The following is a 56908-nucleotide window of genomic DNA, read 5'->3' as shown; positions in this document are numbered from 1 at the left end:
CGGCATTGCGCCCGACCGGCTGGACCATCTCCGCCTTGCGCTCCACCCGGCCGCCCACCTGATCGTCTCGCCCTTTCCCGCCGTGACCATCTGGGAGGCCAACCGGTCCGACGGGCCTGCGCCCGAGCGCCTGCCCGATGGCGGAGAGGACGCCCTGGTGACGCGGCCGGATCTCGACGTGGAAGTCCGCAGGCTGCCCCCGGGCGCGGCAACGCTGCTGTCGGCCCTCGACCGGGGCCTGCCGCTGGGCCCTGCCGCGACGGCGGCGGTGCAAGAGGCGCCGGACTTCGACCTGGCGGCCTCCCTGTCGGTGCTTCTCGGCGCCGGCGCGCTCGCGGCGCTGCGTCCGTCGGAGGCCCCATGACCGGCCGGACCCGTGACACTTCCGATTTCGCCGCCGCCGTGCCATGGTCGCCGCGCCTTCGGCCCTGCCCGAAGGTTTCGGGCCCATTTTCATCCGCCCGCTCCCGCCGATTTCAGATCAACCGAAGGTAACGACCATGGGCTCTCTTACCCGCGCATATGAAGCCGTGTTTCACGGTCTCGACCGAATTCTCGGCGGCTGGTTTCTGGGACTGGCGGCGCGGTTTGTGTTCGCCGCTGTTCTGTTTCTCTACTTCATCAATTCGGCCTTCACGAAGGTGGGTGACGGCCTGTTCGGCTTCTTCCACGTGTCGGTCGGCGCCTACGCGCAGATCCTGCCGAAGATGATGGAGGCGGTGAGCTACAACACGGCCGAGATCGCCTTCTTTCCCTACAAGCTCATCGTCTATGTCGGCACCTACATGGAGTTCATCCTGCCGATCCTGATCGTGCTGGGCCTGTTCACCCGGCTGGCGGCCCTCGGCATGATCGGGTTCATCGTGATCATGACCTACACCGACATCTACGGCCACGACGTGGGGGCGGACACGATCGGCAGCCTGTTCAACGACAATCCGAGCTCGCTGATCGCCGATCAGCGGACGCTGTGGGTGTTCGTGATGCTGGTTCTGGTGCTCAAGGGGCCGGGCTTCATCTCCCTCGACTATCTGTTCGGCCGCTGGTCGCGCAGATAGGCTCCGGGCGTCGATGTTCCGATCCGCCCACGGGCCGGTCGGGTCCGGGCGGATGAGTGAAACGAGGCCAGCGAAATGAACTTTGCCAGCGACAACTGGGCCGGCGTCAGCCCGAAAGTGGCCGAGGCGCTCTCCGAGGCGGCGGCGGGTCAGGCGCCGGCCTATGGCGGCGACGACTGGACCGGGCGGGCAACGGCTGCGATCTCGGAGACCTTCGGGCGCGACGTCGAGGCCTTCTTCGTCGCCACCGGCACGGCCGCCAATGCCCTCTCGCTCGCCGCCGTGTCGGGACCCGGCGCGATCGGCTTCTGTCACTCCGATGCGCACATCGCCATCGACGAGGGCGGCGCGCCGGCCTTCCTCGGGCGCGGACTGACCCTCACGCACATAACCGGTCCCGAGGGCAAGATCACCCCGGACGGTCTTCGGGACGCCCTCTCCCACTACCCCGACGCCGCGGCCTGGCAGCGGGGTCGCCCCAGCGTGGTGAGCCTCGCCCAGACCACCGAAGCCGGCACCGTCTATACCCCGGACGAAGTGGCCGCGATCGCCGACATCGCCCGCGACCGGAGCATGGCCGTGCACATGGACGGGGCGCGGTTCGCCAATGCCGTCAGCCATCTCGGCTGCGCACCCGCCGACATCACCTGGAAGGCCGGGGTCGACCTGCTGTCGTTCGGCCTCACCAAGAACGGCGCGTGGTGCGCGGAGGCGATCGTCGTCTTCGATGCGGCAAAGGCGCCGCACGTCGCCGCCCACCGCAAGCAGGCCGGCCACCTCTTTTCCAAGAGCCGGTTCGTGGCCGCCCAGATGCTCGCGATGCTGGAAGGCGGCCACTGGCTCGAGCTCGCCGGCAAGGCCAATGCCGCCGCTTCCCGGCTTGCGGCCGGCATCGAGGCGTCGTCCAGGGCCCGGCTGGCCTGGCCCTGCCAGTCGAACGAGGTCTTCGCCCACGTCGAGACCGCGATGCTGGAGCGGCTGCAGGCCGCCGGCGCGCATCTCTATCCCTGGTCGGTTCGCGGCGCGCCGGACGAGGAGGCCTCCGCAGCCCATGAAACCCGCACCCGCATGATCGCGAATTTCGCCACCACCGATGCGGAGATCGACGCGTTCCTGACGGCGCTGGGGCAGAACGACAGCAGCCGATAGGCTCAAGACGGCGGCACGGGCGCCATGACGAAGCTCAGCCCGCCGTAAGCCGCCTTCGACGCGGCCTCCCGATCTGCCGACGATCGACGGCCTTCGCCCGAAACGCAAAAGGCGCCCCGATCGCTCGGGACGCCTTTTTCATTCGGATAGTCCGCGCAGCCCGATCAGTGCCGGCGGAAGGTCCGGCGCTGGCCGCCGGACGGTCCGGGACCCTCGGTCTTGTGGCGGAAGGTGATGCGGCCCTTTTCCAGATCGTAGGGCGTCATCTCCACCGTCACCCGGTCGCCGGCGAGCGTGCGGATGCGGTGCTTCTTCATGCGCCCGGCCGAGTAGGCCAGGATCTGGTGGTCGTTATCCAGCCGCACGCGAAAGTTTCCGTCCGGAAGCACCTCCGTTACGACGCCCTCGAACTCGATCAGATCTTCCTTGGCCATGTTCTTTCCTTTCGGCGTTGGGAGAAGCGGGCGCGGCGGAGCCGCCGGGGCGGGCGCGCGCCGGACGCTTCGGCTTCGAAAAATGGGTGTCGCCGGCGCCAGAGCCGCCGGCGGTGTCATTGGAGCGGGCCTGCTGGCCGTTGTTGCCCTGACCATTCGGACGCGGCCCCTTCCTGCGGGGCGGACGCTTCTTATTGCGGCCGGGCTGAGCCTGCTCGCCGTCGTCGAAGCGACCCGTCGCCTCCAGGCCTTCGGGGGCCGCGATCACCGGGACCTTCTGCTTGATCAGGCGTTCCACGCCGCGCAGCAGATTGGCTTCGTCCGGCGCGCACAGCGTGATCGCATTGCCGTCCGCGCCGTTGCGGGCCGTGCGGCCGATGCGGTGCACGTAGGTCTCCGCCACATGGGGCAGGTCGTAGTTGATCACGTGGCTGACCGACGCGACGTCGATGCCGCGGGCGGCGATGTCGGTCGCGACCAGGGCGTTGATCTTGCCGCCGCGGAAGGACGAGAGCGTCCGCTCGCGCTGGCCCTGGGACTTGTTGCCGTGGATCGCCTCGGCCGGCACGCCGGAGCGGGAGAGATTCTTCACGACCTTGTCCGCGCCGTGCTTGGTGCGGGTGAAGACCAGCGCCTGACGGACGCCGCGGTTGGCGAGCACGTGCACCAGGGCGTCGGTCTTCTTCGCCGTATCGACGAACATGACCTCCTGGTCGACCCGGTCGGCGGTCTTCGCCACCGGCGTCACCGCGACTTCCACCGGATCGCTCAGGATCGACCCGGCAAGCTCGGCAATGGCCTTCGGCATGGTCGCGGAGAAGAACAGGTTCTGGCGCTGTTTCGGCAGCTTCGCGACGATCTGCCGGATGGCATGGATGAAGCCCATGTCCAGCATCTGGTCGGCTTCGTCGAGGACGAGGACCTCGACCTCGGCAATGCTGAGCGCGCGTTGTTCGACCAGGTCGAGCAGACGACCGGGCGTTGCAACGACCACGTCGGCGCCCTTCTCGACAGCCCGCTTCTGGCGGCCGATCGGCACGCCGCCGATGATCAGCGCCGTCTTCAGCGGCATGTGCTTGCCGTAGGCGCGGAAGCGCTCCTCGATCTGGCCGCAGAGTTCGCGCGTCGGCGACAGCACCAGCACGCGGCAGCTCTTGCCGCGAACGGCGGCCCGGGCGTTGTCGAGATGGTTCAGGATCGGCAGCGCGAAGGCCGCGGTCTTGCCGGTGCCGGTCTGGGCGATGCCCAGAAGGTCCCTGCCTTCCAGGACCGGCGGAATCGCCTGGGCCTGGATCGGCGTCGGCGTGTCGTGGCGCTCTTCGGAAAGCGCAGTGAGGATCGGCCGTGCGAGGCCGAGATCGGTAAACTGTGTCAATTTCATCTTTCGTGTAAGACACCTGCCGCGATCGATGGCATCGGCCGGGATCGGCCCGGCCCCGGAACATCCGCTCCAGCGTCGGCGCTTCGATCGCATCAGGAATCGACGCGGCGGATCCGTCATGGACCACAGCCGCGTTGCGCATGGGTCATGAGGACCCCGCGTGCCGGGCACTCATCGAATATCGGGAGAAAGCAGCTTCAGGGCGGGCGCCCCGTTCACGCGTGCTTGGATGCCTATATGGCGCGTGCAGCGCAAAAAAGCAATGGGGTAAGGCGTCCTGCCCTTTCCCGCACCCGGTGAGCGGCCGGACAGCGCGATCCCGGCGCTACCGCAAATCCGCGGGTGGCCCCTCTGGCTGGCCGATGAAGTCCGCAACGATCCGGACAAGGTCCGGGTCCAGCGGCAGCGACGGATCGGCGTACGTGGCGAACGGCTGGCCCGGGACGTCCCGCTTCAGGGTGTGGGTCATCTCCGGCAGGATCTCCAGAACCGCGTCCGGCATCGCCTCGGCCAGCAGCCGGGCGTCGTCGGTCGTGACCTGCATGTCGGCACCGCCCTGAACGATCAGGACCGGGCGGTCGACGCGGGCCGCCAGGTCCGCAGGATCGTAGGAGAAGAGGTCGATCATGAAGCGCTGCAGTCCGGGCCGGAACAGCGCCTGAAGTTCGGGGCTGATCGTTGCGGGATCGACGGTCTCGCCCGCTTCGAGGCGATCGATGATGCGGTCGATCTCGGCCAGGAACGGCCCGTTGGCGGGATAGCGGCGAACCTGTTCCCGCAACAGCTCACCGACCGGACGCCCGGGGGCAGCCAGCAGGATCAGGCCGCACGGCTCGACCTCCTGGGCGGCCGCGAGCGCCACCAGCCCGCCCTCGCTGTGGCCCGCGATCCAGACGCAGTCGGTGCCGACCCGCTCCGCCAGCGCATCGTGCCAGCGACGGACATCATCGGCATAGGCCGCGATGGTCACGTCTTCCGGGTCGGCGGTCGCCGCCTCGCTTCCGAAGAAGCCGCGCTTGTCGATCCTGAGCGAGGCGATGCCTTCCGACGCCAGCCCCTCGGCCAGGAGCTTGTAGGTATCGGTGGTGAGGCCCTGCGGGCTGTTGCCGTCGCGGTCGGTCGGACCTGAGCCCGGCACGATCAGGACGGCCGCCTCGGCATCGGGGACGGCGAGCAGCTCGCCCTCCAGCGGCCCGGCGGGACCGGCGATCGTGATCGGCTCAGCCGCCGCAGCAGAGGCCATGCAAAGGGTGCCCACAAGGAGACAAAATCGGATCGATCTATTCAACATTTCCCGGTTTTGCCGGGTGGGCCTCCATATGTCCAGCGGACCCGGTCCAGATCGTCGCGCCCCCTCCTAAAGACGGGCCCTTTCGGCGGCCACGGGCGGCATCGGGGCGACGGACGCATCGCCCGGTGCTGCCACTGCCGGCCGCGGGCGCGCCGCGCGCCCGCCGATCCACACGCAACCGAGCACGATGACCGCACCGAGCGCCTGCACCGGGGTGAACGCATTGCCGAGCACGGCCCAGTCGAGCAGCATCGCCGTCAGCGGGCTGAGAAAGCCGAAGCTGGTGACGGCGGCCGGTCCGAGCCGTTCGATCCCGCGAAACCAGAAGAAATAGGTGAGCGCCGCCCCGATCAGCCCGAGCCAGACGAATCCTGCCATGTTGAGCGTGCTCAGCTCCGGCAGCGGTGGCTCCACCGCGGCTGCCACCGGCAGCAGCAGCAAGCCTCCGGCAGTGAGCTGCCAGGCCACGAAGGTCAGCGCCGATACAGGCGGCTTCCATTTGCGCGTCAGGATCACGCCGCTGGCCATGGACACGGCGCCGCCGAGGGCGGCGAGAACGCCGATCGTATCGAGCGAGGCGGACGGCCCGAGGACCAGCAGCGCCACGCCGCCGATGCCGGCGGTCGCCGCCGCCAGTCCGGCGAGGGTGAGCCGCGTGCCCAGAACCATCCGGGCCAGGAGCAGCACCACGAGCGGCTGGACCGCCCCCAGCGTTGCCGCGACTCCGCCCGGCAGACGGTAGGCAGCCAGGAACAGCAGCGACCAGAAGACGGAGAAGTTGAGCGCGCCCAGGATCAGGAGCTTTCCGATCCACGTCCGGGGCGGCAGCGACCGGGTCGCGACCATGAGGATGAGCCCGGCCGGCAGCGCCCGCAGCACCGCCACGGTGAGCGGATAGTCCGGCGGGAGCATCTCCGTGGTGACGATGTAGCTGGTTCCCCAGATCGCCGGCGCGGACGCGGCCAGAAGGGCATCGAGTGATCTGGACATCGCCATTCCTTTTATCTTGACCTCAAGATATCTATCTTGATGTCGAAATAGTCGCCGCTTTGCTTGACGTCAAGATAAAATCGGGAAAAGGATCCGGCATGGATCACGTCGACCGAATTCTCGACCAGTGGGCAAAGGAACGCCCGGACCTCGACACCCGGGCCATGGGGCTGATCGGGCGGCTCAAGCGCCTGCACGAGCTCCTGTCGGTCGAGGTTGCCCGGGTCTACAATGCGCACGGCCTCTCGGCCGCGAGCTTCGACGTTCTCGCCACGCTGCGGCGCTCGGGTCCGCCCTATGCGCTCAGCCCGTCGGCCCTGGTCCAATGGACGATGGTCACCTCCGGCACCATGACGAACCGGCTGGACCGGCTGGAACAGTCGGGCCTGATCGAACGGCGTCCCAACCCGGCCGACGGGCGCGGCTCGGTGGTGGCGCTGACGGACGCCGGCTTCAAGCTGATCGACACGGTCGTCGGCGAGCACGCGGCCAACGAGACGCGCCTGATGGAGGAGCTGTCGCCGGGAACCGCCGAGCAGCTGAACGCCGCCCTGAAGGAATGGCTCGCCCGGCTGGGACCGGATGACGGGGCGGACGGCGATCCCGATTAGAAGACGCGCGCCGGTCGAGCCCGGTCCGGCGCACTGTGGCGGCGGAACGCGCCTACTCGCCGGCCATCTCCACCAGGTGCGCGACCGTCGGCAGCGGATCGCGGCGCCGCCAGACCAGGCCGGTCTCGATTTCCGGCGCCTCGCCGGCCAGCGGAAGATAGCGCACGCCGTCGCGCTGCAGTGCCATCAGCGAGCGCGGCACCAGCGCCAACCCCAGCCCGACCGCCACCAGGGCGATGATGGTCTGCATCTGGATCGCCTCCTGCACGATCGCCGGCTCGGCCCGGTTGAGCGCATAGAAGCTGGTGACGATGTCGTGGAAGGCGGGCGCGCTCTGGCGCGGAAACAGGATCAGCGGTTCGCCGAGTACCTCGCCGAAGACCAGCCGTCCGTCGGCGCAGTCAATCCGCCCGCTCTCCACCCAGTCTTGCGGCACGGCGGCGACCAGCGGTTCGCGCAGGAGCGGCCGGTAGGCGAGCCCCGCCTGCAGCCCGGTCTGCGGAATGATCAGCCCTGCATCGATCTCGCCGGCAAGAAGCGCTTCGATCTGGACGTCGCTGGTCGCCTCCCTGAGCGAGACGTCGACGGCGGGAAACGCGGCCTTGAACGAGCTGATCAGCTCCGGAAGGATCGAGTAGGCGGCGATGGAGACGAAGGCGAGCCGGAGCGAGCCGAGCTGCCCACGGGCGAGCCGACGCGCCGTCTCCGGCAGGCTCGCCGCACCCTCCAGAACCTGGCGCACATGGGGCAGCCATTCCGCCCCGACCGCCGTCAGCGCCACCGAGCGGCGCGTGCGGGCGAACAGCGCCACGCCCAGCTCCTCCTCCAGCGCCTGGATCGACTGGCTGAGCGGCGGCTGGGTCATGCCGAGGCGGTCCGCGGCGCGGCCGAAATGCAGTTCCTCGGCGACGGCCACGAACTGGGAGAGCTGGCGGAGATTCATCGGACTAATATGGCAAACGACCCAATAGCCATCCAATAATATATTTTACAGGAGGCTTGGAACGGGTCTAAGCGAAGACGATCACATGCGCTCAATCGGCGGGACAGGCACCGGCACGGACCGGATGACCTCCCGCCTCCGCATTCGAACACACCGCGCAGGCCACGGGGAAGGAACCGCCGATGCCCTACAACGATCGCTCCAAAAACGTCACCCAAGGCATCGAACGCTCGGCCAACCGGGCGATGTTCTATGCCCTCGGCTACGAGAAGCGCGACTTCGACAAGCCGATCGTCGGCATCGCCAACGGCCATTCCACCATCACGCCGTGCAACGCCGGCCTGCAGCGTCTCGCCGACGCCGCCAACCAGGCCCTGATCGACGCCGGCGCGCTGCCGCAGATGTTCGGCACGCCGACCATCTCCGACGGCATGTCGATGGGCACCGAGGGCATGAAATACTCCCTCATCTCGCGCGAGGTGATCGCCGACTGCATCGAGACCTGCGTCCAGGGCCAGTGGATGGATGGCGTCGTCGTCATCGGCGGCTGCGACAAGAACATGCCCGGCGGCATGATCGGCATGTGCCGGTCCAACGTCCCGGCGATTTACGTCTATGGCGGCACCATCAAGCCGGGCCACTGGAAGGGCAAGGATCTCTCCATCGTCTCCGCCTTCGAGGCGGTCGGCGCCTACCGGGCCGGCAAGATGAGCGAAGAGGACTTCGAAGGCATCGAGCAGAACGCCTGCCCGTCCACCGGATCCTGCGGCGGCATGTTCACCGCCAACACGATGAGCTCCTCCTTCGAGGCGCTCGGCATGTCGCTGCTCTACTCCTCCGACATGGCCAACCCGGACCAGGAGAAGGTGGACAGCGCCGCCGAGAGCGCCCGCGTCCTGGTCGAGGCCGTGAAGAAGGGCATCAAGACCCGCGACATCGTCACCCGGGAGTCCATCCAGAACGCCGTCGCCCTGATCATGGCGACCGGCGGCTCCACCAACGCCGTGCTGCACTATCTGGCCATCGCCGATGCGGCGGACGTGGAGTGGACCCTGGACGACTTCGAGCGCGTGCGCCGCACCGTGCCGGTTCTGTGCGACCTGAAGCCCTCGGGCCGGTTCATGGCGGTCGACCTGCACAAGGCCGGCGGCATTCCCCAGGTGCTCAAGATCCTGCTCAACGCCGGCCACCTCAACGGCGACTGCATGACCATCACCGGCAAGACGCTGGCGGAGGAGCTGGAGCACGTGCCGAACGAGCCGCGCGCCGACCAGGAAGTGATCCGCACCATCGACAACCCGATGTACGCCCAGGGCCATCTGGCGATCCTCAAGGGCAACCTCGCCGAGGACGGCGCGGTCGCCAAGATCACCGGCCTGAAGAAGCCGGTCATCACCGGTCCGGCCCGGGTGTTCGACGACGAGAAGTCGGCCATGGACGCGATCCTGAACGACAAGATCCAGGCCGGCGACGTGCTGGTGCTGCGCTATCTCGGCCCCAAGGGCGCGCCGGGCATGCCGGAGATGCTGGCGCCGACCTCGGCGATCATCGGCCGCGGGCTCGGCGACTCGGTCGGCTTCATCACCGACGGCCGCTTTTCCGGCGGCACCTGGGGCATGGTGGTCGGCCACGTGACGCCCGAGGCGTTCGAGGGCGGCACCATCGCGCTGGTTCAGGAAGGCGATTCCATCACCATCGACGCCCACCAGCAGCTTCTGCAGCTGAACGTCGACGCGGCGGAGATCGACAAGCGCCGGGCCGCCTGGAGGCAGCCGGAACCCCGCTACAAGAAGGGCATCCTCGCCAAGTTCGCCAAGCTCGCCAAGCCGGCCAGCGAGGGCGCGGCGACGAACTGAGCAAGCCCAGCAAAAGTGCTCTTGCGGTTTAGCGTCTGGGATTGCGAAACAAAAACAGAGGCTTTGGCGTGGGCGGTTTTCTTTATCGCTCACGCCGGCTCGCTGCGCTCGCGGCTGCGCGGGCGCGGCCCGCGAGCAACCCCGCGTCCGTTCGGGCGCGGACAGATTGCTCGTCCTAAAGATCGATCAACTTGCGTCCATTCGGTCAAAACCGAATGGCCGTTGATCTCGCCCGGCGCGCCGAACCAGACGTCGAACACGGGCGGCTCTCCGCCCGCAGAGCGGTCGCTCCGTATGCCGAAGCAGGATGTCCGCACCCTCTCCTGTGCTCTGGAAGCCTCACTCCGCCGTGACGGTGCGCGGATGACGAAAGTTTAATAGTCGCCTCAGCACCGAACGCTGATAAATCTTGCGCCTTCGGAAAATCGGGCTTTGGGGGCCGGATTGGGTCGCTTTCTGGCTTCTGCTACGCGCTGGCTGTCGACGGCTGCGGCGCTGGTGCTGATCTCGGGACATGGGGCGTTTGCGCAGTCGACCGGGGGCGTGCCCTGGGACAACCAGACCACCGCCGCCCAGATCCAGGCGGCCATCGATCAGGCGCTGGCCGCCAAACGCATTCCCGGCGCCGCGGTCTCCATCCGCCAGGGGGACGCGCGCTGGACTTCGAACTCCGGGCTGGCCGACGTCGCCAACCGCGTTCCACCGACGCCCGACACCTATTTCGCCTATCGCAGCGTCACCAAGTCCTTCGTCACCACGGTTGTCCGGCAGCTGGCGGTAGAGGGGCTGATCGGGCTCGACGACCCGGTCGGAAACTATGTCAGCGGCGTGCCCGCCGGCGACACGATCACGATCCGCCAGCTCGCCGAGATGCGCTCGGGCCTGTTCAACTACACCGCCTCCCGCAGCTTCGGTCAGGAGCTGGTGGCGGACCCGGGCCGGGCCTGGACCGGGCCGGAGCTGCTTTCCTTCGCCTTCGTCGAGCCGCTGCAGTTTACGCCCGGCACCTCCTACGAATATTCCAACACCAATACCGTGCTGCTCGGCGAGGTGATCCAGGCCGTCACCGGCAACGACTGGTCGGTGGAGGTCAACCGGCGGATCTCCAGCCAGCTCGGCCTGAGTTCGGTGATCAATCAGGGCGCGGGTGCGATGCCGACGCCGAACGCGGTCGGCTACCTGGACGACAACGACGGCACCGGACCGGAATCGCTCGCCGCCTTCAACGCCTCCGGGGCGGGGGCGTCCGGCGCGCTGGTCGGTGTGATCGGGGACCTGGAGCGCTGGGGCAAGGCGGTCGGCAGCGGCGAGCTGCTCACCCGACGCGACTATGTCGAGCGGCTGAAATCGTTCGGCTCCACCGCGCCGGATCCGAAGAGCCCGGAATATGACAGCTACGGCTTCGGCATGGGCGAGATCGCCGGCTTCATCGGCCACACCGGCAACGGCCTCGGCTTCGAGGCGCTGGTCATGTACGACCGGGCGAACGACCGCACGATCGCCATCCTGCTCAACGCCAGCAACCCCGGCGACGGCGATGCGCCGGCCGACCTGTTCCGCGAGCTCATCGGCATCCTCGGCTGGACCGGGCCGGCCAACCAGCGTCAGGTCGCGGCCGACGGCACCGTCCGGACGGTGGGGGCTGGCACGGTGTGGACCGGGCTGATCAGCGGGCCGTTCCTGACCCGTGCGGCGGTCTATGCCGACAACGGCGGCACGGCCACGGCGGACGGCCGGGTGACGCTCGCGCCGCTGCAGGACTACGTGCCCGCGATCTATGTCGGCAACGGCCGCGTGACCCTCGGCCGCGGCGGCGACATCACCGCGTCCCTCGGCGGCGACGGTGCGTTCCTCGGCACCACGGCGGGGACCGCCACGCTGGACCTGACCGACGTGACCATCCGGCTTTCGGGCGACGAGGTGAGCGGCGTCGGCGTCGATGCGCGCGACAACGCGGTCGCCGATCTGACCCGCGTCACGATCAGCGGCACGGCGCTCGCGGGCCTTCATGCCGGCGGCAAGGCGGCCGCGACGATCCGCGGGCGCGGCGTCGACATCACGCTCGCGCGGGGCGACGGCGTGTCGGTGGAGGCGAACGGAACGGTCGATCTGGTCGACAGCCGGATCCTGCTCGGCGGAACCGGCGTCGGCGTGCGCGTCGCGGGCGGCACCGGCGCGGCGCGGATGACCGGCACCAACCTCACGGTCGAGACCCTGGCGCCGGGCAGCTTCGGCGTGCTCGCCTCCGGAACCGGCGCGACCGTCGACCTCACCGGCGGCTCGGTGGTGACGTACGGCGCAGGCGCCCACGCGATCGGGCTCGGGCGAGGGGCGCGGGTCACGCTCACCGGCGTCACCGTCTCTGCCCTCGGCGCGGCGTCGGCGGCGGTCGCCTCGGTCGCGACAGGGAGCGGTTCGGCGAGCCGCGCCGTCTCGCTGACGCTTTCCGGCAGCACGCTGTCGGCGCTGAGCGGCACGGCGGTGGCGGCCCAGGGCACCGACCTGACGCTGACGGCATCCAACTCGCGGATCACCGGTGCGATCACCCGCTCCGCCGACGCGCGCCTCGACCTGACGCTCGATGCCGGCAGCACCTGGGTGCTTCCCGCCGCCGGGGCGGGCGTCGCCTCGCGCGTCGACGATCTGACGAATGCCGGCAGCACGATCGCGTTCTCAGCGCCCGCGGCCGCTGGCTTCCAGAGCCTCACCGTCGGCACCTACGCCGGCGTCGGCGGCACGCTGTCGATGAACGCGGCGCTTGCGCCCGGCGGCGGCGCCGACCGGTTCGTCGTCGACGGCGGGCTGGCGAGCGGGACCACCAGCGTCCTGGTCACCCCGGTCGGCGACGGCGGCCTCACCAGCGGCGACGGCATCCGGCTGATCGAGACGGCGAACGGCGGCCGGATCGCGCCGGGCGCGTTCACCCTCGGCGCGCGGGTCGCGAGCGGCGCGCTGGAGTACGGGCTCTATCAGGGCGGCACCTCGGGCGGGGACGACTGGTTCCTGCGGTCGACGCTGGGCGGCGACAGCGCGGCCGGCGCACTGCCGAACATCCGGCCGGAAGTGGCGCTTGACACCGCTTTGCCGGCGATCGCCACCCGGTACGGCCTCGCCATGCTCGGCAGCCGCGACGAGCGCGCCGCCGCCCGCGTGCCCGGCCAGGGGACCGAAGGCTGGGGCCGCATCTTCGGCGAGACCGGCAGCCAGGGCTCCGGCGGGGGCAGCGCGGCCGACCGGCTGGCCCGCTTCCGGAGCGACGGCCCGAGCTACGACGCCACCCTCGGCGGCTTCCAGGCCGGCTACGACCATCCCCTGTCGCGGCCCGGCGATGCCGTCCAGACCCTGCTCGGCTTCTATGTCGGCGCCGGCCAGGCGCGCGGCAGCGTCGATGCGGTCTATGGCGGCAAGGCGGGCACCGTCTCGCTCGACGCTTATTCGCTCGGCGCCTACTGGACCCATGCTGAGGCGAGCGGCCTCACCCTCGAGGCCGTGCTGCAGGGCACCTTCTACGCTGAGGCGCGGACGGACTCCGAACCGGGGGCGAGCCTGGCGACCGACGGGGTCGGCCTGATCGGCTCGCTGGAAGCCGGCTACCGGTTCGATCTCGGCCGGGGCTGGGCGATCGAGCCCCAGGCGCAGCTGGTCTATCAGGCGCTGTCCTTCGACGATGCGACCGACGGCTACGGCCGGATCGCCTTTGACGCGACCGACGACGTCTTCGGCCGCATCGGCGGACGGTTCAGCCGCGACTGGTCGCTGGAGACCGGCCAGGCGATGCGCGGCTGGGCGCGGGCGAGCCTGTGGCAGTCCTTCGCCGACGCCCCGGAGGTGACGGTCTCCGGGCTCGGCGGCAGCAACCCGATGACGTTCCAGTCGGGCCTGGAGGGGCTCAGGGTGGAGCTCGGCCTCGGCGCGGCGATGGCGGTCTCGGACCGGGTCAGCCTGTTCGCCTCCGCCGACTACGACGTGCGGGTGGACGACATGTCGGGCCACGCCTTCGGCGGCCGGATCGGCGCCACGCTGCGCTGGTAACGCCCCCTTCGGCGGCGGGCATCGCTGCCTGTCGCAAGGTCTGAAGTCCCGACCGGCCCGATCCCGCAACCCGCCAGAACGTGATCGGCGCCCATCCTTGCGGTCGGAATCGAAACGGCAATGGGCGGCCGATCGGCCTTTTTCGTCTGGCTGACAACGACTTACAAGACAAAAGCCGTCCGGTTTGGGCCGAAAGCGGGCTGGTTCCCTGTGGAGTCAGGCGGGGCAAATCTGCCGCCTCCGGCAATAAACGAATACGCCCGCTGCGGATCCCCCGCCTTTCGCTCATGCGTCAATTGCGGTTCCTCGTACGCCGTCGGTCCTGTGACGTCGGGCTGGTCCCGACCTTGTTCTTGATTAACATACTTGTTAGCTATACAAGCAAATTTAAAAAGGAGTCTCGTGATGCAAGCGATTGTGGTGAATGAATTTGGCTCTGCGGAGCAGCTGTCCCTTGCCAACCTCCCGGACCGGCGGCCTGGGGACGGCGAGGTCGTCATCGATGTGGAGGCGGCAGGGGTAGGGCTCGTGGATGTCCTACAACGGCAGGGATTGTTGGGAGTTTCAGCTCCCGGATACATTCCGGGGCTGGAGGTAGCTGGCCGTGTCGCATCTGTTGGTGCGGGCGCCGACGAACGCCTGGTCGGCAAACTGGTTTTCGCTCAGGGCCAAGGCGGCTATGCCCAGCAGTTCGTCGCCAGTTCCAGCCGGTTGGTCGTACTGCCGGAAGGGGTATCTGCCGAGGCAGCTGTGGCCTTGGGCACAAACGCGCTTGTGGCGCACTTCAGCATCAGACAGGCGAGGCTTCGCCCCGGCGAATCCATTTTGGTTCGGGGTGCCAGTGGCGGTATCGGCGCAATGGCCGCACAAATGGCCGCCGAAGCGGGAGCGGTGGTAACAGCCGTTACCAATGCGGATGCATCAGAGGGTGTCGCTGCGCTGGGCGTCCGGCACGTGTTGCGACGCGGCACCGATCCTGAGCCGGAGGGCCCTTTCGATGTCATCGTTGATCCCGTGGCTGGCGAAGCTGTCCCTTCGCTCATTCGGACGCTAGCGCCCAACGGGCGCTATGTCATAAACGGCGCTGCCGCCGGATTCCCGCCTGCAGACATCGGCGGCGCCCTGCTGCAGGGATTCTCAAGATCGCCTACATATTCTTTCCTCAGTCTCGATTCTGTCCCTCAAGACGACGTGCTATCCGCGGCAACCGAAATTTTTGCGAAGTCGGCTGGCGGAGAGATCCGGCCCCTTGTTGCAGAAGTACTACCGCTTCATGAGGCGGTTCGTGCACACAAGATACTCGAGTCCGGGAGAAAATTCGGCAAGGTTGTACTCAGGCCGTCTTGACGGGAAAACGGGTAACGGTGAGGTCCAACTCAATGAGTAGCCGGACGCGCAGGACACAGGAGGAGCGTCGTGACGAATCGGAGCAACGCATGCTCGCTGCCGGAGTGCGTCTGGTTGCTCAGTATGGCCCGGAAAAGCTGACCCTAACGGAAGTTGGCAAGAGCGCCGGTTACAGCCGCGGACTGCCGGCCCATCATTTCGGGTCGCGGGAACAGTATCTCAAGGCGCTGGCTTCCCACGTGGCGATCGAGTTCGATCGAACGCTTTCGGCTGCAAGCCGTGTATCGGGGCTGGTCGCGGTTCTCGATATCACACGCGCGGTGTTGGCGCAGTTGGAAGCAGACCCGACGCGCGGCCTCGCCTCCCAGATCGTACTGGCTGATGGGCGGCGCGAGCGTGCTCTGTCAGAAGACATTGCGGAGTTGCGCGACGAGACGCTTGAACTCCTGACACGGCACATCGAGGATGGCATTCAGGCAGGTGAAATCCGACGAGACGTCGCACCGGAACATGCGAGTCTGCTGATCGCCGCTGGAATCTGCGGGATCATAGACAGCTGGCAGGCTGACCCTCAGTTCGATATCGCAAAAGCCGGCGTTCAGTTGGTCGATATGATAGAGCATGCACTCAAGGCGCCGGACCATCGGGGTGAGACGACACCGACCTGAAGGGTTGGCTCGATGAGGTAGGTGATTACCCACACCTTGCAGCAAAGCTGACCAATTCCCGCCGCTCTGTCGGAATTGGTTTGTTCGATTTGCGGGCAGGTGCCCGCCACCTTTGCCATTGCTCGTCCGTCCGCAAGCTCAGCTGCAGGCCCTCCGCCACGTCTGTCGAGCCACACGACCATCGGCCCAGCGCATTTCTTCGGCACGCCGCCGGCGACGGCGCGATCGGAATCCCTTGGAATTCAGGGTGTGAAGAACTTACGGCCTGGACTTCCGCTTCAATCTTTGCGGGAACAGGCGCCCGCCCCCTTTCCTTCCTGATCTCCGGCCCCATTTCCAAACCATACACCGGCGGCCATCAGGGCCTGGAAGATGCGCCATCTATCGCTGATCGTTCTGGTTGTCCTCTCTTTCGCCGGGCCATTGCGGGCCTCGGATGGCGCGCCGGCGTTCCGGCCCTATCTGGGCCAGCTCGACGCCCAGACCCAGGAATGGTTCGAGGCCGCGTTCCTGGTCTACCGGGAATCCTTCATCAAGGACGACGGCCGGGTCTACGACCCCCAGAACAACGGCATCACCCATTCCGAAAGCCAGGGCTACGGGATGATGCTCGCGCTCCTGGGCGATGACCGGCCCACCTTCGACCGGATCTGGAATTTCGCGAAGACGCGCATGCGGCGGCCCGACGGCCTCTTTTCCTGGAAGTACGAGCCCGGCCGCGGCATCACCGACCGCAACAACGCCACCGACGGCGAGCTGTTCATGGGCACGGCGCTGGCGCTGGCGGCGATCCGGTGGAACGACCCGATCTATGCGCGCGACGCCGAAATCATCGCCGACACGGTCGGCCGGAAGCTGATTCTGAACTATGGCGGCTACACGCTGCTCCTGCCCGGCGAGTGGGCCCGGCCGACCCGGCACAACCCGGTCGCCATCGTCAACATGAGCTATTTCATCCCGATCACGCTGCAGATGTTCGAGGGCCTGGCGCCGCAGCACCCCTGGGAGACCGTCTATCACGACAGCCTGCGCATCCTGGACGACATGATCCATCCGCCGTCGGACTGGACGGCCATCAACAGTCATGGCGAGCCCAACCCGGCCCGGGGCTTCAAGCCCAAGTTCAGCTACGATGCCGTGCGCATTCCCATGTATCTTCTGCAGGCCGACATGACCCACCAGAAGACCTCCGACATCCTCAACACGGTCTGGGGCAACCCCCGCCACGGACCGGTGTTCGAATTCCGCGTCAGCGATTTCTCCAAGATCGACCGGTTCTGGGGCGGGTCCTACGAGCTGGCCCACGACCTGCTCTACTGCCGGCAGACGGGAACGCCGGCCGAGCCCGCGAACATCCGGATGAATTTCGACAACTATTTCGATGCGAGCCTTCATCTGATGATGATCGCCGCCCTGTTCGCCAACAATCCGGAGTGTTTTCCGGCAACCGAGTCCCAGGCGAGGCGGTCGCGATGAGGAAAGTCACGCATCTTGCCGGCACGGCGCGCACCCTGGCCGCAGCCGCCTTCTCGCAGCCGCCCTCGCCCCGGCTGCCTCGGCGGCGACGGTGACGCTCGCCTGTGGCGCCGTCGGTATCGAATACGAGGACTGCAAGACCTCGGCCGAACTCTGGGCGGAGCAGACCGGCAACACCGTGCTCACTTTTCCCATGCCGAACGACCCCGAGGCGCGTCTGGGCATCTACGAGGCCGTGATCCGCGACGGGACCGGCAAGATCGACGTGTTTCTGATCGACGTGGTCTGGCCGGGCCTGCTGGCCGACGCGCTGATGGATCTCACGCCTTATCTCGCCGACGAGGCGAACGCCCATTTCCCGTCCATCATCGCCAACAACACCGTCGGCGGGGAACTCAAGGCCATGCCGATGTTCATGGACACCGGGCTCCTCTATTTCCGCAGCGACCTGCTGTCGAAGTACGGGTTCGAGGTGCCGCAAAGCTGGGAAGACCTGGTTGAAACGGCCCGGGTCATCCAGTCCGGGGAGCGCGCGGCGGGCCGGTTGCAGGTGTCGGGCCTCGTCTTCCAGGGTCGCGACTACGAAGGCCTGACCTGCAGCGCGCTGGAATGGATCGCCGGCAGCGGCGGCGGTAGGATCGTGGGACCGGACGGAACGGTCACCATCGAGAACGACCGGGCAATCGCTGCCCTCGACCGCGCCGCCGGCTGGATCGGCGATATCGTTCCCGAAGCGGTGCTCGATTTCGACGAGGAAGAAGCCCGCTATACGTTCCAGGAGGGCAACGCGGTCTTCATGCGCAACTGGCCCTACGCCTGGACACTTCTCAATTCGCCCATGAGCGCGGTCGCCGGCAGTGTCGGGATCGCCCCCTTGCCCCACGAAGGGGACGGCGCCCCGGCCGCGGCCTTGGGCGGATGGCAGCTCGGCGTTTCCCGGGATTCCGCCAATCCGGAAGCCGCCGCCGACCTCGTGCGGTATCTCACGTCCGCCCGCCTGCAGAAGGACCGCGCCATCGAAGCGTCCTATGCACCGACCCGCCCCGCACTCTACGAGGACCCGGACCTTGTCGCGCGCGCGCCGTTCCTTGCCGCGCTGCAGGGCGTGCAACCCGTCGCCCGTCCCTCCACCGTGACGGGACGCTCCTATGACAAGGTGTCGGAAATCTTCCGCGCCGGCGTCCACGACGTCCTGGCCGGCGAAACGAACGCGGCAAGCGCAGCGGCTAAGATGCGGACCGAGCTCGAAGCGATCCGCGGCGACGGCTGGTAGCAGGCCGGACCGCTTGCGCGCTCACCAGCTGGCAAGTCTCCGCAACTGCGGTGTCTTCTTGCGATAGTGCCCGCTCATCCGGGCGAGCAGGCCGTCCAGTTCTTCCAGGGCGTCGAGCAGGAACGGACCCTTGTTGAGCATCACGCACTCCGCGCGCACCGACATGGCCGCATCGGTCAGTTCGGCGCGGTTGGGCATGCCCTTCTTGACGAAGTGCTCCATCACCTGGGTCGCCCAGATCACCGGGACCTGGGCCGCTTCGCCGATCCACAGGATTTCCTCCTGGATCTCGGCGAGCCGGGCGAAGCCGATCTCGATGGCAAGATCTCCCCGAGCGATCATGATCGCAACCGGCTGGCGCCCGCCGGCCGCCACCACGATGCCCGGCAGATTGCGCACCGCCCGCGCCGTCTCGATCTTGAGGACGAGGCCGAGCGCCTCCCGGCCGGCCGGCCGCACGTCCTCGAGTGCCGCCTGAAGCGCGGCCACATCGCTGGTGCTCTGCACGAAGGAATATTCGACCGCATCCGCATGCGTGGCGACGAAGGCGAGATCCGCGCGGTCCCTGGCGGTCAGCGCCGGTATGGTCAGCTCGGTATCCGGGAAGTTGATCCCCTTCTCCGGTTTCAGCTTGGCGCCGTCCGGATCGCACCGGGTCACCCGCGCCACCAGCATGCCGTCCGTTGCGGTCTCGACGACCGCACCGATCTTGCCGTCGTCGATGAAGACCCGCTCGCCCGGCCGCGCCATGCCGACGACGCCGGCATGGGTGCACTCCACGGCCGCGGCCCAGCCGGCAGGCTCCGGCGCCTTCAGGCCGCCCGGCGCGACGATGGCGATCCTCTGGTCGCGGCGGATCCGCTTGATGTCCTCGGCGAGCGCGACGCCGCCGGTGCGGATCTTCGGCCCGGCGAGATCCATGAACACCCGCATCCGGTGCCCGGTTTCCGCCTCCGCCGCGCGGGCGTGCGCGATCATCGCCTCCCAGGCCGGGGCGTCGTCGTGGGCACAGTTGATCCGGATGGCATCGACCCGGCGCTCGGCAAGCGCACGCATGAAGGACGGGTCGTCGGCCGCCTCGCTCGGGCAGGTGATCAGACGGGCGGTGGGATGGGCCTCGGACCGGGGTCCGAACAGGGCGTCCGCGCGAGCGCGCAGACGGGTCTCGCCAGCGAAGAACGCCGCGTCGGCGCACGGGGCCCGCTCCTGACCGAGGGTAGCGGCAAGGGTCGCCCGCACCGCCATCAGCGTCGGAAGCACACGGCTTTCAAGCCGGCCCAGGGAGGAAAGGCCGATCGACATCAGCCCGCGCTGGATGCCGCGCAGATCGTGATGACGCAACGCAACATAGGCCGCGAGATTGTCCACGCTCGGCGCGAACTCGGCAGAGACCGGAAAGGCCTGCCAGCCGTCCGATATCGCCTTCGCGTCGGATCGGACCTGATCGATCAGGCGGGTGATGTCGGCAAGGAGCGCTTCGGCGTCGGCCATGACACGCGACCGTAGGTCCATCGGCTGTGGAGGCTTCCACACTGCCAATAGGAGCCGGTCATGTCCGTTTCGTGAAGCCGGGCCCCGCGGGAAAACGCGATCGAGGGGGGAAAAGGCCCGCACGGGAGGCGGATTGTCCCCGGACGCCGCCCTTGCGGGCGGACGTCCGGATGGAGGATCGCCGACCGGGAGGGTCGGACGCCATGCCGATCACGGCAGAGGAGGACCGGCGCCGCAGACGGGCGCCGGGATCAGGCCGCGATCTTGTAGTCTTCGTCGGTCGGCGCGATCGCCGGAGCCGTGTTGTCCTGGTGTGCCGGAACGGCGGCAGCCGGAGCCAGCTCGCTGGGACGGACATAGTGACCGGACGCAACCGCCGGGATATCCGCGCGGGTCAGGCCGATGTCCCGCAGTTCCCGGTCGTTCAGCGCGGACAGCTCGCTGAAGGTGACATGGGTGCGGTGCAGCTCGACCAGGAACGCGGCAACCTTACGGACCGGGGCGGCGATAGCGCGGCCGGCGGCACGGGCGAGCCGGGCGAACTGGTCGGCGCGCATGGCATGAGCGGCGTTCTCGATCTCGAGAAGCTCAGCGGAGGTGAGAGGGCGATAAGAGGTCATAACGATTTGATCTTCTTGGTTGTCCGCGTCTTGCGGACGGTTGATGTGTCTCCCCTTCGCGAACAGAGATAGTTGCAAATCGGACGATATGGAGCAGCCAATGCTGCAACGCAGCAATGCGCTGAGCGCGGACCAAGGATTAAGCCTCAGGTAACCCTGTCCGCTGATGGTCGCGGTTTCGTCCCGCCTTGTGCTCAGCCCCGCCAGCGATAGAGCCGCCCGCCGCCGGCCTTGCGCCCGGTGTCCTCCACGCCCGGGAAGACACCGCTGCGCACGGCATTGAGGAAGGCGCGGCCCGTCTTCACCTTGTCGCCGATCCAGAGTTCCTCCCAGCCGGACCCGTAGATCTCGGGAAAGTGAAATTCGCCCGGCGGCCGATCGGACAGAGCGGCCTTCAGGCGGGCGACTTCACTGCTGCTCAGCTGCACGGCATGCGTATCCAAGGCGACAGGCCTCCCAGGCGGTTTCCAGGGTCTCCGGCGAAGGGACCCGCTCCCACAGGTCTTCCAGCTTGTCCAGCGGGCTCCGTTCATGCTCGCGCATGAGGGCTCCCGACCGCGCACCCTCTGCCGGGACGAGCGCATCCAGCGGCCCCACATCCTCGGCAAGCCCCGGTAGCGATCAGCACCGGCCAAGTCGATTGGCGCTTCCCATGCGTGCGCTTCTTGCTACTCTTTCAACCCTTGAACGCCGTCATACGGTCGCCGGGAGGCAGGCATGAGGACCGGAATCGCGTCAGCGGTCACGCGGGTGATACTTCTGCTCCTGATCGCCGCGGGTGCGGCACGGGCCCAGACAGTGGAGATGGAGACCGGCAACGCCGCCAGCATGACCAATCTGGTTCCGCAGATGTTGGCGGAAACGCTGCGGGCCGAGGGCATCGACCTCAGGATCGAACCGAACCGGACCCTCACCCGCTCCGCTCTGCGCCTCGCCGCCGGAGAGATCGACGCCGCCATCGTCCCGCCCCTCACCTTCATCGCCATGAGCCGGGGCGACGGCCCGTTCCGGACCGCCGCCGAGCAGGCCAGCGAGGCGTCTCAGGCGCTGCGATCGCTGTTCCTGTTTCCCGCCGGGATCTATCAGCCGATCGTCTGGGCTCGATCCGACGTCCGTGAGTGGCCGGACATGAAGGGAAAGCGGGTCTTCGTGGGCCCGCCGGCCGGCGCCGCCAACCAGCAGATCGAGGGACTGCTCCGTCTCGCGGGCGACCTGGAGCCGTTCCGGGACTACGAGCCGGTGCGTCTTCGATGGGCCGCGGCGATCCAGGCGTTCCGGGATGACACGGTGGACGTGCTCGTCATTGCCCTGCCGAGCGGAGCTGCCGCCGTTGATGAGCTCGCCGCCTCCCGACCGATCCGTATTCTGGGCGTGCCGCCGGACGTGGTCGCCAGCGAGGCATGGAACGTCTATCTGCGCCGGACCGGCCAGGTGAACGCAACCCTCTCTCCCGAGGCCTATAACGGCCCCGTGGAAATGGATGGTCCGCTCGACCTGCCCGCCAATCCGATGGCGTTCGCGGTCAGCGCGGACATGGACGACGAGCTCGCCCACGCGCTGACCAGGACATTCTGGGACAATCTGGACGTCTATACGGAGACGATCGGCTTTCTGGACCAGATCGATCCGGCCGACCCGTTCCGTGCGACCACGATTCCGCTCCATCCGGGCGCCATGCGCTATTACAATGAGGCGGGGATCAATATTCCGCGCGAGCTGAAGCCCACCCGCTGACACGGCCGAGGCGACCTCGCCCGTCTGCCTGACCGGCGATCGGCCATCGTCGATACCGGAATGCGGCAACAAAAAAAAAAGCGCCCCGGTTTCCCGGGGCGCCCGCGTACGGTTCGTTCGACGCTTTCGCGAAAAACGGCGTCAGGCCGTCTCGACCTCGCCTTCGAGCTGCTTCCGGGACGCGCCCGAGGGAGCGGCGATCTCGATGTTCCGTGGCTTCTTGGCCTCGGGGATCTCGCGCTTCAGGTCGACGTGCAGAAGGCCGTTCTCGAGGCTCGCACCGTTGACCACGACGTGGTCGGCGAGCTGGAAGCGGCGCTCGAAGGCCCGCGAGGCGATGCCGCGATAGAGCACTTCCTTGCTCTCTTCGCTCTCGACCTGCTTTTCGCCCTTCACGGTCAGGGTGTTTTCCCGCACCTCGATCGTCAGCTCGTCAGTCGAGAAGCCGGCCACCGCCATCGTGATGCGGTAGTCGTTCTCGGCCGTGCGTTCGATGTTGTAGGGGGGATAGGTCGAGCCGGCGTCCGGCGCGCCCACCTGATCAAGCATCGAGAAGAGCCGGTCGAACCCGACGGTCGAACGATAAAGGGGGCTCAAGTCAAAATGCCGCATGGTTGTCCTCCATTGAAGCGACGTTACCATCCTCCAAGGGCATAACGGTCCTACCTGCCGTCCTGGCCAGGTGATACCCTTGAAGCGCGGACCCTCCACGGGCGTCCGCGTTGTGTGATATGGGTTTGGTTTGTCCCGCGTACAAGATTTCAAGAGCGCCCCAGATGGCCGAAGCGCACGTCCAACCACCCCTGACTGATATTCCGGAAAACCCGGCACCCGAGGGGGCGGCATGCGAGTGGCTCGCCCTCGACAAGGGCCGGGTTCTCGTGCGCTTCGCGGCCTGGCCGGCGACCGCCGACGACCCGAAGGGCACGGTCATCGTCGCGCCCGGCCGCGCCGAGTTCATCGAGAAATATTTCGAGGTCGTCGCCGACCTGCGCGAACGGGGATTCGCCGCCGTCGTTTTCGACTGGCGCGGCCAGGGCGGGTCGAGCCGCCTGCTGCCGGACCCGACCAAGAGCCATGTCGGCGCGTTCGACCATTATGTCGACGACCTGGAGGCGGCGGTGGCTGCGGCGGCGGTGAAGGGGCTGCCGCGCCCGTTCTATCTGCTGGCCCATTCGACCGCCGCGACGGTCGCGCTTCTCGCCGCCGACCATCTGGCCGACCAGATCGAACGGATGGTGCTGACCGCGCCGCTGCTGGAACTCGCCGACAAGCGCGTCGCCAACCGCTGGACCCGCGGCGCTGCGGGCTTCGCCGCCGGTGTCGGACTGGCCAACCGCAAGATCCAGCCCGATGCCGTGCGTCCGCCCCATGAGATTGCCTTCGGCGACAACTGGGTGACGTCGGATTCCCGCCGCTACGAGCGCACCATGGCCGTGCTGCGGGCCGAACCGAGGCTGGCGGTCGGCGGCCCCACGGTCCGCTGGTTCTCCGCCCTGAACCGGGCGCTTGCCAAGCTCGCCGAACCGGGCACGGCGGAAGCCGTCCGGATCCCCACCATGATGGTGGTGTCCGGCGCGGACAAGGTCGTCTCCAACACCGCCATCGAACAGTTCGCCCGGAAGCTCCGGTCCGGAGGCCGCGTCCTCATTCCCGGGGCGCGCCACGAGATCCTCATGGAGCGCACCGGGTTCCGGACCCTGTTCTGGGCCGCCTTCGATACCTTCGTGCCCGGCAGCGATCTGCGCCTGCCCACGGACCTTCCGCCGCCGAAGGTGGTGCCGGAACTGGTGACCGGCGAGCCGCCGCTTGCGGACACCGGCGCCGGCATGGCCGCTCCTGCCGCCTCCGAGACGGCCCCGGACGTTCGTGCCGAGGAAAGGCCGAGCGCGGACCAGCAGACCGCCGAGGCCGAAACCGGCCTGTCCGAACCGGCAGCGGAGGCTTCGGCGGAGACGGCGGAGATCCACGACGCCGAACCGGCCACGGCCCGCACCCCCGAACCGGCCGCCCGACGTCCCTTCCTGGCCCGTCTCTTCGGGCGCAAACCGAAACCTGCCGGTCCGGAGCAGAGCCCGAACCTGGCGGACGAACCGTCTGCCGCAGAGCCATCTGGCCCGGAGCAGCCGCCCACCCCGGAGCAGCCGGCGGCCGATGCCTCCCCGGAGGACGCCGCCAAGCCTGTGTCGGGCGACCAGAATTCTGTCGAGGCGGCCCTGTCCGCCGCCAACGATCTCGTGCGCGAAGCCTCCCAGCCGGCCGAGCCTTCGGAGGCGAAGGCGGCAGACCCGGAGGAAAGATCTCCCGCCGATCCGAACGAGGAAAGAGCGGCGGAAAGCCGTCCCGACGATCAGAGCTCCAATCGCACGAAATCGGTCGGGCGCCTGTTCCGTCGGCGCGGCCGGAAGACGGGCGATGCGGACGCCGATACCGATCCGGCGGAGGCGGCACCGTCGAACGCCACCGCAACTGACGACAGCCCCACCGAGACGTCTCCTGCCGCGGACGACGACCGGAAAACGACGGACGAAGCGACTGCCCCCGACGAGGCGGGCCCGACGGCGGCCGACACGTCCGACGCACTGGCCGCTCCAGAAGAGGCGGACGATGCGGCATCCGAACAGCAGCCGGAAGCGGAATCGGCAGAGCCGGATGCAGGCGACCAGGCGACTTCGGAAGAGCTGGCGGAGACCGCCTCCCCCTCCGAGCCGGATGACAAGCGCCCGGCCGAGGGGACCGACCAGTCCGACACAATCGACCCGACATCGCAGGCCGACAGCGAAGACGACGACACGGCCTCTGAGAGCACTGCCTCTTCCGGATCCGCCCTGCGGTCGGTCAGCGGGGCCCGCAAGACGGCACCGCGCCCGGTCAAGCGCGGCCGCAACCGGCGCCGCTGACCCCAGATGTCGATCTGGTCCCGTGTCACAGCCGCCGTTCAGGACATTTCCAGCGTCGGCGCCGATCTGATCGAACGGATCGTCGGCGCCGTGGCCGGCACCGAGGAGGAACGGCGGGCGGTTGCCTTTACCGCCGCGATCGTGGCGCTGTCGGCGAAGATGGCCAAGGCCGACGGGGTCGTGACGTCGGAAGAGGTCGCCGCCTTCCGGCGCAACGTCCAGATCCCGCCCCACGAGGTGCGCAATGTCGACCGGCTCTTCCGCCTGGCGCAGCAGGACGTCGCCGGCTTCGAGGCCTATGCCCGGCGGATCGCCAATCTGTTTCCCGGCGACGACGCCTTCCTTGCGGACATCGTCGACGTCCTGTTCATGATCGCGGCCGCCGACGGCGTGGTCCACGAACACGAACTCGCCGTTCTGGAACGCATATCGGAACTGTTCGGCATGGACGGATCGGAGTTCCGGCGCCTCAAGGCGCGGCACGTCCGCGAGGGATCCATCGACCCCTATCTCGTGCTCGGCATCGACCCCGACAGCGACGCGGAAGCGCTGAAGCGGCACTACCGCAAGCTGGTCGCGGAACACCATCCCGACCGGCTGATCGCCCGCGGCGTTCCGGCCGAGTTCGTCGACGTCGCCAACGCCCGGCTCGCCGCGATCAATTCCGCCTACGAGCAGGTTCGACGGGAGCGCCGTCTGTGACGGACCCGACCGACACCATCGAGAAGGGCATCGGCCGCGATCCGGAAGCGGAATGGCGTCCGTCGCCGAACATCGATCGCCGGGGCGATACGGCCCCCTCGCTCGTCATCCTGCATTATACCGGCATGCCGAGCGCGGACGGTGCGCTGTCCTGGCTGTGCGATCCGGCCTCGAAGGTCTCGTCGCACTATTTCGTTTTCGAGGACGGGCGGCTGATCCAGTCGGTCGACGAAACCATGCGGGCGTGGCATGCGGGCGTGTCCGGCTGGCATGCGATCCGCGACGTGAACGCCGCCTCGATTGGCATCGAGATCGCCAATCCGGGCCACGATCACGGCTATGTCGACTTCCCCGATGCGCAGATCCTAACCGTCATCGCCCTGGTCCGCCGCATCATGGCGCGGTGGCAGATCCCGGCCGAAGGCGTCCTCGCCCACTCCGACGTGGCGCCCAACCGCAAGATCGACCCGGGCGAGCGGTTTCCCTGGGCGCGGCTTGCGGATGCCGGGATCGGCCGCTACGTGCCGCCGGTGCCGATCGCCGACGGCCCGGTGCTGGCGCTCGGCGACATCGGCCAACCGGTCGCCCGCCTGCAGCGCAACCTCGCCAGCCTGGGCTATCCGGTGGAAGAGACCGCGAGCTTCGACGACTACACCCAGGCCGTGGTCGCCGCCTTCCAGCGCCACTTCAGGCCGGAGCGCGTCGACGGCCGGGCCGACCGGTCGACCATCGCGACGCTCGAGCGCCTCATCTCCGAATAGGCCGGAAGGAACGCCACATACGAGAACGGGCCGGCTCATGGAGCCGACCCGTCGGTTCAATCCTGAACCTGTGTCCTTCGCGGGCGGCCGCAGAGGCCGACGGAACCGCGAAGGCTCAATATTGGCCGCAGATTACTGCTGCACCACGCCGATCACCTCGCCGGTCTCCGCATCGACGACCACGTTCTGGCCGTTGATGTTGGCGTAGGCGTACTGCGGATAGTCCGGAACTTCGCGGACCTCGACGCGCTGCGGGAGCGGATCGCCGATCCGGACCGGCTCATTGAGCTGGGTCTCGGGCGCCGGGCGCTGCATGGTGTAGGCACCCACCTCGGACGGCACGTCCTTGACCACGTGCGCCTTCGGCTCGCTCGCCTGCTCGGCCTGATCCATCGACGCACCGATGGTGCCGCCGGCGATCGCACCGATCACGGCGCCCGGAGGTCCGGCAACTACGGCGCCGGTGGCGGCACCGCCGGCAACGCCGGTCACGGTGGAATCCTGGGCAAGCGCCGGAGCACCCGCCGTCGCAACTGCAATGGCCGCGGCCGAAGCGATGGTGAAGACCTTATTCATTTCGACTTCTCCTCTATTCATTCGAGGATGGGTAGGTCGACGCGAAATACTAAAACCGCATCGATCTGCTCTGAAGCCCGAAGCATTCGCTAAATATAGTGAAACGAATGTCACCCCGTCGTCGGAGCGGAGAACGACGGTCCGACAGGTTCGTTCCAACAATGTCTGCGGGAAATTTTTCGGGTACCGGATGGAACTTCCAGCAGCGACGCGTATGCGGTCAGCTCGCGACCTGATCCGGCGGCCGGCTAAGCCGCGACCGCCCGCGCGACGCCAGCAGGAACCGGCCGAGCACCGGCCTCCGGATCGGCGCAGCCCAAGGCCTTCAGCCCCGCCGCGCCCGCGTCAGTTGTTCGGGTTGGTCAGCTTTCGGAAGAAGTTCGGCATCTGGAAGCCGCCGCCTGCCGACGCCCCGGTTCCCCCGAGGGCCTGGTAGATCTTCTGACCGGCGCGCCCGGTCTGCTCCATTCCATAGTGGGCCTCGGCCCGGGCGATCGCCGCCTGGGTTTGCGGTCCGACCTTGCCGTCCGGCGTCCCGGCGTTGAACCCCTTGGCGTTCAGGAGCCTCTGGAGATCGACCCGCTCCGCCCGGGACAGCCCCGGGTCGTCGGTGGGCCAGGGCGTGCGGAAGGCCGGATAGCCCGCCAGCCGGTCCGCCAGATGCGAGATCGCCAGGGCGTAGGATTCGGCCAGGTTGTAGGAATAGATCGCATCGAAGTTGCGGAACACCAGGAACCCCGGCCCGCGCGGACCGGCCGGCAGGAGCAGTCCGGCGGATCCGCCGCCGGAAATCGGCCGTCCGTCGGCCCGCACCACCCCGCGGCTGCCCCAGGTCGACAGCGACGCCTTGGCCCGGCGTCCGCTCGGCCCGGAATAGCTGTCCGGCACCTTCACCTCAATCATCCACGGCTCGCCCGGCTGCCAGCCGGAGCGGCGCAGATAGTTCGCCGTGGAGCCGAGCGCATCGGGCACCGAGCGAACCAGGTCCCGCTTCCCGTCTCCATCGAAATCCACGGCGAGACGCTTGTAGGTCGACGGAATGAACTGGGTCTGGCCGAACGCGCCGGCCCACGAGCCGTAAAGCTCGTTCATCTCCAGGTCGCCCCCCTGCACCAGCGACAGCGACGCGATCAGCTCGCCCTGCCAGAAATCGGCCCGGCGGCCGCCCTGGCAGACCAGGTTGGCCAGCGCGTGCGGCAGGAAGAACTCGCCGGTCTCCTTGCCGTAATCGCTCTCGACGCCCCACACCGCGACGACCACATGCCGGTCGACGCCGTAGGTCTGCTCGATCTGACGCAGGACCCGGTCGTATTTGCGCAGCATCTGCTTGCCGTCATTGACCCGCTCCTCGTCCACCAGGAAGGCCAGGTAGTCCCAGATCGGGGTCTTGAACTCCGGCTGCGAGCGGGAGAACCGGATCACTTTCTCGTCCGGTTTCGCGCCGTCGAGCGCCTGGGCGGCGATCTGCGGACTGATGCCGGCGCGCACCGCCGCCTGCTCGATCCGGTTGACGCAGGACGCAAAATCCGCCTGGGCCGCCGCCGGCACCAGGGCCGACAGAGCGCCCGCAATGAGCATGTATCCGATCCGCATGGCTCTCCTCTCCGGACTTTGGCCGGTTCCGGCGCCCCCACCTCGATGAGAGGATAGGGGAGAACCATGATCAATCCATCAACGCTTCAATCCGATCCGCCGGTCTTGCGGCCGCCGTGGCTCCGCGTCACCTATTCGGCACGTCCGTCTTCGTGCCGAACAGGTTGCCATGTCCGTCCGCCCGCCGAAAGCACTCGCCCCCAAGAGCCAGACCACTCCTGTCGAGGAGGCGATCAATCAGGAAATTCGCGGGGAAATGGCCGGCACCCACGGCCGGCTCCTGCGCAAGCTGGAACGCGGGCTCGCCGCGCTGGCGGCGTTCGACGCCGATCCGGCCCGCGACGACCCCGCGAAGCGCGACGCCCTTGTGGCGGAGGCCGGCGAGGCCCTGTGGCACATCGTGGTCCAGCGCGAGCTGATGGGGCTCAGGCGCACGAAGGCCTTTCTCGACGAGTACCAGGTCCCCGGCGAGGTCCGGCTTCGCATGGGCATGCGGACGGGACGTTCCGGACAGCCAAGCGGGACACGGGACTGACCGCCTCCCTGCAACAGGCTCCGGCCGGCGTCAGCCCGGAACGTTCTGCCGGTCGAACTCGCCGCTCGGACGGAACCGCCAGAGATAGGTCGGCAGCACGGCGGCGAGCGTGTCCGGGTTGATCCCAAGCCCGGCATAGGTGCGGCCCTCGGCCTCCGCTTCCGGCGAGACCACGTTGTCGGTCTTCAGGAGCCGGACCTGGTCCGGCGTGAGCGGCGGCTTCGGCAGGATGCTCATCATCTTCGCCTGGAATTCGGCAAGCCCGAACGGGATGGCCACGATCGGCTTGTCCGGCCGGTCCACCTCTTCCAGCATCAGCTTCATGAGTTCGCGGAAGGTGCGCACCTCCGGGCCGCCCAGCTCGTAGATCGTGCCGGGCCTGGCGCCGCCTTCGACCGCCAGCGCGATGGCCTCGGCGACGTCGCCGACGAAGGTCGGCTGGAAGCGGGTGTCGGGCCCGACGATCGGCAGCACCGGCGAGATCCGCGACATCTGCCCGAACCGGTTGAAGAAGTCGTCCTCCGGGCCGAACAGGATCGACGGCCGGAAGATCACCGAGTCCGGCAGCGTCTCCAGAACGGCCGCCTCGCCTTCCGCCTTCGAGCGGGCATAGGACGATTCGGAGTCCGGATCCGCACCGAGCGCGGAGATCTGCACGATCCGGTCGAGCCCGTGCTCCTTCGCCGATTCGGCGATCTGGCCGGAGCCGTAGGCCTGGACGGCTGAGAAGGACTGCTTGCCCGACTGGGCCAGGATACCGACCAGGTTGACCACGGCATCGGCGCCGTGGATTGCGGTATCGATGGAGTCCCGGTAGCGCACGTTGGCCTGGACCGCCTTGATCTGGCCGACCGAGCCGAGCGGCTGCAGGTGGCCCGCCAGATCGGGGCGGCGCACCGCCGCGCGGATACGCCAGCCGCGCTTTGCGAGCTGTCGCACGAGATAGCGGCCGACGAACCCGGATCCGCCGAAAATCGTCACCAGCCTGTCGTTGCGGATCTCCGTCATGGCTTTCGCCTCCTTGTCCAAAACCCCGCCCGGCCGGGCGCACCATCGGGCCGGCCTCGGGGCTCCAGATTAGATCTTTGCACGCGCAGGCCGCGGCCGCCGCGCCTGGAACCGTTCCAGGGCCCTATCTAGAGCATCACGAAGCGAGGGGGAATTCCCCAAGTCGCATCGAGCTGCGACGGCATGGCGCGGGCGCCGGAGCGGGGGCTCGCCGATGATGTGCAAAACCCGTCGCGCGCCGCCTCAAACCCGATTGACATCGCCCGGCCGGCGCCGTACGTGGAGGGCCGCACCGGCCCAGGTGGCGGAATTGGTAGACGCGCACGGTTCAGGTCCGTGTGCCGCAAGGCGTGGAGGTTCGAGTCCTCTCCTGGGCACCATTTCCCTGTTTATCACAGTCCGAAATGATCCAAGAAGCCCGGTTTTCCGGGCTTTTTTGTTGCCCGGAGGTCCGGCAACGTCCAGCGACGTGTGTTGGCATCCGGCAAGGGCGTTGGTAGATTCGTTGGTATCCGCTCCAGATCGCGCCATCACAACGGGCCCGATACCAACAAACAGGTCGACCGGTGCCGCTCTCCGACCTTCAGATTCGCGCGCTCAAGCCGGCCGACCGGCCGAAGAAGCATAGCGATGGCGGTGGCCTGCATCTGTTGGTGCAGCCGACCGGCTCCAAGCTATGGCGGCTCGCCTACCGCTTCGGCGGCAAGCAGAAGCTCCTAGCGTTCGGAGCCTACCCGTCGGTCACACTCGCCGAGGCGCGCGCCAAGCGCGACGAAGCAAAGGCCCTCCTGAAGCGGAGCATCGACCCTTCGGAGCAATCGAAGCTCGACCGTATCGCGCTGACGGCTTCCCGAGCGACGACCTTTCAAGCGGTCGCCGAGGAACTGCTTGCCAAGGCCGAACAGGAAGGCAAGGCCGAGGCCACCCTGAAGAAGAAGCGTTGGCTGCTTAGCCTCGCGGAAGCCGATATCGGCGCGCGGCCGATCGGCGAAATCAGCGCGGCGGAAATCCTGGTCCCCCTCCGCCGCGTCGAGGCCGAAGGCAATTATGAAACGGCCCGCCGCCTTCGCGCCGTCATTGGTCAGGTGTTCCGGTTCGCCATTGCCACCGCGCGAGCCGAGAACGACCCGACATTCGGCCTTCGTGGAGCCTTGATTGCGCCGAAGGTCACACACCGCGCCGCCCTGACCGACTGGCCGGCCTTCAACGGCCTCATTCGAGCCATCCACGGCTATGACGGGTCGCCGGACACCCGCGATGCGCTGATCCTGCTGGCCTTGCTCTATCCGCGCCCTGGAGAGCTGCGCCAAGCCGAATGGCACGAATTCGACCTGGAAAAGCGGATATGGACGATCCCGGCCGCCCGCACGAAGATGCGGCGCGACCATCGCAAGCCGCTTTCCGGCTTGGCGATCGATGTTCTTTCGCGCGTTCACGAGCGGAACGGTAACGGGCGGCTCGTCTTTCCCGCCATCCACACCACATTGCGCCCCATGAGCGAAAACACGCTCAACGCGGCCCTTCGCAGGATGGGCTTCGGCAAGGAAGACATGACCTCGCACGGGTTTCGCGCGTCGGCATCGTCGCTCCTGAACGAAAGCAACCTCTGGCATGCCGACGCCATCGAAGCGGAGCTTGGCCATGCCGGGGCCGACGAGGTCCGGCGCGCCTACCATCGCGCGGCCTATTGGGACGAGCGCGTTCGAATGGCAGAATGGTGGTCAAACCAACATGCGGCCGCTTCGAGCTAATGACCACAGCAAGCATCGTCTCAATGTGGATGCATGTCGACGCGTTCACGGTGGATCAAGCGTCCGCCCTCTGGTGCGGCGCTGATCCGGCCTTGATGGGGCCGATGATGATAAGGGCGCCGTCAGAGGTCCGGGCGGTCCATCAAATGCTGACAGCCGCCATTGTCAGCGGCGCGCTACCGGCCGATACAAGCGGGAACGCATTTAGACTGATCGGAAAACACTCAGATTCGTTGGTCACTCGGCGGGACCTCGAAACATTCGCGCGAGCCAAAGGCCTCTACCCTGCCTTTCTGTTCGACACCCTCGCCCCTTTTTCCAAAACAGAGCGGCATCCGACGCGATTGGCGGCAAGCCGTCCTGAAACAAATATGCCGCCTGCAGATATGGCCGGCTTGGAGCCAACCATTCCACCCGCCGCCAAGGGCGGACGCCCCCAAACCTACGATTGGGATTCTTTCACCCTGGAAATCATCCGGCGGGCGGACAGCCTCGACGGGCTTCCGGACGTTCAAGCCGAACTGATTCGGGACATGCTTCAGTGGTTCCGCGACACCTACGACGTGGAACCCGCCGAAAGCTCTGTCAAAGCACGGATATCGAAGATTTACCGATATTTAGACGAAGCCAAAAACTCCCCGTCGTGAGTTTCTGACCTTTTCCGGCTTTTTGGCCTGGAGCGCGTCGGCAGAACGCTATCCGTCAACAACGGACGGAGGCGCACCATGTCGCACTCACCTTCCCTACCCCAAACCGGCTTCCTTCGGCTACGCGCAATCCTGGCACCGGAAGGGCCGATCCCGGTTTCAAAATCCACGTGGTGGGCAGGCGTCAAGGACGGGCGGTTTCCGCGACCCGTGAAGCTCGGACCGCGCATCACGGTCTGGCGCGCCGAGGACATCCGCGCCCTGATCGAAAACGGGACCGTTTGACAATGGCCCGGCGCCCGAACGGGCGGGCCGTCAAGAAGCACCGCACCTATACGGTGGACGAAGCCGCCCGGACGCTCAAAGTTGCCGAAGGCACCGTCCGGCGATGGTTGAAGGCCGGCCTGCCTGCCCTGACCGACAAACGGCCAACCCTGATCCTTGGCCACGACCTGATCGCGTTCCTCGACGCACGGAAGCCCGATCGGAAAGCGTGTCGGCTTCACCAGGCCTATTGCTTCGCGTGCCGCGCCCCGCGCGACCCGGCACTTGGCGAAGTGGATTTCAAGCTCGACGCCAACGGCATCGGCATGATGGAGGCGCTTTGCGCCATCTGCACCACCGTGATGCACAAGCGCGTTTCAGCCAGCCGCCTGCCGGAGCTTAAGGCAACAGTGAAGGTGACGATCAAACAGGCGACCGCACGCATAGGCGAGAGCGCTCACCCCTGTTCGATTGATCACTTCAAGGAAGCACGGTGAACCCATGCGAAAGCACCACCCCAAAAACGAACGTATCAAGCGCGCCTATGCCATCTACCTCGAAGAGGCGAAGCGGATGGCACCGACCAGCGTCGACCAGGCGCTCGCCGCCATCGCGTCCTTCGAGGCATCGACCAATTGGCGCGATTTCGCCGGCTTCCACATCGAACAGGCCCGGCGGTTCAAGCGGCAGCTTGAAGACGAATTGAACCCGAAAACCGGAAAGCCGCTGTCAAAGGCGACGACCTATGCACGGCTGAAGGCGGTCGGCCGCTTCGTCCACTGGCTTGCCGGCCAGCCGGGCTACAAATCGAAGATCCGCTACAGCGATGCCGACTATTTCAACCCGTCCGCCAATGATGCCCGGATCGCCACCGCGCGCCGCGAGCAGAGGGCGCCAAGCCTGGACCAGGTGAAGCACGTACTGGCGGCAATGGCGCACGCAACGGACATCGAAAAGCGCGACCGCGCGCTCGTCGCGCTGATCCTGCTTACCGGCGCACGAGACGATGCGGTGGCTTCGCTTTCGATCAAGCACCTCGACCTGGACGGGCGACGCCTCGACCAGGACGCGCGGGACGTCCGAACCAAGAACCGGAAGACCTTTCCGACATGGTTCTTTCCGGTCGGCGACGACGTCGAGGCGATCGTTGCGGAGTGGGTCAAGCACCTCACACAAACGCGCCTCTTCGGACCAGACGACCCACTGTTTCCGGCGACGCAGAGAGGGCTTGTCGATGGCAAGTTCGCCGCCACCGGTCTCAGCCGCCGCCATTGGAGCGACGCCACCGCTATCCGCCGCATTTTCAAGGAAGCCTTCGAGCGCGCAGGGCTTCCATACTTCAACCCGCACAGCCTTCGGAAGACGCTCGTGCGGCACGGCGAAGCGGTCTGTACATCGCCGGAAGAGTTCAAGGCCTGGAGCCAGAACCTTGGCCATGAGGACGCGCTGACGACCTTCACGAGCTACGGCGCCGTGTCGCCCCACCGACAGGAAGAGATACTGACTCAGCTTCGAGCGAACGGCCGGGACGGCATAAAACAAGGCCAAATGGGCGCGGAATTGGAAAGGATCGCGAATGCGCTCGAAGCCCTAAACCGGTCCGCCTGACTGTCGCACGCGAGCCATGACCGGTTATCGGTTGCCCGCTAGGCCGATCACTGATTCTGTAGGCGAGAGACATCGACCGAGACGGAGCGGGGCGCGTGAGAGCTTCTTCCTCGACCAGTATGATGTAGTTGATCTCCTCGACGGCCAACGGGCTCTTTGAGATTTTCCTTTGGATCGGCTGCGGTAAGACCGGAAGAGACTTTGTGCTTCTCGCTACTGCATGACCCGTATTAGACGATCTCAACACAGGTCATCACAATGCCCGGTTAAAACTCTTGTTCAAGGCCGTATCAGACGCAATAAAAAGAAGGAAATCCATTGATGCGCTTATCCTGGAACGAGATCCGCGCCCGCGCGGCTACCTTTGCCGCCGAATGGGCTGGAGAGGGCTACGAGAAGGGACAGACGCAACTCTTCTACCGTGACTTCTTCGAGGTGTTTGGCGTGCCTGTGCGCCGTGTGGCGAGCTTCGAGGAGCCCGTTAAGAACCTAGGCGACCGACGCGGCTTCATTGATCTGTTCTGGAAGGGTGTTCTTCTTGTCGAACAGAAAAGCGCCGGGCGGGATCTGAAGAAAGCTAAGACCCAGGCGCTCGACTATTTCCCAGGCCTGAAAGACGCGGATCTTCCGCGCTACATCCTGCTAAGCGATTTCCAAACCTTCGAGCTTTACGACCTTGAAGAGGACGATGCTGTCTTCTTTCCGCTTGCCGATCTGCCGCGTCATGTCGAGAAACTCGGCTTCATCCTAGGCGTGCAGAAGCGCAGCTTCAAGGACCAGGATCCCGTCAACATCGACGCGTCCGAGCTTGTGGGCAAGCTGCACGACGCGCTGGAAGAGGTAGGCTACACTGGTCACGACCTCGAACAGTTCCTCGTCCGCACGGTGTTCTGCCTCTTCGCCGATGACACAGGCATCTTCGAGCCACGAGATATTTTTCTAGATCTTCTGGAAAACCGCACGCGCGAAGATGGTTCCGATCTTGGGGGCTGGTTGGCGCAGCTCTTCCAGGTGCTCAACACGCCGGAGGACAATCGCCCGAGGAACCTCGACGCCGATCTCGCGCGCTTTCCCTACGTTAACGGCGATCTGTTCCGAGCCCCTTTGCTGATCCCGTCCTTCGATACAGAAATGCGTGCGCGCCTCATCGCGGCCTGCCAGTTCGATTGGTCGGGCATTTCGCCCGCGATTTTTGGCTCGCTCTTCCAGTCCGTGATGGACAAGAACGAGCGCCGCGCCCAAGGCGCGCACTACACGACCGAGAAAAACATCCTCAAGGTCATCGAGCCGCTGTTCCTGTCCGATCTACGGGGCGAGTTCGAGCGACTGAAGGCCCGCAAGGACAGCCGTCGCCGCACCGAATTGCAGGCGTTCCATAGGCGCCTGGCTGCAATGACCTTCTTCGATCCAGCCTGTGGCTGCGGCAACTTCCTGATCATAGCCTATCGAGAATTGCGCACACTGGAGATCGAGCTGATCCGCGAATTGCGCGTCTACCGCGCCAGCGAGGACCAAAAGGAGCTGGACGCCGCCGATCTGTCGCTTCTGAACGTCGATCAGTTCTACGGCATTGAAATTGGTGAATTTCCCGCTCGCATTGCTGAAACGGCGCTGTGGATGATGGACCACATCATGAACAACCGGCTCAGCCTGGAATTCGGGCAGAGTTTCGTGCGCATCCCGCTGAGGAAATCACCACATATCATACATGGCGACGCGCTAGAAACCGATTGGGCCAACGTCCTACCACCCGAGAGATGTAATTTCGTCTTCGGCAATCCGCCCTTCATTGGCGCCAAATACCAGAAGGACGAACAGCGCGCCCAGGTGCGCCGTATCGCGGTGCTTGGCAAGACGGGCGGCACGCTCGATTACGTCACGGCCTGGTTTATCAAGGCGGGCGACTATGCACGGGGCGGCAAAGCCGCCATCGGCTTCGTGTCCACCAACTCTATCTCGCAAGGAGAACAGGCGGCGCAGCTCTGGCCGCTCCTCTTCGACCGCTGCAAGCTGGAGATCAGCTTCGCCCACCGCACCTTCGCCTGGGGATCGGACGCGCGCGGCAAGGCACATGTGCATGTTGTCATCATCGGACTGGCGCAGCGCGTCGCTGCGCCGAAAGACCGCCTGCTATTCTCCTATGACAATATCAACGGCGAGCCGCATGTCAGCACCCACACCGCGCTCTCCCCCTACCTGTTCGACGCAAGCGCCCTCGCCGATCCGCATCTGGTGGTGCGTGAGACCGCAAGGCCGCTAAATGGATTGCCGAAACTAATCATCGGCTCGAAGCCCATAGACGGTGGTCATTTCATCTTCTCGGGCGCAGAGCGTGAGGAGTTTCTTGCCGCGGAGCCTGGCGCCGCTCCCTTCTTGCGTCCCTATGTTGGCAGTCAGGAATTCCTGAACGGGGGCGACCGCTGGATACTGGCCCTGCATGACGCCCCGCCAGAGGTCCTAAACACCCTGCCGCGGGTAAAGGAATGTATTGCCAAGGTGCGTGCGGTTCGCCTTAAGAGCAACAGCAAGCCGACCCAGGCGCTGGCCGCGACACCGACGCGCTATCATGTCAACGTCATCCCCACTGCGCCCTTTCTGGTAGTGCCGAAAGTGAGTTCGGAAAGGCGGGAGTACGTGCCTATCGGCTGGCTGGAGCCGCCGACGATCCCCAGCGATCTTGTTTTTGTTCTCAACGACGCAACCAAGCCCCTCTTCGGCCTGCTCACCTCAGCGATGCACATGAGCTGGCTACGCCACATCGGCGGGCGTTTGAAGAGCGACTACCGCTATGCCATCGGCCTCGTCTACAACACCTTCCCGCTGCCCCCTGTGCTCGAATCCGACCTTGTGAAGCTGGAGCCACTCGCCCAGGCCGTATTGGATGCCCGCGCCTCCCATGTTGGCGCGACGCTGGCCGATCTCTATGACCCAGACGCAATGCCCACGAACATGCGCAGAGCCCATCAGGCGCTCGACCGCGCCGTAGACCGCCTCTACCGCAAGAAGGGCTTCACCTCCGATAGAGAGCGGGTGGAGCACCTTTTGGCCATGTACGAAAAGATAACCGCTCCGCTGGCCACCCCCGCCGCGCCTAAGATCCGCAAACGCCGGATTTGATAATTAGAACACGCAAACAGTTCGATGAAGGAGTCAGCGGGACCTTGCCCAAGTATCTCGCATAGAATGCGGGCGTTTCGTCGCATCCAGCCGAACGCGGAATGGGATCAAAGGGAAGGAGCCAGCGGCCGGGATTGTTGGTATTTTTCTTGGTACCTTCCCCCAATTCCAAAAAAATATATCAATTTATACAAATATTTAGACGATCGATGCGATGCCTCTCCTGGCACCATTTCCCTGTATATCACAGTCCGAAATGATCCAAAGAAGCCCGGTTTTCCGGGCTTTTTTGTTGTCCGCGGGAACGACGACGCCCGTCTCGCCCGATCGCAACTCCTCGACAGTTTCGACCGGATTTGCAGATCTCCTGCGGGGGCGGGTCAGCCTCGGTGTTCCGTGACGAGGCTAAATCACCTTGCCGGGGTTCATGATCCCGGCCGGATCGAGGGCGGCCTTGATGGCGCGCATGGCGGCAAGCTCGGCGTCGCTCCTGGAGTGGCCCAGCCAGTCGCGCTTCAGGGTACCGATGCCGTGTTCCGCGGACACCGACCCGCCAAGCGCACGGACGTGGCCATAGACGATGGCATCCACTTCGTGGACCTCGGTCTCGCCCGCGTCGGGCAGATGGACGGCGATGTGCAGATTGCCGTCGCCCACATGACCGAAGAAGGACACGAACGCGTCCGGCCGCAGCGTCCTGACCGCGGACGCGCAATCCCGCGCGAACGGCTCCATGTCGCCGGCTGCGACGCTGACGTCGAAATTGAGGAGACCCGGCAGCGCCGCGTCCATGGCGTGGCCTTCGCGCACGTCCCAGAAGGCCTGCACCTCCCGCTCCGACTGGGCCAGCAGCGCATCGGTCACGACACCGTCGGCGAACGCCGCCTCCAGAACCGGCTCGAGCGCGCCCTCCATCTCCATCAGCACGACGAAGGGCGGTGTCTCGGCAAACAGCGACGCACCGGCGAGGCGTTCGTTGAGCGCGAAATAATCCGCCCACATCGCCTCGAACGCAGAGACCACACCTCCGGCCCGGGCCCGCTCCAGAAGCGCCAGCACGGCGTCGAAATCCGGCAGCGCGCACAGCGCCGTTTCCATCGCGGCCGGACGCGGCCTGAGGCGCAGGACGGCCCGGGTGACGACGCCGAGCGTGCCCTCCGACCCGATGAACAGCCCCCTCAGATCGTAACCGGTGTTGTCCTTCACGGCCCGGTTCAGATGCGAAAGCACGGTCCCGTCGGCGAGCACCATCTCCAGGCCCAGCACGTTATCGCGGGTGGTGCCGTAGCGGATCACCCGCAGGCCGCCGGCATTGGTGGCGATCACCCCGCCGATCCGGCAGGACCCGCGCGCGCCGAGATCGATGGGCAACAACAGCCCGGCGTCCGCCGCCGCCCGCTGGGCCGTCTCCAGCACCGTGCCGGCCCGCACCGTCATGGTGCCGCCTCGTGCGTCGATCTCCTCCACCCCGGCGAACCGGTCGAGCGACAGCACGACGTCGCCTGTCCCGGGATTGGCGCCGCCGGCAAGGCCGGTCATCCCGCCCTGGGGCACCACCGGCTGGCCGTGGCGGTGGCAGATCGCCAGCGCGGCGGAGACCTCCGCCACGCTCGCCGGTCGTAGTAAGGCCTTCGGGAGATGGCGGCCGGTTCCGCTCGCATCGGAGCGCACCGCCTCGCCGATCGCCGAACCGGTCAGGCAGCCCGTGTCGCCGAGAGCCTCCCGAAGCTCCGCGATGAGGCTCATTTCTCCCGGCGCAGCGCCTGGGCCATGCAGTGGATGCCGCCGCCGGTCTTGGAGATTTCCGCCGTGTCGACCGCGGCCACCTCGAAGCCGAGCGCCTTCAGTTTCTCCACCAGCGTGACGGAGGATTTCGGCGCGACGATCTTGGAATCGCCGAGCGACATCAGGTTGCAGCCGAGGTCCATCGTGTCCCGGAACGGCACGTCGATGATCTCGTGGCCCTTGTCCTTGAGCCAGCTCACGATCGCCGGATCGGTACAGGTCTCGCAGACGGCGGTGAGCTTCTCCGCGATCGGCACGACCATCAGGTCGATGTGAACGTAGTACTCGTCGAAGAAGGCGAGCCGGGTCTCCCAGCCTTCCGCCGCGAACCAGTCGCGGACCTGCACGGCGCCTTCTTCCTGGGTGCGGGCGCCGCCGCAGCCTATCAGCACGCAGCCGTCCTCGATCACGGCGAAATCGCCGCCTTCGAAGGTGCCCGCCGTCACCATGTCGTAGATCGGGATGCCGAGGCTCTCATACATGCGGATCGCGGCGTAGTTCTCGCCGCGCCGCCACCACTGGGACATGGCCGTGATGATCGCGCCATAGGGCGTCATCACCGAGGAATCCCGGGTGTAGACCTGCATCGGCAGCTCCGGTTCGGGACCGGCCATGTGCACCTTCACGCCGAAGTGCTCGTATGCCGCGACCAGTTCCGCGTGCTGGGCCTGGGCGACCTGGATGTTGCACGGGTTCTCGCGCAGATATTTGCGCGACAGCGAGCTGGTCGCCAGGTGCCTCAGATAGGCCGGCGAACCGAGCAGGACGTCGGTCAGCTTGTCGGTCTCGTTGGCGAAGCCCCAGTAGGACAGCGGCGCGGTGCCGCCTGCCTTGTTGCGGCGCTGCAGGCTGAAGGGTTCGCGCGTCGTCTGAATGTTCATCGATCGAGCCTCCTGATCAAAGGCCGTCGGGCGCGGCTGGGATCCACCAGTCGTGCCCTCGGGGGGTTGTCACATATTCGGGCCAGCGGAAGTGGATCGGCGGCGCGTAGTCGCACAGCGGCGCGGTCCAGCGGCTGCCGCCGATGCCGCCGCCGGTGCGCTCCTCGAACTCGGTCCGCGCGGCCTCGCGGGCGTCCGGGTTTTCCAGAAGCTCCAACGCCGACAGCGTCAGGATCCGCGCCGCACAGGCGACCATGGGATCGATCGTCGCCGGAATCCCGCCGAGCGCGTTCATCACCCACGCCGGATAGGCGAAGCCCTCGGGCGCCTTCAGCGCGGGACGTCCCACATAGAAGCGCGCCGTCGGCGCGTGCCAGCTCATGTCGGTGTAGTCGTCGGAGGTCGAATGGGTCTGGGAGGGCGGCAGATCCCGGCGCAGAAGGCGTTCGGCCTCTTCCGGCTCGATCAGCCGGGAGAGTTCGGGAATGAACGGGTCGTCCATCGGCTCCAGGCCGAGTTCGCGCTGGACCGAGCGTGCAACTTCTTGCGCCGGCGCCCCGAACTGCGGCGGCCCGACGTGCTGCATCGCGTCCCAGACGAGGCGCGCCATCGCATGGTTGGCGAGACCCGGCCGCGACTTCGACACCCAGTGCCGCTCCACCCGGCAGCCGCTCATCGCCGCCGCGGCTTCCGCGTTGCGGTCGAGCGCCTTTGTCGCCGCCTCGGCCATCTCGATGGTGGGCACGCGGATCATGTACTGGATCTCGGCGAGGCCCGCCGGCTGGTTGTCGGCCGTGGCCTCGCCCGCGGTCAGGATCGCCTCGGAGATCGACCAGCCGCCCCGGTGCGGCAGTATGGAGTCCCTCAGCACCTTGGAGCTCATGTACATCATGGCGAGCGCGTCGTTGGCGCCGGGCGCGCGCACATCCGAATGGGACTGCGGGATCGGCGCCCCGTCGCTCTGCCCCCAGCTTTCCGGCTGATCGCAGACGAAGCGGTAGATCATCGCGTAGGCGGCGCCGCAATGGGTGTCCCAGCGCACCGTGTTGCACAGCGGCTGCATGTAGAAGGGATGGAAGGACAGCATCGCGCAAAGGCCGTCATAGTAGCCCTTCGCGGCGTGGATCGGCTTCGATCCGCGAACCTTCTCCGCCGGCTCGCCGGTGAACTGCAGCCCGCCGGCGATGCCGTGGCGCTCCATGGCGCGCTTGGTCGCGATCAGGCCGCCCAGCGCGGCGATCCCGAGCCCGGAATGGGGATCGGTGTGACCGCCCGCCTGAAAGCCGAGCCCCGGCCGCGGCCGCCGTACCGGCTCTGCTGCCTGACAGTTGCCGGGAATGCCGTCATACTCGCCGTAGAGGCCCACCATCGGGCCGGCGCCGTTCGACCAGCGGGCGCAGAAGGCCGTCGGCATGCCGCCGGAGCCTTCCTCGACCTCGAAGCCTTCCCGACGCAGACGGTCCACGTACCAGTCGGCGGAGCGGTACTCCCGCCAGGCCGTCTCGCCGAAATCGAAGATGGTCGCGCACGCTTCCGACAGATCCGGGCCCAGATCGTCCACGATCGCCAGCGCCGACGTCTTGGCCGAAGTGATGGACCACGATCCCAAATCTCGCTCCACGCGGAAAACAACTGGTCAGGGCACCGGACAGGCGCACGTCGCCAGGGCGCGCCTTCGATGGACTATTCGGTCAGTAAGCCAGCCTGCCCGGCCGCGACCAAGTGAAACCTTTTCCCTTGAATGGCAAATCCAATTTTCCAATACTCGCCCGGATCGACGATCCCACCTGCCAACGGAGGCCGATGCGGCGTGGCGCGTGTCCCATCCACCCAGGCGCTGCGCGCGCTGGAAAGCTTCGACCGCCACGGCACCGTCTGGCAGGCGGCCGACGAGCTCAGCCTGACGCGGAGCGCGGTCAGCCACCAGCTCCGCCTTCTGGAGCGCGAGCTGGGATTCCCCCTTCTCAACAGGGTCGGCACCCGGGTGGAACTGACGGAGAAGGGGCGCAAATACGCCGACGACGTCCGTCGCGCGCTGTCGATGATCGCCAGCTCCGCTTCCCAGAACGCGGCGGAGGGCGTTTCCGGAACCCTGACCATCAGCAGCCCGGCCGGCTTCGCCTCCTCCTGGCTGTGCCCGAAAGTGACCGGCTTCCTCGCCCAGCATCCGGACGTGTCGCTGTCGATCGTCACCCCGCGCCGCCTAGACGACACCGGCAACCCGAACGCCGACCTCTTCGTGATTTTCGGCCACGACGAGGGCCGCGCCGACATGACCCTCGAGCTCCTCCAGCAGGTCAGCTTCACGCCGCTGTGCAGCCCCGCCTACCTGAACCGGTTCGACGGGTTCCCGACACCGAAGAGCCTGCTCGGCGCCACCCTCCTCCACCTGGCCGACGAGGACGACTGGCAGCAATGGTTCCGGCGCGCCGGTCTGCCCCAGAGCCACGCCCATTCGGGAATAAAATTCTCCGACATGAACCTGGTCTATGCCGCCACCTATGCCTCCCAGGGCATTTCCATGGGTGATGAATTCATATGCGGTGACGCCATGGAGAAAGGGCAGCTCGTGAGCCCGTTCGACCTCACGGTGCAGTCGACCAAGGCCTACTATCTCGCGATTCCCCGCGAAAAAGAGAGCCATCCGGCCGTCGCCGCCTTCCATGCCTGGCTGCGCGCCGAGATGCTCGTGGATTGAGCATGAGCACGCCCACGAACGCGGCAACGAGAAATCCGATTTCCTGAATGGGAAATCTCGTTTGCAGAAGCGGGGAAAAACTTTCGTTTGTCCTGAGGCGCGGTCTCTTCCTAGGCTGACGTCTGCGCGTGACCAGTAAGCGGATGCATCAAGTACAGGGTGGGCGGTGACACAGGCTGCGGAAATCGAAGCTCAGAAGATCGGAAAGAAATTCGGAGGCTTCGCCGCGCTCGAAGACGTCTCGCTCACCGTCGGCCGCGGCGACTTCCTCACCCTGCTGGGCCCGTCCGGATCGGGCAAGACCACGTTCCTGATGCTCCTGTCCGGCTTCGAGCACGTGACCTCCGGCCGGCTGCTCCTCGACGGCGCCGACATGACCGCCACGCCCGCCGAAAAGCGCGGCTTCGGTATGGTCTTCCAGGGCTATGCCCTGTTCCCCCACATGACCGTGGAGGAGAACATCGCCTTCCCGCTGAAGGTGCAGAAGCGCGATCCGCAGACGATCAAGCGCCGCGTCGCGCAGATGATCGAGATGACCGGGCTCGGCGGCCACGGCCACAAGAAGCCGTCCGCGCTCTCGGGCGGTCAGCAGCAGCGCGTGGCGCTGGCGCGGGCGCTCGCCTACGAGCCGTCGGTTCTGCTGCTGGACGAACCGTTTTCCGCGCTGGACAAGAATCTGCGCGAGCAGATGCAGGACGAGATGCGCCGGATCCACCGGGAGACCGGCACCACCTTCGTGTTCGTGACCCACGACCAGTCCGAGGCGCTCGCGCTGTCGAGCCGGATCGCCATCTTCGAGCGCGGCCGGCTGCAGCAGCTCGGTCCGCCCCGCGAGGTATACGAGCGGCCCGAAAACCGGTTCGTGGCCGAGTTCCTGGGCGACATCAACATCCTGGACGCCGAGTTCGACGGCGCCGATGCCCGAACCGAGGGACGCACCCTCAAGCTGGCCGAGCCGACGGACCGTAAGAGCGGCCACATCGCGATCCGTCCGGAATACATGACCGTCGCGACCGCGCCGCTCGACGACCGCAACAGCATCTGCGGCAGGGTCACCGACATGACCTATCTCGGCGCAGAGACGCGCCTCACCCTGGAGACGCCGGGCGGCACGCCACTGATCCTGCACGTGCCCACCGCCGCCCTGCCGCCGGACGCGGCCACCGGCGCTGAGCTGTGGGCCAGCTGGAAAGCGGAGAACAGCTTCCTTCTTTGACGGCTTCGGCCAAAGCCTTCGATCACCAACCAGAGACGGGGACAAAAAATCATGACCTCACCCTTCCAGCGCGATTGCGCCGACATCCTTCTGCAGAAGCTCGAGAAAGGCGAAATCTCCCGGCGCCGGTTCGCCCAGGGCCTCGGCCTGCTGCTCGGCACCTCCGCCCTCGGCCTGCGCGCCACGACCGCGTCGGCCGCCGACAAGGACCTGGTCTTCGTGAACTGGGGCGGCGACGCCATCGACGCCATGCAGGAGGCCTTCGGCAAGAAGTTCACCGAAGCGACCGGCATCCAGGTCAAGTACGACGGCTCGGGCCCGACCGAGGGCGCCATCACCGCCCAGGCCCAGAGCGGCAACCCGCGCTGGGACCTCGTCGACTGCGATCCGTTCGTGGGCCAGGCCCTCGGCAAGAAGGGCTACATGGAGCCGATCGACTACTCGATCGTCGACCAGTCGAAGATGCGCGAAGGCTTCGTCTGGGACTATGCCGCGTCCAGCTACTTCTTCTCCTATATCCTCGCCTATGACGCGACCAAGTACGACACCCCGCCGACCTCCATGGCCGACTTCTTCGACGTGGAGAAATTCCCGGGCAAGCGGTCGATGTACAAGTGGGGCGTTGGCATGTGGGAAGCCGCCCTTCTCGCCGACGGCGTCAAGCCGGAGGACCTCTATCCGCTCGACATCGAGCGCGCCAACAAGAAGATCGCCGACTTCAAGGACAACGTCGTCTCCTTCTGGGGCGGCGGTGCGGAAAGCCAGTCGGTGATGCTGAACGGCGACGCCTCGATGGCGCTGATCTGGTCCACGCGCGCCCGCCTGCTGGTTCAGGACACCGACGGCGAGATCGACTTCACCTGGGACCAGGGCATCCTGTCGCCCGGCTCCTCGGGCGTGTTGAAGAACAATCCGGCCGGCCCGAAGCCCGCCATGGAGTACATCGCCTCCGCGCAGATCCCGGAGCGCCAGGTGGTGCTGTTCGAGCTTCTCGGCAACGGCCCGGCCAATCCGGCCGCCGACGACCTGATCCCCGCCGACCAGGCGCGGTTCAACCCGGTCGCCCCGGAGAACTTCAAGAAGCAGATCCCGCTCGACATGAGCTGGTACGAGGAAAACTACAGCTCCGCGCTCGACGCGTATCTGAAGATCATCTCCGCGTAACAGACAGGGGATCGCTCCCGGCCGCCGCTTGCGGCCGGGAGCCCGCTTGAAAGCCGTCCGGATGCGCGCCCGCCTGATCCTGTTCTCGCCGCTTCTGCTGTTCCTGGCCGCGGCCTACATCGTGCCCTTTCTGGGCGTGATGAGCCTCAGCGTGACGACCCCGACCCCGGGGCTCGGTCAGTACGAAGTGGCCCTGACGGATCCGCTGGTTCTCAGCGTGATGTGGCGGACGCTGCGCATCTGCGTGATCGTCACCGTCCTTTCCACCCTGTTCGCCTACATCGTCACCTATCTCTGGGTGCGCGGCGGTCCCACCACCCGGGTCGTGATCGAGCTGTGCATCATGATCCCGTTCTGGATCTCGGTGCTGACGCGCGCCTTCGGCTGGCTGGCGCTCCTGTCCAACCGGGGTCTGATCAACACCTGGCTCGAACAGCTCGCCATCCTGTCCGACCCGCTCACCATGGTGCGCAACGAATTCGGCGTCATCGTCGGCATGGTGCATTTCCTGGTGCCGCTCGCCGTGTTTCCGCTGGCGACCGCCATGCGCAATGTCGACGAACGCGTGCTGATGGCTGCCCGCGGCATGGGCGCCTCCCGCATCCGGATCTTCTGGCAGCTCTTCGTGCCGATGACCTGGAACGGCATCGCCGGCGCCGCGCTGCTGGTCTTCGTGTTCGGCATCGGCTTCTACATAACCCCGGCGCTGCTCGGCGGCGGCCGCAGCGTCATGGTGGCCGAGCTCGTCTATCTCCGCATCTTCCAGGTGCCGGACTGGGGGCTGGCCGCCGCCATCAGCGTGCTCCTGATGGCGACCGTCGGCTTCCTGCTGGCCTTCATGATGCGGCTCGGCAAGGGAGTGAATCCGTGAAGGTCTCCCGCCCCGGCCCCGTCATGATCGCGCTGGCGGCCCTCGTCGCCGTATTCCTGCTGATGCCGCTCCTCGCCGTGGTGCCGGTGAGCTTCACCCCGAAGCGCTATCTCAGCATCCCCGAGGAAGCCTGGTCGCTGCGCCACTACCGCAACCTGATAGAAGATCCGGCCTGGCTCGACAGCATCCTGATCTCCTTCCGGGTCGGGCTTCTGGCCAGCGCGCTGGCCACCGGGCTCGGACTCTGTTTTACGCTCGGCATCTGGCTGCTGAGGCCGGCCTGGTCGCGGCTTCTCATGGGCATCGCCATCCTGCCGATGGTCGCCCCGCCGGTGGTGTCCGCCCTCACCCTCTATTTCTTCCTGAACTGGCTCTCCCAGATCTACGGCCCGATCGGCTACGACACCTGGATCGGCGTCGCCATCGCCCATGCGGTGATGATCTCGCCCTATGCCGTCGTCGTGCTGACGGTGGCGCTCTCCCAGGTCGACCGGCGGATCGATCTCGCCGCCAAGTCCATGGGTGCCTCGCTTTCCCGGCGCATTTTCCAGGTCATCCTGCCGAACATCCGGTTCGGGATTCTCGGCGCCTTCTTCCTGTGTTTCGTCCTGTCCTGGGACGAGATCGGCGTGACCCTGTTCATCACCTCCGTCGACGCCATCACCCTGCCGCGGCGGATGTGGATGGGCCTGCGCGACAACGTCGACCCCACGATTGCCGCGATCTCGGTGATCCTGATCGCCATCGTCACCCTCGTGATCCTGGCCCGGACGGCCTGGCAACTCACCCGCAGGAAGGCCAACTCCTGATGCAGCTTTCCGTGTCCCTGGGCGCCGTGCTTCCGCGGCTGCTCAAGAGCTACGGCGTCGAGATCGTGTTCGGCATCCCCGGCATCCACACAGTGGAGCTCTACCGGGGCCTCACCGACAGCGGCATCCGCCATATCACCCCGCGCCACGAGCAGGGCGCCGGCTTCATGGCCGACGGATATGCGCGCGCCAGCGGGAAGCCGGGCGTGTGCTTCATCATTTCCGGGCCGGGCATGACCAATATCGTGACCGCCATGGGCCAGGCCTACGGCGATTCCGTTCCTATGCTGGTCATCTCCACCGTCAACGAGCACGGCCGCATGGGCAGCGGCGACGGCTGGCTGCACGAACTTCCAAACCAGAGCGGGCTCGTGGACGGCGTCGCCGCGTTCAGCCGGACCCTCCACACCACCGGCGAACTGGCGCCGGCGCTGGCCCAGGCCTTCGCCGTCTTCGACAGCGCGCGCCCCCGGCCGGTCCATATCGAGATCCCGATCGACGTTCTCCTGGCCGAGGTCGCCGACGCCGAGCCCGCCGCGCCGATGCGGCTTGCCCGCCCGGCTCCGAACCCCGCCGCTCTCGACCGGGCGGCCGACCTTCTCGCCGGCGCCCGCGCCCCGGTCATTCTCGCCGGCGGCGGCGCCCGCGACGCCCGCATCGGCGAGCTGGCCGAGCGCCTCGACGCCCCCGTGATCATGACAACGAACGGACGTGGCCTGGTGCCCTCCGGCCATCCACTTGGCGTGTCGCTGTCGGCCACCTATCCGGCGACCCGGTCGCTGATTGCCGACGCCGACGTGGTTCTGGCGGTCGGAACCGAACTCGGGCCGACCGACTACGACATGTTCGAGGACGGCGGCTTCGCGCTTCCCGGCACCCTGATCCGCATCGACCTGGATCCGCTCCAGATCACCCGCTGGATCGCACCGGCGCTCGGCCTCGTCGGCGACGCGGCGCTGGCCGTGGACGGGCTTCTGGAGCGTCTCGGTCCGACGGGCCGCACCGACGGTGCCGACCGTGCGGCCCGGGCCAACGCCGGCGCGGCGGAGCTTCCGGAGATGGCGCGCCGGGATCTCTCGATCCTGGCCGCCGTGCGCGAGACCCTGCCGGACGCGCGGATTGCGGGCGATTCCACCCAGCTCGTCTATTCCGGCAACGCCGCCTTCGCCATGGACCGGCCGGCGAGCTACTTCAATTCCGCGACCGGCTACGGGACCCTCGGCTACGGACTTCCCTCCGCCATCGGCGCGAAGTTGGCCGACGACAGGCCGGTGATTGCGCTCTCCGGCGACGGCGGTCTGCAGTTCTGTCTGGGCGAACTCGCCAGCGCGGTGGAAGCCGGAGCGCCGGTGATCCTGCTCCTCCACGACAATGACGGCTACGGCGAGATCAAGTCCTACATGCAGGCCCGCAACATCCGGCCGATCGGTGTCGATATCGTCACGCCCGATCTGGCGACGATTGCAGCCGCCTCCGGCTGGCAGGTGGTGAAGCCGTCGGTGGAGACCTTCACCGACGATCTTCTCGAGTCGTCCCGGCGCGACGGCCCGACCATGCTGATCTTCACCGACGCCTTCCGGGAAGGCTGGCCGGCCTGATCGGGCCGTCGGTCAGGCGCTGAACGCGGGCTCCACCGCCGTCGACTGGAGCCTTTTCCGATCAGGTGGAGACACCTGATCGATGAGAAATGGCTCCCGGTTCAATAGGTTGAGCAATTCCTTTTCGTTCAGATTGCGTCAATCTGAACGGGAAATGCTCTCGTGCGCCGCGATGCAGCAGCGCCGGAATTCCTGCAGCACCTGGGTGATCCGGTGGCCCTGCCGGCTCAAAAACTCGAAGCCGCAGACATAGTTGATCTCCTCGCCGAGGATCGGACGCAGCTCCCCGTCCGCGACATAGGGCGCCGCCACGTGCTCAGGCAGAAAGCCGACGAACCGGCCGGAAAGCACCAGCATCAGCTGCGGCTCGATCTGGTGCACCGTCGCCTCGACCGGTCCGAGATTGAAGCGCTTGTGATCCTGTTCGCGCCAGTAGGCCCGGCGCACCATGGCGTGCCGGCGCAGCATCGCCGAGTTCAGCTCGTCCTCCGGCACCTCAAACAGCGGATGCCCGACGCCGACATACAGCTCGTGGCGCTCGTCATAGAGCGGCGTGCGGTCGAGGCCGGAGATCGTGTGCGGGAACGAGCCGATCCCGCAATGGTAGGTGCCGTCGTGGACCCGCGCCTGCAGCTCCTGGGGCCGCTCCTGCACAAGCGACAGCGACACGTCCGGCGCCAGCGTCTTGAAGGCGCGGATGGCGTCGGTCAGCCGGCAGTTCGGGTCGCCCGCCACGCTGTCGACCAGCGCCACCTTGAGCTCGCCCGTGAGCCGTCCCCTGAGCGCATCGGTGTCCGTCTCGAAATCCGCGATCCCGCGAAACAGCCGGCGCACGGCCTCGTGCACCCGGCGGCCCTTTTCCGTCAGCGCGAAGCCGACCCGGCCGCGCTGGCACAGCTTGATGCCGAGCCGCTGCTCCAGCGCCGTCATGTGGTTGGAGATCGTGGAGGACGCGATGTTGAGCTCGGCTTCCGCAGCGGAGAATCCGCCATTGCGCACCACCGCGTCGAAGACCTGGAGGAGGCGGAGATCGGAACCGGCGAGCCGCATCTGGCGATACCTTTGCAATCGTCAAACTGACGTTTGACTGTGCCTTATTTTATCAACCTTTCGCAATCTCCTAAGCTGCGCCGCATGCCTTCAATGGCAGCATGCGGAAAAGGGAGGCACGCGTGACCGCGCAATCGTTCAATCAGCCGCTCGGCGGCAACGAGATGCCCCGCTTCGGCGGTCCGGTCACGATGATGCGCCTTCCGAGCCAACCCACCGCGGAAGGGCTCGACGCCTGCTTCGTCGGCATTCCGCTCGACATCGGCACCTCCAACCGGTCGGGCACCCGGATGGGCCCGCGCCAGATCCGCGACGAGAGCCGCATGCTGCGGCCGTTCAACATGGGCACCGGGGCGAAGCCGTTCGACAGCCTCCAGGTCGCCGACATCGGCGACGTCGCCCTCAACACCTTCGACCTGAAGAAGTCGGTCGCCCTGATCGAGGAGGACTATCACGCGATCCTCGCCCATGACTGCGTCCCGCTGACGCTCGGCGGCGACCACACGCTGACCTATCCGATCCTGAAGGCGGTCTCGAAGAAGCACGGCCCCGTCGCCCTCATCCACATCGACGCCCACGCCGACACCAGCGACGAGATGTTCGGCGAGAAGATCGCTCACGGCACCCCCTTCCGCCGCGCTTTCGAAGATGGCTGCCTGGACGCTCAGAACACCTTCCAGATTGGCCTGCGCGGGACGGGCTACAGCCCCGAGGACTTCGACTGGGCGCGCGACAAGGGGTTCACGGTCATCCAGGCCGAGGAGTGCTGGTACAAGTCGATGGCGCCGGTGATGGAGACCGTCCGCGAGCGGATGGGCCCGGACCGGCCGGTCTACCTCACCTACGACATCGACAGCCTCGACCCCGCCTTCGCGCCCGGCACCGGGACCGTGGAGGTCGGCGGTCTCTCGACGTGGCAGGCGCTGGAGATCGTGCGCGGCTGCCGCGGCCTGAATCTCGTGGGCTGCGATCTGGTCGAGGTCTCGCCGCCCTATGATCCCTCAGGCAACACGGCGCTGATCGCGGCGAACCTGCTCTACGAGATGCTCTGCGTCCTGCCGGGCGTTCGCTACTGATCCGTTCATTCAACAGATACCGCTGGAGCGAACCGGCGGATCGAACACCCAACCAGAGACCAAGGAAACCGACATGAAGACAGCCATGCGAACCAGCCTTCTCGCCCTCGGCGTGTCCGCCGTCGCGCTCGTCGCCGGCCAGGCCCAGGCCCAGGACCAGCTCAACGCCCTGGTCTGGTGCGACCACACCGACCGCGAGCTGATCCAGCCCTTCGAGGAAGAGCACAACGTCCGTGTGAACCTGAAGGAATACGAGGGCACGGGCACGGCGCTTTCCCTCATCGAGCAGTCCCAGCCCGGCGACTGGGACGTGCTCGTCGTCGACGGCATCGACGTGCCCCGTGTCGTCGAGGCCGGCATCCTGGGCGAACTGCCGGCAGACATTGCGCCGGACAGCATCTTCCCCGAGGTCGCCCTCGACAGCCAGCAGGTGCTCGACGGCAAGCGCTACGCCGTCACCGAGAAATTCGGCTACAACACCGTCTCCTTCAACCAGGCGGAAGTCGACCCGTCGGTCATGGCCGACATGACCAATCTCTGGTCCGACGGCGATCTCGAAGGCAAGCTTGCCGTCTACGACTACTACCTGCCTGTCATGGGCATGGTGGCGATGGGCCTCGGCAAGAAGACGGCCGATCTCAGCGAGGCCGATCTTCCGGATATCCGCGACGCGCTGTTCAAGCTGAAGGATAACGCAGCGCTCGTCGGCGGCGTCGTCGCCTCCCAGACGGCGCTTGCGACCGGCGAGGTCGACGTTCTGGTCGGCGGCGGCGAGTGGGTCACGGCGGGCCTCTCCGCCGAGAACCCGGACCTGGAGTGGATCCTGCCGGAACAGGGCGGCGTGATGTGGTCCCAGTCGATCGGCGTCTTCGCCGATTCCGAGCGCAAGGATCTGGCCACCGAGTTCGTGAAGTACATCCTGTCGCCGGAAGCCCAGGCCAAGCTCGCCACCTCGTCCTGCTACTGGGCGATGCCGGCCAACGAGGCCGCGGGCGATCACCTCAGCGAGCAGCAGAAGAAGGCGCTGCGCTGGGACGATCAGGGCGAGTATCTGCAGAACGTGCAGCTCTATCCCGCTCCCGACGCCGAGCTCGACGCCAAGATGCAGGACGTCTGGGCGGAATTCCTGCAGCACTGATCCGGCCGGCGAGGACCACCACCCATGGCGACCGTCCACAGACGCGGCTCAGCCGACCTGAGGCCCTTCGGCTTCGTCGCGCCCGCGCTCGCGTGGACGGTCGCCTTCTTCTGCGTTCCCTTCGTGGTGATGGCGATCGTCTCGCTGTGGGAACGCGTCGGCACGGACCTGGTCGCGAGCTGGAGTTTCGCCAATTATGCGAAGTTCTTCGCGCGCGGCCACTTCTTCGAAGCGATGGTCAACTCGCTCGAGGTCACCTTTCTGGTCACCGTCCTCTCGGTGCTGCTGGCCTATCCGCTTGCCTGGATCCTGGCGGAGAAGGTGCCGCCGCGCTGGCAGCGCCTGGCGCTGATCTGCGCGATCCTGCCGTTCTGGACCTCCTACGTGGTCCGCTCCTACGCCTGGGTTCTGGTGCTCGCCAGCAACGGCGTGGTCAATCAGGCGCTCCAGGCGACCGGTCTCATCGATGAGCCGCTGCGGCTGGCCAACACCCGCACCGCCACCGTCATCGGCTTCGTCCACTTCTTCGTCATGCTGCTGACGCTCACGATCTTCGCCAACCTGATGCAGCTGCCGAAGAACTATGCCCGGGCCGCCGCCGATCTCGGCGCCGGTCCGATCCGCACCTTCTGGTACGTGATCCTGCCGCTGACCCTTCCCGGCATCATGGTCGGCGCGTTCCTGACCTTCGTCCTGTGCATCGGGGACTACATCACCCCCCAGATCTTGGGCGGGAACTCCGACCTCGTCATGCCCCAGCTCATCATGCTGCAGATCGACCGGCGCGCCGATTTCCCGACGGCGTCGGCCCTCGCCATCCTGCTGATGGTCGTGGTCACCGTCGTCTACATCGCCTGCGCCCGCTGGCTGAAACTGGAGCGGAGCTGATGCGCGGCGCAACCCGCAACCGGGCCGGCACCGTCGCCGCCATCCTCTACGCGGCGGTGATCTACGGCTTCATCTTCCTGCCGGTGATCGTGCTGGTCCTGTTTTCCTTCCAGGACGGGCGCTTTCCGATTCCGCCCTTCAAGGGCTTCTCGCTGCGCTGGTACGGCGAGCTCTTCGCCGACCGCTACCTGACCGCCGCGCTGGTCAATTCCGTCGTGGTGGCCGTGATCTCCTCCACCGTCGCGGTGACGCTGGGCTTCCTGGCCGCCTTCTCGCTCGCCCGCTTCCGGCTGCCGGGCGCCGGCTTCCAGAAGGCGCTGATCATGGCGCCGCTGACCGTCTCCTACCTGATCATCGGCATGGGCCTCCTGATCACCTTCAACCAGATCGGCTTTCCCAAATCGCTGCTGGCGGCCGGCATCGGCCACGTGGCGATCAACATGCCGCTGTGCTTCGCGATCCTCTACTCCCAGATGGGCGACCATCAGGCCAACGTGGAGCGGGCGGCGCGCGACCTCGGCGCCCGCGAATGGCAGGTGCTGACCCTCGTCACCGTGCCGATGATGTGGCCGGCGCTGTTCGCGAGCTTCTTCCTGTCGATGACCTTTTCCTGGGACGAGTTCATCATCTCGTTCCTGCTCACCCGCTTCGACGTCACGCTGCCCGTCGAGATCTGGAACATGCTGCGATCGGGCCTGAACCCGAAGACGAACGCTGCCGGCAGCCTCGTCTTCGGCATCTCGGTCGGGCTCGTCCTGCTGCTCGAACTCTTCGTGCTCAGGCGCAGGAGACCTTCATGAAAAGTGCCGGCATCGAGATCGTGCACGTCACGCAAAAGTTCGGCGCCTTCACCGCGCTTGATGACGTCAGCCTGTCCATCGCCGATGGCGAGTTCGCGGTCCTGCTCGGGCCGTCCGGGTCCGGCAAGACCACCCTTCTGTCGATCATCGGCGGCTTTCTGATCCCCCAGACCGGCGACGTCCTGATCGGCGGCACCGACATGACGACCGTACCGCCGGCCAAGCGGCCGACCACGACGGTGTTCCAGGACTACGCCCTGTTTCCGCACATGACGCTCACCAACAATGTCGGCTTCGGCCTCCGCATGCGCGGCGTGGGCACTTCGGAGCGCAACGCCCGCGCGGAAGAGATGCTGGCCCTGGTCGGGCTCGGCGGCCAGGGCCACAAGAAGCCCCATGAGCTTTCCGGCGGCCAGCGCCAGCGCGTGGCGCTCGCCCGCTCGCTCGCCGTCGACCCCGCCGTTCTCCTCCTGGACGAACCCTTGGGAGCGCTCGACATGAAGCTCCGCCGGCAGATGCAGGAAGAGCTGAAGCGCATCCAGCGCGAGGTCGGCACCACCTTCGTCCACGTCACCCACGACCAGGAGGAGGCGATGGCCATCGCCGACAGGATCGTGGTCATGAACAAGGGAGCGATCGAGGACGAGGGACGGCCGGAGCGCATCTATCTCAGGCCGCAGTCGCGCTTCGCCGCCGACTTCATGGGGCTCAGCTGCTTCCTCGACGGCGCCGTGATGGCCAGCGCGGACGGGTCGGTGACGGTCGCCACCCAGGCCGGCGAACTGACGGTGGCGAGCGAAACCGCCTTCTCCGCCGGTGACCGCGTCACCCTCTCGATCCGTCCCGAACACTTCCTCACCGCGTCCGGCGACGATGGACGGCAGGCGCTGGGCGAAGCAATCGTGGAGAGCGTGTCCTTCCTCGGCACCCATCACCAGGCCAAGGTGCGTCACGCGGTCGATCAGGGCTTCGAGGCCACGATCATGCTCCCGCAGACCGGCGAGCCCGCCCCCGGCGACCGGGTCGGGCTGTGGGTCGCTCCCGACACCCCGGTCATCCTGAAACGATAGGCAGACCCATGGAACGCATGTCCGCGGACAAATGGTACGAGACGCGCCGGCTCGCCGACGACGTCACCTATATCTGCGAACCCCACATCGTCGAATTCTACCGCTGCAACATCTGGCACGTTCGTGGGCGGGACCGCGACATGCTGATCGACAGCGGCATGGGCGTGGTCAGCCTGCGGGCCCATGTGCCCCTTGTCACCGAGCGCGCGCTCACGGCGGTCGCAAGCCACACCCACTTCGACCATATCGGCTGCCATCACGAGTTCGAGGACCGCTGCGTGCACGCGGCCGAGGCCGACCTCCTGGCGCATCCGACCCGCGCCAACACGCTGGCCGACCCGTACGTCACCGACGAGATCTTCACCGCCCTGCCGCCGGAGCCCTATTCCTCGGCGACATACGCCGTGAAGGCGGCGCCGGCGACCCGCATCCTGCACGACGGCGACGTCGTCGATCTGGGCGACCGGCATTTCGAGGTGATCCACACCCCCGGCCATTCGCCCGGCGGCATCGCGCTTTACGAGACCGCGACGCAGATCCTGTTTTCCGGCGACATCGTCTATGACGGTCCGCTGATCGAGGACACCTACCACGCCGACGCCGCCGACTATGTCGCCTCCATGAAGCGGCTCTATGACCTGCCGGTCTCCGTGGTCCATGGCGGCCACTTCGCCAGCTACGGTCCGGAGCGGCATCGCGAGATCATCGGCGCCTGGCTGCGCGAAAAGGGCGTTTGAGTCCGCCCGGACAATCCCAAAGCCGGCCCCGGAACTTCGTTTTCCGTCAAAGCCCTGTCATCCTCGCCGGCTAAAGAGCAAAAGGCGGCCCCCGTCAGGCGAACCCTGCCCGCCATCGGTGTCGCCGATCGGGTGCCCGCTCCGATGCGGATGAGCGGCGGGGCCTCTTTTCGGAATTCGTGGTTCCGCGTCCGGTTTCCGGCGCGCCCAAGGCAGTCGAGATGAACCAGACCTGGTTCCGGATCTTCAAGTGGACGGTCTACGGCGCGCTCGCGATCGACACGATCCTGTTCCTGAGCGTCGAGGGGAAGGTGAACGCCTTCATCGACAGCATGGCCTGGATCGTCCTGATCGGCGTCATGGAGTATGAATCGAGCACCCTTGGCGAGGGCTATTCCGGCCGGCGCGAGAAGCTGATCCTCACCGCGCTCAACGTCTTCGCCTATTCCATGATCGTCTATTCGATCGTCGGCTATTTCGCCGAGGGCCAGTGGACCGACGTCGTCAACGACATGAGCTGGCTCGGCGTCTGCGCGGTGCTCGTCTACCAGATGTACGCACCGGGGGACTACGAGGGCAACGAGTACCGCGCCGTCAAGCTCATCAAGGCCGCGCTCTATTTCACGCTGATCGTGTGCGCGGTGATCTGGACCGTCGTCAGCCAGAAGATCCTGGACGCGGTCGACGCCTGGCTCTGGCTGCTCTGCTTCGCGGTGATCGAACTCAACGTGTTCGGGTTCGAGGCCGATCAGGAAGAACGCGCCGCCGAAGAGGCATCCGAAGCCGCCGGGGTTGCCTGAGGAGGCGCGCTCTCGATCGGAATGACCGCCCTCAGGCCCGTGGCGCCGCAGAGGAAGGCGAGCGCAGCCGGCCCACGAAGCGCGCCACCAGCCAGCACGCCATCGCCCAAGCAGCCCCCAGGCACCAGCCCGACAGTACGTCTGTCGGCCAGTGGACACCGAGATAGACCCGGCTGATGCCGACCAGCAGCGCCAGCGCGACCGCCACCGCAACCGTGTAGATCTTCAGGAGCCGGTTGGGCTGCACCCGCGCCAGCAGCGCCCCGATGGTCAGGTAGGTGACCGTGGACAGCATCGCGTGGCCGCTCGGCAGGCTCAGGGTGTGGACGTCGACCAGATGGGCCACCAGGTCCGGGCGCGGTCGCGCGAAGGCCTGCTTGAGGACGGTGTTGAGCGCCGAGCCTCCCACCAGCGAGACGATGACCAGCAGCGCGGAGGCATAGCTCCGCAGCACGACCAGATAGCCGACCGCGATCGCCCCGATCAGGAACAGGACCGGGAAACTGCCCAG

At 66.7% G+C, this 56908-nt stretch carries 51 protein-coding genes and 1 tRNA gene (2 of these 52 running past the window's edge); 35 read left to right on the top strand and 17 right to left on the bottom strand.

Translation table 11 applies throughout. From position 1 onward, the window contains the following. The 3 genes from J2S73_RS03065 to J2S73_RS03055 all read left to right on the top strand — a co-directional run. Nucleotides 1-364, top strand: the 3' end of a protein-coding gene (locus J2S73_RS03065) for an HvfC/BufC N-terminal domain-containing protein (RefSeq protein WP_306883945.1). Its footprint begins 413 nt before the window's first position; 364 of the gene's 777 nt are visible here — the last part of the coding sequence; the start codon falls outside the window, past its left edge; the stop codon is at nucleotides 362-364. A 136-nt stretch (nucleotides 365-500) separates the two neighbouring features. Further along, the gene (locus tag J2S73_RS03060) at nucleotides 501-1058 is read left to right on the top strand and encodes a DoxX family protein (protein WP_306883944.1); all 558 of its coding nucleotides are present in this window, start codon (nucleotides 501-503) and stop codon (nucleotides 1056-1058) included. Nucleotides 1059-1133: 75 nt separating this feature from the next. After that, entirely contained in the window at nucleotides 1134-2207 is a 1074-nt protein-coding gene (locus J2S73_RS03055) for a threonine aldolase family protein (RefSeq protein WP_306883943.1), read from the top strand. 164 nt (nucleotides 2208-2371) lie between these two features. Here the strand turns inward: J2S73_RS03055 and infA are convergent, their stop codons facing one another. The 4 genes from infA to J2S73_RS03035 all read right to left on the bottom strand — a co-directional run bounded on the left by infA (nucleotide 2372) and on the right by J2S73_RS03035 (nucleotide 6303). Continuing rightward, a complete protein-coding gene (infA, locus tag J2S73_RS03050; protein WP_306883942.1) occupies nucleotides 2372-2641 on the bottom strand; it encodes a translation initiation factor IF-1 in 270 nt (89 codons plus the stop codon). Continuing rightward, on the bottom strand, nucleotides 2559-4016 hold the full coding sequence (locus J2S73_RS03045) for a DEAD/DEAH box helicase (RefSeq protein WP_306883941.1): 1458 nt from the start codon (nucleotides 4014-4016) through the stop codon (nucleotides 2559-2561). The genes infA and J2S73_RS03045 overlap by 83 nt, the downstream gene beginning before the upstream one ends. 331 nt (nucleotides 4017-4347) lie before the next feature. After that, on the bottom strand, nucleotides 4348-5265 hold the full coding sequence (locus J2S73_RS03040; RefSeq protein WP_306883940.1) for an alpha/beta hydrolase: 918 nt from the start codon (nucleotides 5263-5265) through the stop codon (nucleotides 4348-4350). A 114-nt stretch (nucleotides 5266-5379) separates the two neighbouring features. Then, a complete protein-coding gene (locus J2S73_RS03035; protein ID WP_306883939.1) occupies nucleotides 5380-6303 on the bottom strand; it encodes an EamA family transporter in 924 nt (307 codons plus the stop codon). 98 nt (nucleotides 6304-6401) lie between these two features. Between J2S73_RS03035 and J2S73_RS03030 the strand changes: the two genes are divergently transcribed. Continuing rightward, a complete protein-coding gene (locus J2S73_RS03030; protein ID WP_306883938.1) occupies nucleotides 6402-6914 on the top strand; it encodes a MarR family winged helix-turn-helix transcriptional regulator in 513 nt (170 codons plus the stop codon). Nucleotides 6915-6966: 52 nt separating this feature from the next. Here J2S73_RS03030 and J2S73_RS03025 read toward each other — a convergent pair whose 3' ends face one another. Next, complete coding sequence (locus tag J2S73_RS03025) at nucleotides 6967-7857, bottom strand: LysR family transcriptional regulator (protein ID WP_306883937.1); 891 nt, start codon at nucleotides 7855-7857, stop codon at nucleotides 6967-6969. 182 nt (nucleotides 7858-8039) lie between these two features. Between J2S73_RS03025 and ilvD the strand changes: the two genes are divergently transcribed. The 6 genes from ilvD (at nucleotide 8040) to J2S73_RS02995 (ending at nucleotide 18509) form a co-directional block, all read left to right on the top strand. After that, nucleotides 8040-9713 (top strand): dihydroxy-acid dehydratase, encoded by a 1674-nt coding sequence (gene ilvD / locus J2S73_RS03020; protein ID WP_306883936.1) that lies wholly within the window; start codon nucleotides 8040-8042, stop codon nucleotides 9711-9713. Between the two features lie 444 nt (nucleotides 9714-10157). Then, a complete protein-coding gene (locus J2S73_RS03015; RefSeq protein WP_306883935.1) occupies nucleotides 10158-13745 on the top strand; it encodes an autotransporter outer membrane beta-barrel domain-containing protein in 3588 nt (1195 codons plus the stop codon). 405 nt (nucleotides 13746-14150) lie between these two features. Further along, complete coding sequence (locus J2S73_RS03010; protein ID WP_306883934.1) at nucleotides 14151-15092, top strand: quinone oxidoreductase family protein; 942 nt, start codon at nucleotides 14151-14153, stop codon at nucleotides 15090-15092. Nucleotides 15093-15181: 89 nt separating this feature from the next. Then, nucleotides 15182-15760 carry a TetR/AcrR family transcriptional regulator gene (locus J2S73_RS03005; protein WP_306883933.1) on the top strand — a complete coding sequence of 193 codons (579 nt, stop codon included), beginning with the start codon at nucleotides 15182-15184 and terminating at the stop codon, nucleotides 15758-15760. 372 nt (nucleotides 15761-16132) lie between these two features. After that, entirely contained in the window at nucleotides 16133-17236 is a 1104-nt protein-coding gene (locus J2S73_RS03000; RefSeq protein WP_306883932.1) for a family 8 glycosyl hydrolase, read from the top strand. 91 nt (nucleotides 17237-17327) lie between these two features. Beyond that, the gene (locus J2S73_RS02995) at nucleotides 17328-18509 is read left to right on the top strand and encodes an ABC transporter substrate-binding protein (protein WP_306883931.1); all 1182 of its coding nucleotides are present in this window, start codon (nucleotides 17328-17330) and stop codon (nucleotides 18507-18509) included. Nucleotides 18510-18530: 21 nt separating this feature from the next. Here the strand turns inward: J2S73_RS02995 and J2S73_RS02990 are convergent, their stop codons facing one another. From J2S73_RS02990 to J2S73_RS02980, 3 genes are all read right to left on the bottom strand, one after another. After that, the gene (locus J2S73_RS02990) at nucleotides 18531-20000 is read right to left on the bottom strand and encodes a pyruvate kinase (RefSeq protein WP_306883930.1); all 1470 of its coding nucleotides are present in this window, start codon (nucleotides 19998-20000) and stop codon (nucleotides 18531-18533) included. Between the two features lie 251 nt (nucleotides 20001-20251). Further along, complete coding sequence (locus J2S73_RS21630; protein WP_370874382.1) at nucleotides 20252-20620, bottom strand: DUF1127 domain-containing protein; 369 nt, start codon at nucleotides 20618-20620, stop codon at nucleotides 20252-20254. A gap of 194 nt (nucleotides 20621-20814) precedes the next feature. Next, nucleotides 20815-21048 carry a DUF1413 domain-containing protein gene (locus J2S73_RS02980; RefSeq protein ID WP_306883929.1) on the bottom strand — a complete coding sequence of 78 codons (234 nt, stop codon included), beginning with the start codon at nucleotides 21046-21048 and terminating at the stop codon, nucleotides 20815-20817. Nucleotides 21049-21337: 289 nt separating this feature from the next. Here J2S73_RS02980 and J2S73_RS02975 point away from each other — a divergent pair, with 289 nt between their 5' ends. Next, complete coding sequence (locus J2S73_RS02975) at nucleotides 21338-22354, top strand: TAXI family TRAP transporter solute-binding subunit (RefSeq protein WP_306883928.1); 1017 nt, start codon at nucleotides 21338-21340, stop codon at nucleotides 22352-22354. A 141-nt stretch (nucleotides 22355-22495) separates the two neighbouring features. Here the strand turns inward: J2S73_RS02975 and J2S73_RS02970 are convergent, their stop codons facing one another. After that, entirely contained in the window at nucleotides 22496-22966 is a 471-nt protein-coding gene (locus J2S73_RS02970) for an Hsp20 family protein (protein WP_306883927.1), read from the bottom strand. A gap of 164 nt (nucleotides 22967-23130) precedes the next feature. On the opposite strand from J2S73_RS02970, the gene J2S73_RS02965 reads away from it, so the two are divergent. The 3 genes from J2S73_RS02965 to J2S73_RS02955 are packed head-to-tail and all read left to right on the top strand — an operon-like array spanning nucleotide 23131 to nucleotide 26717. Beyond that, nucleotides 23131-25254, top strand: coding sequence for an alpha/beta fold hydrolase (locus J2S73_RS02965; protein WP_306883926.1), 2124 nt, complete (start codon nucleotides 23131-23133; stop codon nucleotides 25252-25254). A 6-nt stretch (nucleotides 25255-25260) separates the two neighbouring features. Continuing rightward, the gene (locus J2S73_RS02960; protein ID WP_306883925.1) at nucleotides 25261-25956 is read left to right on the top strand and encodes a TerB family tellurite resistance protein; all 696 of its coding nucleotides are present in this window, start codon (nucleotides 25261-25263) and stop codon (nucleotides 25954-25956) included. A 17-nt stretch (nucleotides 25957-25973) separates the two neighbouring features. Continuing rightward, nucleotides 25974-26717 (top strand): N-acetylmuramoyl-L-alanine amidase, encoded by a 744-nt coding sequence (locus J2S73_RS02955; RefSeq protein ID WP_370874399.1) that lies wholly within the window; start codon nucleotides 25974-25976, stop codon nucleotides 26715-26717. 132 nt (nucleotides 26718-26849) lie between these two features. Here J2S73_RS02955 and J2S73_RS02950 read toward each other — a convergent pair whose 3' ends face one another. Beyond that, nucleotides 26850-27293, bottom strand: a complete 444-nt coding sequence (locus J2S73_RS02950; RefSeq protein ID WP_306883924.1) for a DUF1236 domain-containing protein — start codon at nucleotides 27291-27293, stop codon at nucleotides 26850-26852. A gap of 345 nt (nucleotides 27294-27638) precedes the next feature. After that, complete coding sequence (locus J2S73_RS02945) at nucleotides 27639-28886, bottom strand: lytic murein transglycosylase (RefSeq protein WP_306883923.1); 1248 nt, start codon at nucleotides 28884-28886, stop codon at nucleotides 27639-27641. 169 nt (nucleotides 28887-29055) lie between these two features. On the opposite strand from J2S73_RS02945, the gene J2S73_RS02940 reads away from it, so the two are divergent. Next, nucleotides 29056-29421: a DUF6665 family protein gene (locus J2S73_RS02940; RefSeq protein WP_306883922.1), complete on the top strand. Its 366-nt coding sequence runs from the start codon at nucleotides 29056-29058 to the stop codon at nucleotides 29419-29421. Nucleotides 29422-29451: 30 nt separating this feature from the next. Here J2S73_RS02940 and J2S73_RS02935 read toward each other — a convergent pair whose 3' ends face one another. Next, the gene (locus tag J2S73_RS02935) at nucleotides 29452-30429 is read right to left on the bottom strand and encodes a complex I NDUFA9 subunit family protein (RefSeq protein ID WP_306883921.1); all 978 of its coding nucleotides are present in this window, start codon (nucleotides 30427-30429) and stop codon (nucleotides 29452-29454) included. Nucleotides 30430-30724: 295 nt separating this feature from the next. Here J2S73_RS02935 and J2S73_RS02930 point away from each other — a divergent pair. From J2S73_RS02930 to J2S73_RS02900, 7 genes are all read left to right on the top strand, one after another. Beyond that, a tRNA-Leu gene (locus tag J2S73_RS02930) sits at nucleotides 30725-30809 on the top strand. A gap of 186 nt (nucleotides 30810-30995) precedes the next feature. Then, nucleotides 30996-32180 (top strand): tyrosine-type recombinase/integrase, encoded by a 1185-nt coding sequence (locus J2S73_RS02925; protein WP_306883920.1) that lies wholly within the window; start codon nucleotides 30996-30998, stop codon nucleotides 32178-32180. Next, complete coding sequence (locus J2S73_RS02920; RefSeq protein WP_306883919.1) at nucleotides 32144-32827, top strand: hypothetical protein; 684 nt, start codon at nucleotides 32144-32146, stop codon at nucleotides 32825-32827. Before J2S73_RS02925 ends, J2S73_RS02920 begins: the two co-directional genes overlap by 37 nt. Before the next feature lie 78 nt (nucleotides 32828-32905). Further along, complete coding sequence (locus J2S73_RS02915; RefSeq protein WP_306883918.1) at nucleotides 32906-33112, top strand: helix-turn-helix transcriptional regulator; 207 nt, start codon at nucleotides 32906-32908, stop codon at nucleotides 33110-33112. A 2-nt stretch (nucleotides 33113-33114) separates the two neighbouring features. Next, nucleotides 33115-33588, top strand: a complete 474-nt coding sequence (locus J2S73_RS02910) for a helix-turn-helix domain-containing protein (RefSeq protein WP_306883917.1) — start codon at nucleotides 33115-33117, stop codon at nucleotides 33586-33588. Between the two features lie 4 nt (nucleotides 33589-33592). Continuing rightward, on the top strand, nucleotides 33593-34699 hold the full coding sequence (locus J2S73_RS02905; RefSeq protein WP_306883916.1) for a tyrosine-type recombinase/integrase: 1107 nt from the start codon (nucleotides 33593-33595) through the stop codon (nucleotides 34697-34699). A 321-nt stretch (nucleotides 34700-35020) separates the two neighbouring features. Then, the gene (locus J2S73_RS02900) at nucleotides 35021-37816 is read left to right on the top strand and encodes a class I SAM-dependent DNA methyltransferase (RefSeq protein WP_306883915.1); all 2796 of its coding nucleotides are present in this window, start codon (nucleotides 35021-35023) and stop codon (nucleotides 37814-37816) included. A gap of 405 nt (nucleotides 37817-38221) precedes the next feature. Here the strand turns inward: J2S73_RS02900 and J2S73_RS02895 are convergent, their stop codons facing one another. Genes J2S73_RS02895 through J2S73_RS02885 form a run of 3 tightly spaced genes read right to left on the bottom strand, consistent with a single transcriptional unit; the run spans nucleotide 38222 to nucleotide 42091 of the window. Further along, nucleotides 38222-39562 carry an FAD-binding oxidoreductase gene (locus tag J2S73_RS02895; RefSeq protein WP_306883914.1) on the bottom strand — a complete coding sequence of 447 codons (1341 nt, stop codon included), beginning with the start codon at nucleotides 39560-39562 and terminating at the stop codon, nucleotides 38222-38224. Continuing rightward, a complete protein-coding gene (locus J2S73_RS02890) occupies nucleotides 39559-40482 on the bottom strand; it encodes a dimethylarginine dimethylaminohydrolase family protein (RefSeq protein WP_306883913.1) in 924 nt (307 codons plus the stop codon). The genes J2S73_RS02895 and J2S73_RS02890 overlap by 4 nt, the downstream gene beginning before the upstream one ends. A 16-nt stretch (nucleotides 40483-40498) precedes the next feature. Beyond that, nucleotides 40499-42091: a zinc-binding metallopeptidase family protein gene (locus J2S73_RS02885; protein WP_306883912.1), complete on the bottom strand. Its 1593-nt coding sequence runs from the start codon at nucleotides 42089-42091 to the stop codon at nucleotides 40499-40501. Between the two features lie 201 nt (nucleotides 42092-42292). Here J2S73_RS02885 and J2S73_RS02880 point away from each other — a divergent pair, with 201 nt between their 5' ends. From J2S73_RS02880 to J2S73_RS02855, 6 genes are all read left to right on the top strand, one after another. Beyond that, nucleotides 42293-43180 (top strand): LysR substrate-binding domain-containing protein, encoded by an 888-nt coding sequence (locus J2S73_RS02880; protein ID WP_306883911.1) that lies wholly within the window; start codon nucleotides 42293-42295, stop codon nucleotides 43178-43180. Between the two features lie 166 nt (nucleotides 43181-43346). Continuing rightward, nucleotides 43347-44396: an ABC transporter ATP-binding protein gene (locus J2S73_RS02875; protein WP_306883910.1), complete on the top strand. Its 1050-nt coding sequence runs from the start codon at nucleotides 43347-43349 to the stop codon at nucleotides 44394-44396. 51 nt (nucleotides 44397-44447) lie between these two features. Beyond that, entirely contained in the window at nucleotides 44448-45560 is a 1113-nt protein-coding gene (locus J2S73_RS02870) for an ABC transporter substrate-binding protein (protein ID WP_306883909.1), read from the top strand. Nucleotides 45561-45621: 61 nt separating this feature from the next. Continuing rightward, entirely contained in the window at nucleotides 45622-46431 is an 810-nt protein-coding gene (locus tag J2S73_RS02865; RefSeq protein WP_306884933.1) for an ABC transporter permease, read from the top strand. Beyond that, complete coding sequence (locus tag J2S73_RS02860; protein ID WP_306883908.1) at nucleotides 46428-47240, top strand: ABC transporter permease; 813 nt, start codon at nucleotides 46428-46430, stop codon at nucleotides 47238-47240. Before J2S73_RS02865 ends, J2S73_RS02860 begins: the two co-directional genes overlap by 4 nt. Continuing rightward, entirely contained in the window at nucleotides 47240-48838 is a 1599-nt protein-coding gene (locus J2S73_RS02855; protein WP_306883907.1) for a 5-guanidino-2-oxopentanoate decarboxylase, read from the top strand. The genes J2S73_RS02860 and J2S73_RS02855 overlap by 1 nt, the downstream gene beginning before the upstream one ends. 138 nt (nucleotides 48839-48976) lie before the next feature. On the opposite strand, the gene J2S73_RS02850 is transcribed toward J2S73_RS02855, so the two are convergent. Beyond that, nucleotides 48977-49888: a LysR family transcriptional regulator gene (locus J2S73_RS02850; RefSeq protein WP_306883906.1), complete on the bottom strand. Its 912-nt coding sequence runs from the start codon at nucleotides 49886-49888 to the stop codon at nucleotides 48977-48979. A 164-nt stretch (nucleotides 49889-50052) separates the two neighbouring features. Here J2S73_RS02850 and speB point away from each other — a divergent pair, with 164 nt between their 5' ends. The 7 genes from speB (at nucleotide 50053) to J2S73_RS02810 (ending at nucleotide 56397) form a co-directional block, all read left to right on the top strand. Further along, complete coding sequence (gene speB, locus J2S73_RS02845; RefSeq protein ID WP_306884932.1) at nucleotides 50053-50964, top strand: agmatinase; 912 nt, start codon at nucleotides 50053-50055, stop codon at nucleotides 50962-50964. 73 nt (nucleotides 50965-51037) lie between these two features. Then, nucleotides 51038-52102, top strand: coding sequence for an ABC transporter substrate-binding protein (locus J2S73_RS02840; protein WP_306883905.1), 1065 nt, complete (start codon nucleotides 51038-51040; stop codon nucleotides 52100-52102). 24 nt (nucleotides 52103-52126) lie between these two features. Next, nucleotides 52127-52990 (top strand): ABC transporter permease, encoded by an 864-nt coding sequence (locus tag J2S73_RS02835; protein ID WP_306883904.1) that lies wholly within the window; start codon nucleotides 52127-52129, stop codon nucleotides 52988-52990. Continuing rightward, nucleotides 52990-53790, top strand: coding sequence for an ABC transporter permease (locus J2S73_RS02830; RefSeq protein ID WP_306883903.1), 801 nt, complete (start codon nucleotides 52990-52992; stop codon nucleotides 53788-53790). The genes J2S73_RS02835 and J2S73_RS02830 overlap by 1 nt, the downstream gene beginning before the upstream one ends. Continuing rightward, nucleotides 53787-54860, top strand: a complete 1074-nt coding sequence (locus J2S73_RS21625; protein ID WP_370874381.1) for an ABC transporter ATP-binding protein — start codon at nucleotides 53787-53789, stop codon at nucleotides 54858-54860. Before J2S73_RS02830 ends, J2S73_RS21625 begins: the two co-directional genes overlap by 4 nt. Before the next feature lie 8 nt (nucleotides 54861-54868). Further along, nucleotides 54869-55597, top strand: coding sequence for an MBL fold metallo-hydrolase (locus J2S73_RS02815; protein ID WP_306883902.1), 729 nt, complete (start codon nucleotides 54869-54871; stop codon nucleotides 55595-55597). Nucleotides 55598-55818: 221 nt separating this feature from the next. Continuing rightward, a complete protein-coding gene (locus J2S73_RS02810) occupies nucleotides 55819-56397 on the top strand; it encodes a hypothetical protein (protein WP_306883901.1) in 579 nt (192 codons plus the stop codon). Nucleotides 56398-56428: 31 nt separating this feature from the next. On the opposite strand, the gene J2S73_RS02805 is transcribed toward J2S73_RS02810, so the two are convergent. Further along, nucleotides 56429-56908, bottom strand: the 3' portion of a protein-coding gene (locus tag J2S73_RS02805) for a phosphatase PAP2 family protein (protein WP_306883900.1). 282 nt of this gene lie beyond the right edge of the window; 480 of the gene's 762 nt are visible here — the last part of the coding sequence; its start codon lies beyond the right edge, outside the window; the stop codon is at nucleotides 56429-56431.

This window comes from Amorphus orientalis, assembly GCF_030814015.1.
In the GTDB taxonomy this organism is placed as follows: domain Bacteria; phylum Pseudomonadota; class Alphaproteobacteria; order Rhizobiales; family Amorphaceae; genus Amorphus; species Amorphus orientalis.
The sequence above is the reverse complement of the archived record's forward strand: the minus strand, read 5'-3'. Positions and strand labels throughout refer to the sequence as shown.

What these genes read in the sequence shown, in the direction of transcription:
- J2S73_RS03060 (WP_306883944.1), top strand. Translation starts at nt 501, where the DNA reads ATGGGCTCTCTTACCCGCGCATATGAAGCCGTGTTTCACGGTCTCGAC.
- J2S73_RS03055 (WP_306883943.1), top strand. Translation starts at nt 1,134, where the DNA reads ATGAACTTTGCCAGCGACAACTGGGCCGGCGTCAGCCCGAAAGTGGCC.
- infA (WP_306883942.1), bottom strand. Translation starts at nt 2,641, where the DNA reads ATGGCCAAGGAAGATCTGATCGAGTTCGAGGGCGTCGTAACGGAGGTG.
- J2S73_RS03040 (WP_306883940.1), bottom strand. Translation starts at nt 5,265, where the DNA reads ATGGCCTCTGCTGCGGCGGCTGAGCCGATCACGATCGCCGGTCCCGCC.
- J2S73_RS03035 (WP_306883939.1), bottom strand. Translation starts at nt 6,303, where the DNA reads ATGTCCAGATCACTCGATGCCCTTCTGGCCGCGTCCGCGCCGGCGATC.
- J2S73_RS03030 (WP_306883938.1), top strand. Translation starts at nt 6,402, where the DNA reads ATGGATCACGTCGACCGAATTCTCGACCAGTGGGCAAAGGAACGCCCG.
- J2S73_RS03025 (WP_306883937.1), bottom strand. Translation starts at nt 7,857, where the DNA reads ATGAATCTCCGCCAGCTCTCCCAGTTCGTGGCCGTCGCCGAGGAACTG.
- ilvD (WP_306883936.1), top strand. Translation starts at nt 8,040, where the DNA reads ATGCCCTACAACGATCGCTCCAAAAACGTCACCCAAGGCATCGAACGC.
- J2S73_RS03010 (WP_306883934.1), top strand. Translation starts at nt 14,151, where the DNA reads ATGCAAGCGATTGTGGTGAATGAATTTGGCTCTGCGGAGCAGCTGTCC.
- J2S73_RS03005 (WP_306883933.1), top strand. Translation starts at nt 15,182, where the DNA reads ATGCTCGCTGCCGGAGTGCGTCTGGTTGCTCAGTATGGCCCGGAAAAG.
- J2S73_RS03000 (WP_306883932.1), top strand. Translation starts at nt 16,133, where the DNA reads ATGCGCCATCTATCGCTGATCGTTCTGGTTGTCCTCTCTTTCGCCGGG.
- J2S73_RS02990 (WP_306883930.1), bottom strand. Translation starts at nt 20,000, where the DNA reads ATGGCCGACGCCGAAGCGCTCCTTGCCGACATCACCCGCCTGATCGAT.
- J2S73_RS21630 (WP_370874382.1), bottom strand. Translation starts at nt 20,620, where the DNA reads ATGACCTCTTATCGCCCTCTCACCTCCGCTGAGCTTCTCGAGATCGAG.
- J2S73_RS02975 (WP_306883928.1), top strand. Translation starts at nt 21,338, where the DNA reads ATGAGGACCGGAATCGCGTCAGCGGTCACGCGGGTGATACTTCTGCTC.
- J2S73_RS02970 (WP_306883927.1), bottom strand. Translation starts at nt 22,966, where the DNA reads ATGCGGCATTTTGACTTGAGCCCCCTTTATCGTTCGACCGTCGGGTTC.
- J2S73_RS02965 (WP_306883926.1), top strand. Translation starts at nt 23,131, where the DNA reads ATGGCCGAAGCGCACGTCCAACCACCCCTGACTGATATTCCGGAAAAC.
- J2S73_RS02960 (WP_306883925.1), top strand. Translation starts at nt 25,261, where the DNA reads ATGTCGATCTGGTCCCGTGTCACAGCCGCCGTTCAGGACATTTCCAGC.
- J2S73_RS02950 (WP_306883924.1), bottom strand. Translation starts at nt 27,293, where the DNA reads ATGAATAAGGTCTTCACCATCGCTTCGGCCGCGGCCATTGCAGTTGCG.
- J2S73_RS02945 (WP_306883923.1), bottom strand. Translation starts at nt 28,886, where the DNA reads ATGCGGATCGGATACATGCTCATTGCGGGCGCTCTGTCGGCCCTGGTG.
- J2S73_RS02940 (WP_306883922.1), top strand. Translation starts at nt 29,056, where the DNA reads ATGTCCGTCCGCCCGCCGAAAGCACTCGCCCCCAAGAGCCAGACCACT.
- J2S73_RS02935 (WP_306883921.1), bottom strand. Translation starts at nt 30,429, where the DNA reads ATGACGGAGATCCGCAACGACAGGCTGGTGACGATTTTCGGCGGATCC.
- J2S73_RS02920 (WP_306883919.1), top strand. Translation starts at nt 32,144, where the DNA reads ATGGTGGTCAAACCAACATGCGGCCGCTTCGAGCTAATGACCACAGCA.
- J2S73_RS02915 (WP_306883918.1), top strand. Translation starts at nt 32,906, where the DNA reads ATGTCGCACTCACCTTCCCTACCCCAAACCGGCTTCCTTCGGCTACGC.
- J2S73_RS02910 (WP_306883917.1), top strand. Translation starts at nt 33,115, where the DNA reads ATGGCCCGGCGCCCGAACGGGCGGGCCGTCAAGAAGCACCGCACCTAT.
- J2S73_RS02905 (WP_306883916.1), top strand. Translation starts at nt 33,593, where the DNA reads ATGCGAAAGCACCACCCCAAAAACGAACGTATCAAGCGCGCCTATGCC.
- J2S73_RS02900 (WP_306883915.1), top strand. Translation starts at nt 35,021, where the DNA reads ATGCGCTTATCCTGGAACGAGATCCGCGCCCGCGCGGCTACCTTTGCC.
- J2S73_RS02895 (WP_306883914.1), bottom strand. Translation starts at nt 39,562, where the DNA reads ATGAGCCTCATCGCGGAGCTTCGGGAGGCTCTCGGCGACACGGGCTGC.
- J2S73_RS02890 (WP_306883913.1), bottom strand. Translation starts at nt 40,482, where the DNA reads ATGAACATTCAGACGACGCGCGAACCCTTCAGCCTGCAGCGCCGCAAC.
- J2S73_RS02870 (WP_306883909.1), top strand. Translation starts at nt 44,448, where the DNA reads ATGACCTCACCCTTCCAGCGCGATTGCGCCGACATCCTTCTGCAGAAG.
- J2S73_RS02865 (WP_306884933.1), top strand. Translation starts at nt 45,622, where the DNA reads ATGCGCGCCCGCCTGATCCTGTTCTCGCCGCTTCTGCTGTTCCTGGCC.
- J2S73_RS02855 (WP_306883907.1), top strand. Translation starts at nt 47,240, where the DNA reads ATGCAGCTTTCCGTGTCCCTGGGCGCCGTGCTTCCGCGGCTGCTCAAG.
- J2S73_RS02850 (WP_306883906.1), bottom strand. Translation starts at nt 49,888, where the DNA reads ATGCGGCTCGCCGGTTCCGATCTCCGCCTCCTCCAGGTCTTCGACGCG.
- speB (WP_306884932.1), top strand. Translation starts at nt 50,053, where the DNA reads ATGCCCCGCTTCGGCGGTCCGGTCACGATGATGCGCCTTCCGAGCCAA.
- J2S73_RS02840 (WP_306883905.1), top strand. Translation starts at nt 51,038, where the DNA reads ATGAAGACAGCCATGCGAACCAGCCTTCTCGCCCTCGGCGTGTCCGCC.
- J2S73_RS02835 (WP_306883904.1), top strand. Translation starts at nt 52,127, where the DNA reads ATGGCGACCGTCCACAGACGCGGCTCAGCCGACCTGAGGCCCTTCGGC.
- J2S73_RS02830 (WP_306883903.1), top strand. Translation starts at nt 52,990, where the DNA reads ATGCGCGGCGCAACCCGCAACCGGGCCGGCACCGTCGCCGCCATCCTC.
- J2S73_RS21625 (WP_370874381.1), top strand. Translation starts at nt 53,787, where the DNA reads ATGAAAAGTGCCGGCATCGAGATCGTGCACGTCACGCAAAAGTTCGGC.
- J2S73_RS02815 (WP_306883902.1), top strand. Translation starts at nt 54,869, where the DNA reads ATGGAACGCATGTCCGCGGACAAATGGTACGAGACGCGCCGGCTCGCC.
- J2S73_RS02810 (WP_306883901.1), top strand. Translation starts at nt 55,819, where the DNA reads ATGAACCAGACCTGGTTCCGGATCTTCAAGTGGACGGTCTACGGCGCG.